Raw genomic sequence first — 57671 nt, forward strand, 5'->3', positions numbered from 1 at the left:
TTTTGCCTTGCATACCTCAAAATACAAAAAATTACTACTTTTACATAATTGTGCAACAGACACACAGCATATAGCTTATGGAGGAAAAACGGCTGATAGCAAGATTTTCGTTCCGTAGCCAAGTTCGGTTTCGGGGCACTTTCTGTCCACCGAAACCGCCACAAAGCCATATGCAAAGCGTTGTAACCAATTAAAAACAAACGAAAAAAATAACATAACAAGAAAGCGAAAAACAAGTAACTTTACCAAAATCGTTAGGGGTGCCTAAATATGGCTGAGATTATACCCTATGAACCTGATAAGTGTAATAACAGCGAAGGGAAACGAAGATTGTAAAATAGATTAATTCTTTATACAAGCCACTTTCACAGCTGTGAAAGTGGCTTTTTTATTAAACAAAAATAGATTCTATGTCTGAAAAAAATAAACTCAATACCGTTGTAAACCATTTACGTAATCGATCTCCATTGATACACAACATCACGAATTATGTAGTAATGAACAATACGGCCAACGCTTTATTGGCAATTGGTGCTTCACCAGTAATGGCACATGCGAAGGAAGAAGTAGAAGATATTGTTTCCATTTCCTCTTCCCTTGTCATCAACATGGGAACTCTTAGTAAAAAGTGGATTGCGTCCATGATTTTAGCAGCTAAAAAAGCAAATCAATTGAACAAACCCTTTGTTTTTGACCCCGTGGGTGTGGGAGCTTCTAGATTCAGAACAGAAACCGCAATGCAAATAATAAATGCAGCTAAGCCAAATGTAATTCGGGGAAATGCCTCGGAAGTTATGGCTCTAGCTCAAGTAACCAATAGTACCAAAGGCGTTGATAGCACCGTGAATTCTAAGTCTGCAGTGACGGCTGCACAAAAACTTTCGAAAGAATTAAACAACACCATTGTTATTAGTGGAGCTACTGATTATATCATTACCAATAATCAAATTAATGAAGTAACTGAAGGGAGTCCTTTAATGGCAAAAGTTACAGGAATGGGCTGCACCGCTACCGCTATCATTGGCGCATGTATCTCAGTAGAACCTGATTATCATTTAGCTTCAACTGTTGCTATGAAAATTATGGGTAGAGCGGGTAATGAAGCTGCAAAAATATCAAGTGGTCCGGGTAGCTTTCAAATGAATTTTATAGATAGTTTATACAATCTAAAAGAACTTTAATGGAAAAGACAGATTATTCTCTAATGTATGTAACGGATGAAAGAATAACCGATGATGTTTTGTTTTTCAACATTTTAGAAGCCAGCCTTGAAGGTGGAGTAACCATAATACAATTAAGGGAGAAAAACCTTGATACAAAAACATTTTACAATCGGGCTAAAAAAGCAAAGTCCTTATGTGATAAATATGCGGTTCCAATCATCATTAATGACAGAATTGATATCGCTTTGGCAATTGATGCAGATGGTGTTCATATTGGACAAAAAGATATGCCCGTTAGCATAGCCAGAAAATTATTAGGAAAAGATAAAATCATTGGTTTGTCAGTAAGCAACACGCAACAAGCTATTGACACTAGCACTCAGGGAATTGACTACATCGGTATATCTCCCATATTCGGTACAGCTACCAAAACCATAGATTTAGACGAGCCATTGGGGCTGAATGGCTTAATAAAAATTAAAGAAATTAGTACAAAACCAATTGTTTGTATTGGCGGAATTAATAAAGAAAATACAACTAGTGTCATTCAAAATGGGGCCGATGGAATTGCCGTTATTTCTGCTATTTCACAAGCTATAAGCCCTGAAAAAGAAACAAGAACTTTAAAAAATAGTATATGCAAAACTGGTACAAAAAAATAAATAATCAAACAGATTATATCTTACGGAAAATAAAGGAACATCCATTTATCAATGAACTGATGGATGGAACGCTCCCCAAAGATGTGTTTCATTTTTATATTAATCAAGATGCGTTGTATTTATCAGAATACAAAAAAATACTGTCTGTCACAGGCGTAAAATGTTCGGATGAGGCAGATACTCAATTTTTTTTAGATGCTGCTACTGGCGTCATTCATGTAGAAAATGCTTTACATAATTTATTTTTAAAACAAGAAACGTTTAATCCGGTGCCCTCACCAACTTGTGAACTTTACACCAGTTATTTATCCCGAATTGTACATACCCATTCTGTAGAAGAAAGTCTTGCAGCCATATTGCCTTGTTTTACTATTTACAAGCAAGTGGGCGACTATATTTTGAAACATCAAACCAATACAATAAAGAACCCCTATCAAAATTGGATTAATACCTATGGTGGCGAGGATTTTGCAAAATCTGTACAAAAAGCAGTTGAAATCACTAACAAACATGCACAAACCGCATCAGACGAGATTTTAACCAAAATGGAAATGATTTTCGAAAAAGCTTCTAAATTAGAATGGATGTTTTGGGACAGTGCTTATAATAAAGAATCATGGAAACTATAAAACCCCACTATAAAAGCGTATTGACCATTGCCGGAAGCGATTCTGGTGGAGGCGCAGGAATTCAGGCAGACATAAAAAGCATCAGTGCCTGTGGTGCTTATGCAGCCAGTGTTATTACGGCAACTACGGCACAAAATACACAAGGCGTTTATGATATCCATGCCATTCCCATTGCTCATTTAGAAAAACAGTTGGATGCTGTGTTGAGCGATATTCAATTTGGTGCGGTAAAAATAGGGATGTTACATTCTTGTGATGTGATAAAAACCGTTAGCTCAAAATTAGCAGCTTACAATGTCAATACTATTGTTTTAGACCCTGTTATGGTTGCTACTTCAGGCGATAATTTGATATCGGAAAATGCAATTAAATGTTTGAAGGGTTTATTACCTCAAGCCAGATTAGTTACCCCCAATATTCCTGAGGCAGAAATATTAATCAGACACAAAATCAATCTTGAAAATTTCAAAGACTCTGCAATTGAAATTGGTAAAGAATACAATACTTCTGTTTTATTAAAAGGTGGGCATTTGGTTAAAGAAACCAATGAAATGATGGATGTTTTATTCAATGTAAAAACGAATAAAATCCTTGAAATTTTTAACCCTAAAATCAATACGAACAACACCCATGGAACAGGTTGTAGCTTATCTTCAAGTATTGCTACTTTTTTATGTTTAGGGTTCGATTTGGAAGTTGCGGTTAAAAAAGGTTGCGACTATGTAAATCAAGCAATCAATAATGGAAAAAACATGATTTTGGGAAAAGGAAACAACCCAATTAATCATTTTAGTTTAAAATAACTGGTTACAACAATGGTAACCGTTGCACAAATGTGTAAAAACGAAAAAAATTAGATTAAAATAAGCCTTTTTAGGGCTTGTTTTTTTATAGATAACTAAATGATGGTCTAAATTTACACAGCTGAAAACTTCTTAAAATAATTAGTATTTGATATATTTCAATATATTAGTATAGAAATAAATTACACCTATACCTTCAACAATGATTAAAATGAAATATTTCTATATAATTTTAAAATTAAGCATTGTTTATGTTGCTATTTTATTAGTCTCTTGTAGCAAAAACATCTATAGAAAAGAAAAAAAATTACCTCAAGTAGCTGTTGTGGGAATGTTACATTTTGTTTCTAAAAATAATACTATCAATCAAAATTTTACAGATGTAAAAGATATAAGAAGACAGCAAGAGATTAAAGATATCGTTCAATCATTAAAAGTGTATAATCCTACAAAAATAGCTGTTGAGCGCCCTTATAAATCAGAAAATGAGCTCAATAATAATTACAGAAATTATTTAAACGGTTCCTACAAATTAACCGCAGAAGAAACCGATCAAATTGCTTTTCGATTAGCCAAAGAACTAAATCACAAACGTTTATTCTTAGTACACTCACCTGTTCAATATGCTTTTGATTCAGCTGTTGTTTTTGCTAAAAAAAACGGGCAATCTTATTTAATTGATTCTATTACAAAAAACGCTAAGCAACTTGCTAAAGAATATGATCAAATAGCTGAGAAAAAAACAATCAAAGAAGCTATTTATTATCTTAATACCCATAAAGCAATAGATAAGAATCATTATAGCTATATTTTATTGAGTCAAATAGGAAATAAACAAAATAAAATAGGAGCCGAAGCTGTCGGAGATTGGTATAAATCTAATATTAAAATATTTGAAAATATAAGACAATTAATTGATTCAAATTCTGAAAGAGTTTTGGTAATTTACGGACAAGGACATTTAAAAATATTGAACCAACTTATTAAAGATACTCCCGAATTAGAACTTATAATGATTAATAAATACCTAAAATAAAGTCAATTTTATTTTAGGTATTTATTAAAGCAAGCCATCCATTTCTGTATCATAAAAAGTACTCGCTTGCTCAATGAGTTGCTCTAGCTCATTTGCCAAATCTTGCTCATTTTCATTAGAAAGATCTTCAAACCATTCTATCGAATCATCTTTTAGGTTAATTAAAAAACGAGGATATTCAGTATGTAAAACAAAAATATCTTCAGGATGATTACTATTATCTGCTAATAAAAACTTAGGTAAGTTCATGTTTTTCTACAATTAATTTATGTGTTAATTTATTAAAACGAAGATACAACATAATTGCTGATGCTGTGAGTGAAATTAAAAGCCCCACCCATATACCTGTAGCTTTTAAAGAAGTATGCAATGCTAAGTAAAAACATATAGGAAAACCTATAACCCAATAAGCTATAAAAGTAATTAACATAGGTATTTTTACATCTTGCAAACCTCTTAATGCTCCCAAAACCACAGCTTGAATTCCGTCTGAAAGTTGAAAAAAACCTGCAATAACAATCAATATAGCTGCTGTTTCAATTACATCTATATTTTGCACGTAATATGTAGGCAATATATCTTTAAAAAGAATAAAAGCTAAAGCAAAGAACAAATCAATAATTATCATTAATAAAAAAATTGATATTCCTATTCTTCTTAATTCTTTATAGTTTTTTAATCCTTTTTGATTTCCAACTCTAATAGTTGCCGTTACTCCTAACCCTACGGCAATCATAAAAGTCATTGACGCTAAATTTAATGCTATTTGATTTGCTGCTTGTGCATTTGTACCCAACACTCCGGCTAAAAAGACTCCAGATGCAAATAAACTCACTTCAAACCACATTTGTAAAGCTGTTGGGTAACCTAAATTATAAATTCTTTTCAACACAGATTTTTTGATATGTACAAATGAAAATTTATCAATATATGGTTTAAATTGTTTTGTTTTACTAATAATATAAATCATAAAAGCAACCATAAAAAAACGCGAAAACAACGTACCGTATGCAGATCCTACTACTCCTAATGCAGGGAAACCAAGTTTTCCATATATTAACACATAATTAAAAAACACATTAATAATATTAGCTATGATTGTTGCTTGCATTGCATATTTTGTCATTGAAAGACCATCTGCAAATTGCTTAAAACCCTGAAAAATCATAACCGGTATCATTGAGTAAGCAATTACTTGGTAATAAGGTTTAGCTAATTCTACTACTTCATACGGTTGCTGCATAAAATTCATTAAAGGTTGAGCTATTAACAACATCCCGCAAATAATAAATCCTAAAATAATGGTTAGAAAGATTCCATGCTGAAAAATGGTTTTTCCTTTTTCTATATTCTGCTCTCCATCTGCCTCAGCCATTAAAGGTGTAATTGCAAATGAAAACCCAATACCCAGAGATAAAAAAATAAACATTAATCCGTTTGCTAAAGAAACTGAAGCTAATGGCGCTGCACCTAATTTACCTACCATTAAATTGTCTGCTAACCCCACCAAAACATGTCCTAATTGCCCTAACATTACAGGATATGCTATTTTTAGATTTTTTTTAAATTCTGATGTATAGCTAGATAAATTCACAATGAAGTAATTGATTTAAGACCGCGAAGATAGTTTAATTTGATAGATTTTAATTACTTTTGAAGTGAATAAAAACAACCAAAAATGGCAACAATTACATTAAAAGGAAATACAATAAATACTTGTGGAACCTTACCAAAGGTAGGATCAAAAGCTCCTGAATTCAACTTAGTTGGGGTAGATTTATCTCGTAAATCATTATCAGATTTTAAAGGAAAAAAACTAATATTAAATATTTTTCCTAGTGTAGATACCGGCACTTGTGCTACATCTGTAAGAAACTTTAACAAAGAAGCTTCTGGTTTAGAAAACACTACTGTTTTATGTATCTCTAGAGATTTACCTTTTGCCCAAGGACGTTTTTGCGGTGCAGAAGGAATAGATAATGTAGTAATGTTATCTGATTACGCTACTGGTGATTTTGGTAAAAACTACGGACTAGAAATTGAGAATGGTCCGTTAGCTGGATTACATTCTCGTTGTATAGTTGTTGTTGATGAAAATGGAAATGTAAGTTATACTGAACAAGTTCCTGAAATTGTTGACGAACCTGATTACAGCAATGCCTTAAATAACATTTAGCATGAAAAACCCAAATGATGGTTTTGTAAAAGGACGACTTCGAAGTATAAAGTTTGCCCTCAAAGGGTTATGGCTTTTAATTAGTACAGAAGACAGCATAAAAGTTCAATTTACAATCGCTATTTTGGTTACCTTTTTAGGTTATATCTTTTCAATTTCTCCTTCAGAATGGATGTTTCAATTTTTAGCTATTGGTTTGGTTTTAGTTGCAGAAGCTTTAAATACAGCGATTGAAAAAGTAGCCGATTTTGTGCATCCAGACTATCATGAAAAAATTGGTTTTATAAAAGATATTGCTGCTGGTGCTCCTGCTTTTGCTACTATCATTGCATTAATTATAGCAGGTATAATTTATTTACCTAAAATTACGTTATTGTTAACGTAAATTATTACAAAAACAATTTCACACTTAATGGCAAAAAAAACTACAAAAACAAAAAAAACTAGTAATAAATCCTTTTTTAAGCAATTCTCAGATTTCTTTACAAACCGACAAACCCAAACCATTCTTGGAGCGTTTTTAATGTTATTTGGTGTATTTTTAATCATAGCTTTTATTTCTTTCTTTTTTTCTTGGCAAGAAGACCAAAGTGGTTTAACAGAGTTTGCTAACCGAAGTATTACTACCAAAAATTTATTAGGTAAAATAGGAGCAAAACTTAGTCATATTCTTATTTACAATGGTTTTGGGTTAGGTGCTTTTTTATTTCCCTTTTTATTATTAATAACTGGTGTAGGATTTATTTTAAAATCAAATCCTAAACGTATTGTTACCTCATGGAACTGGGGATTATTAAGTATGTTATGGTTAGCAATAGCATTAGGTTATGTAAACAAAAAATATGCAGTTTTATCTGGTTTAGTAGGCTATGAAATAAATGATTATTTACAAACTTTTGTAGGTAAAACAGGGTTAGCTATTATATTAGGTTTTTTCTTTATTGCTTATTTGGTAATGCGCTTTAGAATAACTCCTGAAAAAATTGCAGAAAAACTTAAAAGCAAGCAAAAAGAAATTTCAGAAAGTATTTCTGATGATTTTACTGTTGATACAAGTTCTGACACTGCAAACACGTCTTCTATAAGTGATAAGAAGTCAGAATTTGAGTTATCTGTAGAAAACTTAAAACCAACCATTTCTAATTATTCAGAAAAAAAATCTGAAACCAAAGAATCTACTTCTGTCTCATTAAATCTTGATGAAGATTTAGAGCCAACATTAAAGAAAAACAACAATAAAGATAATGAAGTAGAAATAGCTATTGAAAAAGTAGCCGAAGAAGAACACTCTTCAGAAAACCTTTCAGAAAGATTAGTAAAAGATTTTGGCGAATTTGATCCGAAACTAGAGTTAAGCGATTATAGGTTTCCAACTTTTAATCTTTTAAAGCAATACAATGAAAGTATTTCTATAGATCCTGAAGAGCTTGAAGCTAATAAAAACAGGATTGTAGAAACCCTCAAAAATTATAAAATTGGTATTGCACAAATTAAGGCTACTGTAGGTCCCACAATTACTCTTTATGAAATTGTTCCAGATGCAGGTATCAGAATCTCTAAAATTAAAAATTTAGAAGATGATATTGCTTTGTCTTTATCAGCTTTAGGTATTCGTATTATTGCGCCAATTCCGGGTAAAGGAACTATTGGTATTGAAGTGCCAAATAAAAAATCTACCATTGTTTCTATGCATTCGGTAATCACTTCAAAGAAGTTTCAAGAAAGTCAAATGGCGTTACCAATTGCTTTGGGTAAAACCATTTCAAATGAAACTTTTGTGGTTGATCTTGCTAAAATGCCTCACTTATTAATGGCGGGTGCCACCGGACAAGGTAAATCGGTTGGATTAAATGCTGTACTTACATCTTTGTTATACAGAAAACATCCGGCAGAAGTAAAATTTGTATTAGTAGATCCTAAAAAAGTAGAGCTTACCTTATTTAATAAAATTGAACGCCACTATTTAGCAAAATTACCAGACAGTGAAGATGCCATTATTACTGATACTTCTAAAGTAGTAAACACATTAAACTCTTTGTGTATTGAAATGGATAACCGTTATGATTTACTTAAAAAAGCAATGGTTAGAAACATAAAAGAGTACAACGCAAAATTTAAAGCTCGAAAACTTAACCCTGAAAACGGACATCAATTTTTACCATACATTGTTTTGGTTATTGATGAGTTTGCAGATTTGATTATGACCGCGGGTAAAGAAGTTGAAACTCCAATTGCACGTTTAGCACAATTAGCACGTGCTATTGGTATACATTTAATTGTAGCTACTCAACGTCCGTCAGTAAACGTTATTACAGGTATTATTAAAGCTAATTTCCCTGCACGTATTGCCTTTAGAGTAACCTCTAAAATTGATAGTAGAACTATTTTAGATGCTCCTGGAGCAGATCAATTAATTGGTAAAGGAGATTTATTATACTCTGGTGGTAGTGAAATAATTCGTATTCAATGTGCGTTTGTTGACACACCTGAAGTTGAAAAAATTACAGATTTCATTGGTTCTCAACGTGCTTATCCAGAAGCATATCTTTTACCTGAATATGTAGGTGAAGAAGGTGGCACAAATCTTGATATTGATATTCAAGACCGAGATAAGTTATTTAAAGAAGCCGCTGAAATTATTGTTACCGCACAACAAGGTTCGGCATCGTTATTGCAAAGAAAACTTAAACTAGGCTACAACAGAGCTGGTAGATTGATAGATCAATTAGAAGCTGCCGGAATTGTTGGCCCTTTTGAAGGAAGCAAAGCTAGACAAGTGTTAGTATCAGACCTAGTATCACTTGACCAATTATTAGAAAACGAAAAGAATTAATATTTATACAAACACTCCAAGACAAGGAAATAAAATGAAAAAAGTAGCAGTAGTATTAGCAGGATTATTTATTAGTTTAAACATAGTTGCGCAAAATTCTTCGTCAAAAGCAAAAGCTTTATTAGATGAAGTATCAACTAAAATGGGTGCTTATGAAAACATGACCATTGGCTTCTCTTCTACTCTAGTAAATAAAGAAGCAGGAATTACAAATGATCCTCCTATTAGAGGTAACATTACACTAGCAGGGGAAAAATATAGCTTAGACTACTTAGGTAATAAGTTTGTTTTTGACGGTAAAAAATTAGTAGTTATCAACAAAGAAGAAAAAGAAGTAAGTATTACTAATGGTGATTTAGAAGAAGAAGATGGATTTATTTACCCTTCTAAGCTATTAACTTTTTACAAAGAGGGTTACAACTACAAAATGGGTAAATTAGAAAACACTAACGGAAGAAAAATTCAAATGGTTGATTTAACTCCAATTGATAGCAACTCTGATATTGTTAAAGTACAATTAGGTGTAGATGCAAAAACCAAACACATCTATAAATTAGTACAAATTGGTTCAAATGGAGCAGAAACCACTTTTACCATTACTAAATTTGAAAGTAATAAGCCTATTTCAAAAAAATTATTCAGCTTTGATAAAGCAAAGTATCAAAAAGAAGGCTATTTAATTGATTAATTGATAGTGCATAAATACCTAACAAAGTTTTGTTAATGATTTTTAAAGTCTATTAACAAAACTTTTGTGTTTTTTACAACGAACCTTACTACCTTTGTGCTAGTGAAAACATTAGATAAATACATACTTAAAAGTTTTTTAATTCCGTTTTTAGCTACCTTCTTTATTATACTATTTGTACTAGTAATGCAAGCTTTATGGTTAGCTTTTGACGATTTAGCCGGAAAAGGTATCAGTTTATTTTTTATCTTAAAGTTCTTGTGGTATACCATGCTTTTAGTGGCTCCGCAAGCCTTACCCATTGGAGTATTACTTTCTTCTATTATGACGTTGGGTAGCTTATCAGAAAACTATGAGTTTGCCGCAGCAAAATCAGCAGGAGTTTCACTTCAAAGAATGGTAAGACCCTTGGTGTTTTTAGCCATCTTCTTAAGTTCTATCAATTTCCTGTTTTTAAATTATGTGTATCCGTATGCCATATTAAAACAGTTGAACTTAAAAATGAACATTAAAAAGAAACAACCAGCATTAGCACTAGTTCCTGGTAGTTTCAACACCGAAATTCCAGATTATCAAATAAAATTTGATGAAAAGTATGGTGAAGAAGATAATCTACTTAAAAATGTAATGATTTACGATTTATCTTCAAAAAAAGGAAACAATAAGATTATTACTGCAAAAGAAGGCGAATTAGTTTCTGAAGAAGGAAGTAGATACATGACATTAGTTTTAAAAAATGGTCATTTTTTTGAACATCATATCAATAATAATACTTCTTATCAGAAAAGAAAAAAAATGCCTGCCTCCTATGCCGATTTTGATGAATATACAATCAATATAGATATTTCTTCCTTTTCTGATGATGATTTAAATGATTTAAAATATAAAAGTAATTATAATATGCTAAGTCTAGGGCAGTTAAAAGATACACTTCCTACGCTTAAACAAAATTATGATGAATACGTAAAATTAAGAGCAAGAAATTTATTGTTAAATGTAAATGCTGAAGATTTATACAAACATCCTGATTCTTTACTTAATAAAGAAGTTTCATCTGATATTCTTGAAAATTTTAAAGATATTGATAAACGTAATATTTTAAACACTGCCATCATAAAAGTAGACAGAACTCTGAACAATATCCAGTCCAACAAAGACACATTTAAATATAAGAGGAAAGTTTTAAATCTTTACGATATTGAATTTTACAATCGTGTGGCTTTTTCACTTTCTTGTTTAATACTTTTCTTTATTGGTGCGCCATTAGGGTCTATTATTAGAAAAGGAGGTATGGGCTTACCTATGATTTTAGCAATAGCCATTTACGTTTTATATTTCTTTTCAAATACTTTTGGACGTAATTTAGCAGAAGAAAGCTCATTATCTGCTATTACAGGCTCTTGGTTAGCAGTAGCATTAATGTTACCTTTGGCTATAATTTTAACAACTCGAGCAACAAAAGATAAAGGATTGTTTGATATCAACAGTTTCTTTAGTAGAATTACCAATTTATTTAAAAATATATTCTCTAAAAAGGAGAAAACATTATAAAATGACAACACAAACTACCGAAAAAATACAATTAAACACCATAGAAGAAGCCATTAATGATATACGTAATGGAAAGGTTATTATTGTGGTTGATGATGAAGATAGAGAAAATGAAGGTGATTTTGTAGCTGCTGCTGAAAAAGCAACTCCAGAAATGATCAACTTTATGGCAACTCATGGTCGTGGTTTAATTTGTACACCATTAACAGAAAACCGTTGTAAAGATCTTGAATTAGGCATGATGGTAAATAACAATACCGATCCAATGGAAACTGCTTTTACGGTTTCTGTTGACCTAAGAGGAAAAGGTGTTACTACAGGAATATCTGCAAGTGATAGAGCTTTAACCGTTCAAGCTTTAGTAAACGATGAAACCAAACCTTTTGATTTAGCTAGACCTGGACATATTTTTCCGTTAAAAGCTAAAGAAGGTGGTGTTTTACGTAGAACTGGTCATACAGAAGCAGCTATTGATTTTGCTCGTTTAGCCGGATTAGAACCTGCAGGGGTTATCGTTGAAATTATGAATGAAGACGGTACCATGGCTCGTTTACCTCAACTAGTAGAAGTAGCTAAAAAATTTGATTTAAAAATTGTTTCTATTGAAGATTTAGTGGCGTACCGTATGGAGCACGATTCTTTAATTGTTAAGAAAGAAGATTTTGATATTCAAACTCGTTTTGGTGATTTCCGCTTAAGAGCGTACGAACAAACCACCAATAATCAAATTCATATTGCGTTAACGCGTGGAACTTGGAGCAAAAACGAACCTATTTTAACGCGTGTCAACTCTACTTTAGTAAATAATGATATTCTTGGGACTTTAACCAATGATGCAGATCAAAAGCTAGATAGAATGTTTCAAGTGATTAATGAAGAAGGTCGTGGAGCGATTATTTTTATTAATCAAGAGAATCAATCGTTAAATTTATTAAACCGATTAAAAGGACTGAAATCAAATCAAGAAAGTGGTGAAATGAAAGCCCCTGGAATTGTTATGGACAACAAAGATTTTGGAATTGGAGCTCAAATTTTACACGATCTAAACATTCATAAGCTACGTTTAGTTTCTAATACAAAACAAGAAAAACGTGTAGGTATGATTGGTTACGGATTGGAAATTGTAGATTACGTAAACTATTAATAAAACAATAAAAAAGAGGCCGTAAAAACGGTCTCTTTTTATTTATATCAATATAATTTTACCAATTAGTAACTGAAGATTTAACTTCGTTAAACTCAGCCACAACCTCTTCTAAAACTTGCTTTGCAGGTTTTATTTCATGAATCAATCCTGCTATTTGACCAATTTCTAACTCTCCTTCCTCTAAATCACCTTCAAACATACCTCGTTTAGCGCGAGCTCTACCTAATAATTCTTTCAATTTTTCAACAGTAGGATTCTGTTGATACAACGCTTGAACATCGTTATAAAATTTATTTTTCACTAAACGTACTGGAGCCAATTCTTTTAAGGTTAAATGCGTATCACCATCTTTTACCTCAACAATTGTTTTTTTGAAGTTTTCATGTGCAGAAGATTCTTCTGTAGCTGCAAATCTGCTTCCTATTTGAACTCCGTCAGCACCCAATACCATAGCTGCCAACATACCTCTACCCGATCCTATTCCACCTGCGGCAATTACAGGAATGTTAACCTGTTCCTTCACCATCGGTATCAACGTGAACGTAGTAGTTTCTTCTCGTCCGTTATGTCCACCTGCTTCAAAACCTTCACAAACCACAGCATCTACTCCTGCTGCTTCTGCTTTTAAAGCAAACTTTACCGAACTTACCACATGCACAACCGTAATACCCTTTTCTTTCAAAAAAGATGTCCATGTTTTTGGATTTCCTGCGGAAGTAAATACAATTTTCACTCCTTCTTCTACAATAATATCCATGATTTTTTCAATATCTGGATACAACATAGGTACATTAACCCCGAAAGGTTTATCGGTTGCTTTTTTACATTTTTGAATATGTTCTCTAAGCACATCTGGATACATAGAACCTGCTCCAATTAAACCTAATCCGCCTGCCTTAGAAACTGCTGAAGCTAGCCTCCAACCACTAACCCAAATCATTCCTCCTTGAACAATTGGGTATTGTATATTAAAAAGTTTGGTGATTTTGTTTTGCATAACGTAAATGTACAATCATTAAATAGTAGGCACAAAAAAACCTCGAAAAAATCGAGGTTTAATATTATTATTTGGTTGAAAATTTATGAAATCACTCCAGAACCCAACAACTCATCACCTTTATACCACGCTACAAATTGTCCTTCTTGAATTGCCGACTGTGGGTTTTTAAACTCAACAAACAATCCGTTTTCTACTTTATATAAAGTTGCTTTTTCTAGAGGTTGACGGTAACGAATACGTGCTTCTACTTCCATAGTTTCATCTGTTTTCAAAGCTAAATCTTCACGTACACAGTGCAATTCATCATTCGTAACAAATAAGACTCTTCGATATAAACCTTTGTGATTTTTACCTTCTCCTGTATAAATTACATTTTCATCAACATCGGTTTCAATCACAAAAAGTGGTTCTTTGGTTCCACCCACTGCTAATCCTTTACGCTGACCTTTGGTAAAATAATGAGCTCCTTGATGCTTTCCAACCACCTTACCATCCTCTTGGTGATACTTATATTTAGTTGAAAAATAGTCTAACTCAGCTTTTTTATCTGTAAAACGAGGAATCGACTTAGTATAATCTGTAAAATCTTCTGGAATTTGTACAATTACTCCTTCTTTTGGTTGTAATTTTTGTTGTAAGAAATCGGGCAATCTCACTTTACCGATAAAACATAACCCTTGAGAATCTTTCTTTTCTGCAGTAATTAAATCAGCTTGTTTTGCTATTTCTCTAACTTCGGGCTTCGTTAATTCACCTATCGGGAATAATGCTTTTGATAATTGTTCTTGTGATAACTGACACAAAAAGTATGATTGGTCTTTATTCTTATCTTTTCCTGCTAATAATTTATAAACGGTTTTTCCGTCAATAACTTCTTCAGCTTTTCGGCAATAATGACCAGTAGCTACATAATCTGCTCCTAAGCTTAAAGCGATATCCATAAAAACATCAAACTTAATCTCACGGTTACATAACACATCCGGGTTTGGAGTACGACCTTTCTCATACTCATCAAACATATAATCTACAATACGCTCTTTGTATTGCTCACTTAAATCAACTGTTTGAAAAGGAATTCCGAGTTTTTCAGCAACAATCATAGCATCATTGCTATCTTCTAACCACGGACATTCATCAGAAATAGTAACCGAGTCATCATGCCAGTTTTTCATAAACAAGCCAATAACTTCATAACCTTGTTCTTTTAACAAGTATGCGGTTACACTGCTATCTACACCTCCAGAAAGTCCTACAACTACTCTTTTCATTTCTTAAATTTAGAGGTGCAAATTTACGAATTTGTTACGGATTTATTTGATTGTTAGTTTTGATAGATAAATCAATAAAACTTATTGTTGTTTTTTTATGGTATGTGTAGTTCTTTTAGGTTTGTCGGATATTTCTCCATCAATGTAAAATTCCCATTTCCCATCTCTGGAACCATCTTTATACATTCCTTTTTCTTTTAAATTTCCTTTTAAATCGTAGTACTTAGCTTCTCCATTTAACTTCCCATTCACGTATTGTACTTCTTCTATTAAAATGCCTGATTCTGTAAAAATTTTAGAAACTCCGTTTTTTAAACCATTTTTATAATTGGTTTCTTCAGTTACTTTACCGTTGGCATAAAAATTCTTTACAACTCCTTCTAACTTTCCATTTACATAATATTCTTCAGAAAAAATCTTTCCGTTCGTAAAATAATAGCTCCACAACCCTACTCTATTTTTACCAATCATATTACCTAAGGATTTTAGTCTTCCTTTATTGGTGTAAAATTTAACCAAAGCCGTATCAGAATTTACTGTATACTCTTTAATAATAGAGGGAACTGATGAGTATTTGGTATAAAATTTAAAAGTTCCTATTTCTTTTCCGTTTTCAAACTGACCTGTATAACGAAGTTTTCCATTATCATGGTATTTTCGCCATACTCCTGTACGCTTACCATTTGCATCTAATTGATTAACTTCTTGAGCATTTATTGCTATTGAGAAAAATAATAAACTTATGGTAATTGCTATAAATTGTCTTCTTATCTTTATCATGATTGAAAATAATTTGTAAACAAATATACACAAACCATACCAAGGTGAAGGAAGATTTTTTGACCTCAACTTTAACAAACGTCCAAAATGCTGCTAGAGAAAACAGAGAAAAAGCTGCCAACACGGTATTAACTCATACTGAATTATTTTCTCAATTAGTAGAATATACTTTTAAAACAGATGATAAACTCTCTATAAAAGCTGCGTGGATCTTAGAGTGGATTTGTACGCATTACGGATTGGATAAACTTTTACCTCACCTTGAATATTTTACTAAAAACTTACATACACTTCAATTTGATAGCGCTACGAGACCTTGTGCTAAAATTTGCGAACATATTGCTATAGCATATGACTTAGAACAAGAACATCCAATTAAAAGTAACTTAACTTCTGAACAAATTGATAAAATTATAGAGGTAGGTTTCGATTGGTTGATGGGCAATCAAAAAATAGCAGTAAAAGCGTATACTATGACAACTTTATTTTTGTTCGGTAAACAAATTGACTGGGTTCATCCTGAACTAGAGCATATTATCAAAACTAAAGTAATCCATGAAAGCAAAGGCTGTGAAGCTAGAGGGAAACATGTTTTAAGGTTGATTGAAAAACAAAAACTTTAAGTCAACTCCTCTAAATTAGTTGGCTTTCTGTATCCTTGAAATGGTTGCTTTAATAACTCTTTTAAATCATTGTTAATTACTTCATCTGGAAAAGTATCAACCCCATACACAATTTTATCCCTATCTAATTCCATATATGTTCCAAGCAATCTGTCCCAGATAGAAAAAATATTTCCAAAATTAGAATCGGTATATGGTAATAGGTTGTGGTGATGTACTTTGTGCATATCTGGAGATACAATAATGTAACTTAATAACTTATCTACCTTTCTATTCATTTTTATGTTAGCATGCCCAAATTGTGTTGCTACTAATGATAATGATTGGTAGAGCATTATAATTCCTATAGGAGTCCCAACTAAAAACACCCCTAACAACGTAAACGTAAAACGAATGACACTTTCTAACGGATGATGTCTGTTAGCCGTAGTAGTGTCTACATTATGATCGGTATGATGTACCAAGTGTACCATCCACAAAGGTTTTACTTTGTGTTCAACTAAGTGCGCTAAATAGGCTCCGAAGAAATCTAAAAACAATACACCTAGTAATACATATAACCATAAAGGCATTTCAGGCAACCAATTAATCAACCCGAAATCATTCGCTTTTACCCAATCTGCCGTATTCAACAATAAAAAAGCCAATCCAAAATTGATTACCACAGTAGTCGCTGTAAAAAACAAATTAGGCCATGCGTGTTTCCATTTTTTATAATTGAATTTAAACAACGGAATAGCTCCTTCCAGCAACCAAAAAAAAGTGATTCCGCCTACTAAAATGATACTTCTGTGGGAAGAAGGAATATTTTCAAAATAATGAATTAGTGTTTCCAAGGGATAAAATATTTTCCTCTAAAATAAGGATTTTCATCATAATTCTCAATGCATTTTTATCCATTACACAAAAATACCTACAAAAAAATACTACTTTAATAAAATTTCACAAAAAAACAGCAAATTTTATCATAACCCTCTATTTAAAACAACAAAACTCAGGAAGAACCTGAGTTTTGTTGTTAATAGTTAGTTTTTAAATTGTTAATTGCAGGTAACTTCATTATCTTTAGTAATAGTTGTACCATTATTTTCTAAATCACAAATTTCCTGTGGAATTGCAGTAAACGTATTACTTTGTATATACAACTGTTCCAACCCAGTTAAATTTCCTATTTCGGCAGGTAAACTTTCTAAAAGATTCTCTTGTAAGTACAGTCCTTTTAAGGTAGTTATACCACCTATTTGTGCTGGAATTTCAGATAGTTGATTACTTCCTAAGTACAAAAACTCCAACTTATTTAGATTTTCAATTTCTGAAGAGATTTCCGCAAGCTGATTAGAATGTAAAATTAAACTTGTTAATTCTGATAGTGAATATACCTCATCGGGAATATTTTGTATTTGATTTGAAGATAGACTTAACCTTTCTAGTTTTGATAAATTCCCTATAGAGCTAGGAATGAAAGCTAATTGATTTTTTGATAAAAGTAATTCTATTAAATTAGAAAGGTTTCCAATTTCATCTGGAATTTGAGTTATTGAGTTATTTATTACACTTAATACTACCAAAGCTTCCATATTACCTATTTCTTTAGGTAAACTCCCTATTCCGTTTAAAGAAGCTTCTAACACCTTTAATTTGATAAGGCTTCCAATACTTTCTGGAAGTGTTTGTATACTATTAGCTGCAACATTTAAATATGTTAAATTTATTAATTCTCCTATTTCAATAGGAAGAGCATTCAGCTGGTTTTGATATAAACTCAAGTACGTCAAACTTACTAAATCACCTATTTCAGTAGGAAGCGTTTGAATATGATTATCATAAAAACTCAACTTCGTTAAACGAGTTAAATATTTAATTTCTGGCGGAATTGTTCCAAAATTAACACGGTAAAAATCTAATTCTGTAACATAACCTTCACTATCAACCGTTACACGACTCCAAGTGCTCACATCATCATTCTCTAAATCCCAGTCTAAATAATTTTCAGGATTCGCATTGTAAATAGCCATCAAAACTTCTTTTTGTGAAAGAGGTTCAACCTCAACAATAACAGTATAATCCGTAGAAGTTTGATTTTGAGCAGTTACTGTATATATTACATTCTCTGTAAAATTTTGTGTTCCTTCAGGAGAAAAAATTGCATCTGCAGATACCTGAATTGTAGGAATCAAAACTGTTACATCTGTTCCGTTGGGCACAGTAGCTGTAATAGTTTTATTGTCTTGGTCTATTTGAGCAACGATATCTGAATTCAGAATAGCATTGTTTTGCGATTTGAACTCAAAACTTATAATTTCTTTCTCGTTACTTAAAACTGGGGTATCATCTTTACCGCATGAGGTTAAAAAAAGTAAAGATAAAATAACGGATACTAAAATAAGATTTGCATGCTTTAACATAGCCTAAATTTAAATTGTTTTAAAGATGAGGCTAAATAATACTATTTATACAAAACTAAAGTTATCCTCAGATAAGTTAGAGCAACTTTTTAATAAAATATTATTTTTTTAATACGTTTTGAAGGTGTTTTTCTTTACTGTATTGTTGAGGGGTCATATTTAAATAACTAGCTATAAATTTATCAGGTGTGCTTTCAAGCATTAAATTTGACCTCCCTACTATTTCATGAAAAAGTTGAAATCTTTTAGAAGGATTTCTGTACTGAAGCAAACTCATTCTGTTTTCTCTATCCAGTAAAATATACTCATGAATTCTATATAAAACAAAACCCATTTCTGCCCATTTTTGAGCAAGCATTTCAAGATCTTTCTTCTCTATAGATAATATTTCTACATCTGTAATCGCTTCTTGAATTTCTTGAGAAGGTGTTTTGTTAATATAACTTTTAAGGCTATTAAATGGAAGTCCTTTTGGAGTAATATTTGTGGTAATTGGCACGTCTTCATCATAAAAAAACTGATGCACCACACCTTTAGCTACAATATTAGATTTAGACTCTATCTCTCCTTCTTTTAAAATAGTTTCTCCTTTTGTATATGTTCTTTTTTTAAAATATGTAACTAGTTCAGAAAATAAATCATCACTTATGGGAGTTGCCAACTGGATGAACTTATATAGTAATTGACGATCTGATTCAGAGAGGATTTCCATCAAAAAATATTTTTATATCACTGTTAACAAAATCTAGGAACCTTTATTGAGGTAAACGCTTTTTAAGCTCTTCCACCATTCTATAGGTAGCAGGACAAACTTCAGTGTTTTTAATAGTTAAGTTAGCTAACTGAATAAACTTTTTACGATTGGTATGCGGATATTCTGCACAGGCTTTTGGGCGCACATCATAAATAAAACACATATTATCATTCAAATCTAAAAACGGACAAGGTGCTGTTTTTAACACATGAAAATCATCTTCATCTATCATTAAATACTGCGCTGTAAAATCGGCTACTTTCATTTTTAAATGCTTTGCAATACGCTCAATATCTTTATAGGTAAACATTGGCGAAGTAGTTTTACAACAATTACCACAAGTTAAGCAATCGGTACGTTCAAACTCCTCCTCATGAATCTCTTGCATCACCAAATCTAAATTCTTTGGTGTACGCTTTTTAAGTTTTTGAAAGTATTTTTTATTCTCTTGTAACTTGTCTTGCGATAGTTTTTTAAGATTTTCTAAGTCTTTATCCATACTGCAAAACTACAATTATTATCGGCTAAAAAGGGAGGGCTAAACAAATAAAATTATGTAATTTTGCTACTTATTTTAGTAATTTAAAAGGTTATAACAACCAATGAACATTCAATCGTTACTCGAAGCGAAAGTAAAAGAAGCTTTTTTAAGTTTATACCAAACCGAAATTCCGTCGGTAGAATTTCAAGCAACCCGTAAAGATTTTGAAGGAGATATTACTGTGGTAATCTTCCCTTTGTTACGCTACAAAAAAGGAAACCCGGTACAAATAGGTGAAGATCTTGGAAACTATTTAGTGGATAATATTTCAGAAATCAGTGCTTTTAACGTAGTGAAAGGATTTTTGAATTTAGTGGTTAGTGATAATTTTTACACTAATTTTTTCAATGCTATGTATGCGGATGAAAATTACGGATGTGTGAATCCTTCGGAAAACGATGCCGTTATGGTTGAATATTCATCACCAAACACCAACAAACCTTTACACTTAGGTCATATCCGTAACAACTTGTTAGGATACTCAGTTGCTGAAATTTTAAAAGCATCGGGTAAAAATGTGTATAAAACCCAAATTATCAACGATCGTGGAATTCACATTTGTAAGTCGATGTTGGCTTGGGAAAAGTTTGGAAATGGAGAAACGCCTGAATCTAGCGGATTAAAAGGTGATAAATTGGTTGGAAATTACTACGTAAAATTTGATCAAGAATATAAAAAGCAAATTGCTGATTTAGTAGCTCAAGGTAAAACCGAAGAAGATGCTAAAAAAGAAGCTCCTCTTTTACTGGAAGCTCAAGAAATGCTACGTAAGTGGGAAGCAGGTGATGAAAAAGTGACTTCACTTTGGAAAACAATGAACCAATGGGTTTACAATGGTTTCGACGTTACATACAAAAACTTGGGTGTTGATTTTGATGCCTTATACTATGAAAGTAACACCTACCTTTTAGGTAAAGAAGTGGTTGAAGACGGACTTACTAAAGGTGTTTTTTACAAAAGAGAAGATGGTTCAGTTTGGTGTGATTTAACCGAAGACGGATTGGACGAAAAACTGGTGTTACGTTCAGACGGAACAGCGGTTTATATGACACAAGATATTGGTACTGCCATTCAACGTGTAAAAGATTATCCAACAGTAAACGGAATGGTGTATACTGTTGGTAACGAGCAAGATTACCACTTTAAAGTACTGTTCTTAATCTTAAAAAAGTTAGGCTATTCTTGGGCAGAACAACTATACCATTTAAGCTACGGTATGGTTGATTTACCATCAGGAAAAATGAAATCTCGTGAAGGAACTGTAGTAGATGCAGACGATTTAATGATAGAAATGGCAAACACCGCTCGCGAAATTTCTCAAGAATTAGGAAAGTTAGAAGGATACACCAACGAAGAAAAAGAAGAATTGTATAAAATCATCGGAATGGGAGCTTTAAAGTATTTCATTTTAAAGGTTGATCCGAAAAAACGTATTTTATTCGATCCGCAAGCATCGGTAGATTTCCAAGGAAATACAGGTCCGTTTGTACAATATACCTATGCTAGAATTCAATCTATTTTACGTAAAGCCGATTTTGATTATTCACAAGCCGTGAGCATCGATTTACATGAAAAAGAAAAAGAATTAATTAAGCAATTAGAGTTATATCCTGAGGTAATTCAGCAAGCTGCAGCAAATTATTCACCTGCGTTAATTGCGAATTATACGTATGATTTGGTAAAAGAGTTTAACTCTTTCTATCAAAACGTATCTATTTTAGGAGAAGAAGATCAAGATAAAAAAGTATTTAGAGTTCAGTTATCTAAAAAGGTAGCCAATACTATAAAATCAGCATTTAGTTTATTAGGTATTCTAGTTCCTGAAAGGATGTAATCATTATGAAGAAAATATTATTAGAAGGCACATTAAAATTAGTTATTGGAGGTATTATTATTGGTGTTTTACACAAATATGATAGTTTACTTGCTGTATTATTATTTTTAAAAATAATTCACTCAATATATAAGGCTAAAAAGAACAATACTTACAGTATTATATTTATTATTGGAATGATATTTACTGGTCTTATTGGTTTGTTAACTGAATATATTGGTACTGAATATGGACATTGGCAATATCATGAGGTTAACACACAACTTCCTAATTGGTTATTCTTTGCTTGGGTAGGAGCTTTTGTTTTAATGTATGGTATCGAAGCAAAAATTAATTTAAATTACCCTAATTTAACTAATAAAAACAAACAACTTTTGGTTCTTTTTATGGCTTTTTTCTTCCCTTCTTTAGGTGAAATGATTGCTATTAATTTAGGTACATGGACATACTATTGGCCCTATCAGATATTAAATTTACCATTATTAGCGTTTTTTGGGCTAACTGTTATACATTATTTAATTCATGCAACATTAACTTTAATGTCTAAAAAATTAAATATTACTGATATAGTGTTTAACCCTATGCTTTTAGAATCAATAAAAATTAAACAAACAACAAGATAAAAATAAACAACATGAAATACGACGTACTAATTATTGGAAGTGGTCCTGGTGGATATGTAACAGCTATTAGAGCATCGCAATTAGGATTTAAAACCGCAGTAGTTGAAAAAGAAAACCTAGGTGGAATTTGCCTTAACTGGGGATGTATTCCTACCAAAGCTTTATTAAAATCGGCTCAAGTATATGATTACTTAAAGCACGTTGATGAGTACGGTTTAAAAGCAGAAGCTATTGATAAAGATTTTGAAGCGGTTATTAAGCGTAGTCGTGGTGTTGCTGAAGGAATGAGCAAAGGTGTTCAGTTCTTAATGAAGAAAAATAAAATTGATATCATCGATGGTTTTGGTAAAGTAAAATCGGGTAAAAAGGTAGATGTTACTGACGCTGACGGAAAAGTAACTGAATACAGTGCAGACCATATTATTATTGCTACCGGAGCACGTTCTCGTGAGCTACCAAACTTACCGCAAGATGGTAAAAAAGTAATCGGTTACCGTGAAGCTATGAGCTTACCAACACAACCAAAATCTATGATCGTTGTAGGTTCTGGAGCTATTGGAGTTGAGTTTGCACATTTCTACAACTCAATGGGAACTGAGGTTACTATTGTTGAATATTTACCAAACTTAGTTCCGTTAGAAGATAAAGACGTTTCTAAGCAATTTGAGCGTTCCTTCAAAAAAGCAGGAGTTAAAGTAATGACCAATTCTGCTGTAGAATCTGTAGATACTTCTGGTAATGGAGTAAAAGCTACAGTAAAAACCAAAAAAGGGGAAGAAATTTTAGAAGCTGACGTATTATTATCGGCAGTAGGTATCAAAACCAACATCGAAAACATTGGTTTAGAAGAAGTAGGTATTGTTACTGATAGAGATAAAATCTTAGTAAACGATTGGTACCAAACGAATATTCCTGGGTATTATGCTATTGGTGATGTTGTTCCTGGTCCTGCATTAGCACACGTTGCTTCTGCTGAAGGAATTACTTGTGTAGAGAAGATTGCAGGTTTACATACCGAAGCTATCGACTACGGAAACATTCCAGGATGTACGTATGCCTCTCCTGAAATTGCTTCTGTTGGTTTAACAGAAGACCAAGCAAAAGAAAAAGGTTATGAATTGAAAGTTGGTAAATTCCCATTCTCTGCTTCTGGTAAAGCAAAAGCGGCGGGTACTCCTGACGGATTCGTAAAAGTAATTTTTGATGCTAAATACGGTGAGTGGTTAGGTTGCCATATGATTGGTGCCGGAGTTACCGATATGATTGCTGAAGCTGTTTTAGGACGTAAATTAGAAACTACTGGTCATGAAGTATTAAAAGCTATCCACCCTCACCCTACCATGAGTGAAGCGGTTATGGAAGCGGTTGCTGATGCTTATGACGAAGTGATTCATTTATAATAAACTGTCATTCCCGCGGAAGCGGGAAACTCATCATAAAAAACAGATTCCTGCCTGCACAGGAATGACAAAACACAAGACCTCACCATCCCGAAGTTTCGGGAGGTGAGGTTTTAAGTTAAAGATTGTTTCAATCCTTTTTCTATATTCTTCCAAAAGAAATTCCAAAAAGAACGTGTTTTATCTCGTTCTAGGTCTTTAATTTCAGTTTTTATCAGTCCGTTTTTAGATGAATTTTTAATAAATAAATTTAAAATCCAAGAAAGTACTTTTTTTTCATTTCCATCTTCTAAAAGATTAATTTTAAAATTATCAAAATCAATTTCAAAATCTCCGTTAGAAACATCATCATTTCCATATAAATTAAAAAACAATTGATTAATTCTTCCTTCTACCTCTACATTTGTTGTTGGTCGCATAAATGAATTAATGTTCTCTTTTGGCACATTTAGCAAACTTCCTCTTATATTAAATTCATCATTTAAATTATCTGTTTTAAAACTCCAATCTATTTTCAGATCAGATGTATTCATAAAACTAGAGTCTATATGTATAACTGTTCTAGGAAATTTATTTTCTCTTTCTACATTTGTTAAATCATTAATTTCTGCATGTATCGAATTGAAAGATATTAATCCAGGAGTTCCGTTTTTCTTTGTTAACTCTTCGTAAACAATTTGTGTATCTTGTATGTTAATTTTATGTATATCAATATCAAAGGGTAAATTTCTCATCGATTTACTATAAAGATCTTTTCTTTGATGCGGATGCTCTAAAACAACTCTATCTCCATACACATTAAAATCACCTTGATCGATAAAAATGGTATCTAATTCAAAAAACAATCTTTTTTTATTATGGATTTTAAAAGAAGGAACCGTAATTTTCTTTACAAAAAGAGTTAGTAGATCCTTTTCATAAGGAACATGGTAAATATAATTTTCTCTCGATTTTAAGGGTATAATTTCTAAGCTATCAACTTGAATTCTCTCATTCTCAAACGTAAAGTTTGAAAAACCTACTGCTTGTACTTTAGAAAACTGACTTTTAAATTTTTTAATGGTTGTTTTTAATGCTGAGTACTCAAATGGTATAGATGCAGTGGACGGATTATCTAAAGTAAAATCTTTCAAGTTTACATCTATTCTATCTATAGATAATGGAAAATTATTTTGCTTCGTTAAGTTGATATTTAAATTTTTAAATGCAATTTCTTCAATATTTACTTCTTCATACCAACTTTTAGATGACTTTTTTTCTTCTTTTTTTGTATCTATGATTTTCCCTGTAATTTTTGAATTTTCGACAGTAAAAGATCCGATTTTAATTTTATTATTTATAAAATATTGATAGAAAGAAAAGTTATTAATTTCAACTTTTTCAGATTCAAATGTAACACTATCTTGAATAGCTTTACATTGCTTTAAAGCAGCATTTCCTAATAAAAAATTAATTTCTATTTCATCATATTCAAGCGCATTAGTTTTTCCAAAATTTGTCTTTAAATAAGTGTCAATCTTATGCGTAGCATACATATCTAGGATTTTATAACCTAAAAAAATTGATAATAAGAAAACTAATATTTTAACTTGTAACTTGTTTTTCATACTAAAGTTATTACACAATAATAAGCACTTACCCTTACTTAAGTTACTCCATTACAAATATTTATTAACTGATATGATTTTTAATGATAAAAATAAATTAAAAACAATTAGATAAAGAGGCTTTTTATTACATTGCTATCCAATAATTTTTTTTAACATTTTTCTTAAAACGCTAAATGAAAAAGCTCTCTTTAATTACATTACTATTATTTACTCTAAATTCTTTTACTCAAACGAGTAAAAATAAATGGATCGAGGATATTGATTTTTTAAAGACAGAATTACCCAACACACATGTAAATTTCTTTTTTAAAAAGAGTAAAAATGATTTTGGAAAAGAACTTACCACCTTAAAATCTGAACTTACCCAACTTTCCGATTTTGATATAGCCATCAAACTCCAACAAATCATTGCTGGTTTTGGTGATAGTCATACTCTTATAAAGTGGAATAAATATTTAGATAAAAATAAAATTATTCCGATAAAACCTCTTTGGTTTGATGACGGAATATACATTATTAAAGCATCTAATAATAACAAGAAAATACTAGGCAAAAAAATCAACAAAATCAATGGTATAACCATAGATACTATTATAAAAAGATTAAGCTCAATTTTAACTATTGATAATGAAGCTCAGATAAAGAAAACCATACCTCAACTATTAATTTCTATACAATTATTAAAACACTTTGAAATTATACAAGATGATTTGATCAGTTTTGAAGTTGAAAACAAAAAAGGAAAAATAGAAACTCACACATTAAGAATTGAAAATTTTAATAGCAAAAACTCCTCATTAGTTTCTATGAAAGAGATACCCTTATACCTTAAAAACGAAAGAAAATACTTTTGGAGTCATTATTTAACCCCTGAAAACATTTACTATATTCAATACAACAAATGTTATAGTAAAGAAGTAGAAGAGCAATACGGAAACCCTAAAAAAGCAACAAACCTTCCTTCTTTTAAACAATTCTCAAATCATGTTTTTTCAGATTTAAAAACCAAAGAAATTGATAAATTAGTTTTTGATATGCGCTTTAATCCTGGAGGAAACTCTTTACAAGGTACAGAATTCATTAAAAAGCTTTCTGAGTTTAAACATTTAAATCAAAAAGGAAAGCTATTTGTTGTTATAGGAAAGCACACCTACTCATCTGCTATTTTAAACACTTTAGGCTTTAAAAATTACACGAATGCTACTATTATTGGAGAAGAAACCAGTGGAAAACCAAATCACTTTGGAGAAGTAAAAACTTTTAGATTACCAAACTCAAACCTTAAAGTTTATTATTCAACAAAATATTTTAAAAAAGTAGACAACGATGTACACACAATTATTCCGGATGTTAAGATCAATACTACTTTTTCTGATTTTATAAATGGAACAGACCCTACGTTAGAATGGGTAAAAAATCAATCAACTAATTAACCAATAGTAACATACTCGCTTGCTCTTTTAACAATTGGTTTTCTGTATCTATTTGTTTTAAACGTGCTTCAATTAATTTTGCTTCACGAGAATTAATTAAAAACAAGGAGCTATCCCCTAACGAAAATTTACGCTCTTCTGCAGTTACCATTTTTTTATAACCCGTAACCATTTGTTCTGTGGTTGTTAACTGATTTTTATACGATTCAACCGCATTTAAAGTAGCCTTGAATTTGTTTTTTAACGATACTTCTTGCGATAGCATTTCAAAGTTCACCTCATCCAACTTTGCTTTTGCTAATTTAAGTTCTCCTCTCTCTTTTCGTAAAAACAAAGGTAATTTTACGGCTACTCCTCCTTTATAATTGGCTCTTGTAAAAGAATCTAAAAATCGTGGTTGTGTGGTTAAAAAATTATATTCAACATTAACCTGTGGTAATAAGTTATTAAGTTTTAATCGTTTTTCTACTTGTAAACTTTTCTGCTTGTATTGCAACGCAGTATATTTTGGGTGCTTCGTAGGATCAAAATCCTCTTTCATATCCGTTAATAAAGAAGAAACATCCTCATTTACAACTGCTATATTGGTTTCAGGAACTACATCTGGTTGTAATTCTACAGGAGCTGTATTCTCATTCCATAAATAGTTAGACAACTCAAAACCAGCCTTGGTTAGTTTCAATTTATTTTTTTCAAGCATTAATTTTCTATTGGATACGGTAATAGAAGCCTCTAAAGTATCAATTGCCGGTTTATCTCCTGCTTCAAAACCTTTTACTATTCCTTTTAATCTGAATTCTGCATTGGTTAAAAAAGAACTATACAGTAAATTCTCTTTGTAGGTTTTAAGCCAATTGGCATAACTCACCGTGGCATCGTATAAAATAGAATTCACCAATAATTGTTGTTCAGCTTCCGCTTGCTTTCTGAATAATTTTGCCTGTTTTAGCTGTGCCATACGCTCATTGATCAATAAATTTTTAGCCAATGGCACAGAAATTCCTGCGCTATACAATCCATCTTCTGGTACTGTGGCTTCAGGATTCAAATACAAACCGTTATTATCTTCAAAAGAACCTTTTAATTCAATTCCGTACCATGTAGGAATTTTAAAAAGTAGTTGCTGCTTGTCGTAATACTCCTTTTTATCAAATTCTTTAGTAGACTTTGAATATTCTATTTTTGGATCAAACGCTCCTCTAGCTTTTAACACTTTTGCTTCTGCTTGCGTTAACGTAATATTAGCTTGTTTTACCAAGGGATGATGCAGCTTTACATACCCTAAAAATTCTGGTAATGACAATATTTTTTTCGAAGCATTTTGAGCTGTTAGCAACCCACTAAACAATAGCAGAACTAAACTTATATATCGCATATTATTTTTTCTTTTTAACTGTTGTAGTTGTTTGAGGTTGATAATAGTTAGGCGGAAAACCATTTAACTGACGCCATAACTCAAACCAAATAGGCACATCATTTAACAAAGCAATGGTTCTAGCTCCTGACCCTACTCTAATGGCATCCGGCCAGTCATGAGTTGATTCATCTGGTGCTAATAACACTCTAAATTTTCCGTTAGCACTAATAAAATTTTCAATAGCCACTACTTTTGCGCCATATGTTCCGTAGGATACATTAGGCCAACCGCTAAATACAATTGCAGGCCAACCATCAAATTGAACCCTGAATTCTTCCCCCATGTGAATTAATGGAAGGTCAATAGGTTTTACATAGGTTTCTACTGCCAAATTATAATTTGCGGGCATGATACCTACCAACGCTTCTCCTTCTTTAAAAATCTCTCCTATTCCACCTTTGATAGCTTTATTAATAAACCCGTCTTGTGGCGCAGTTACAAACAACAAAGAAGATCTCTTTTTATAATTTGAAAATGTATTTTCTAACTTCGTTACCTCTACTTTTGCATCTAACAAACTTGATTCTGCGGTAGATAAATCACTTCTAGCTTTTGATATTTTTTCGGCGTAATTTGCTTTGATACTTGAAAGATCAATTTGCGCATTGAGCACATCGTTTTTACTGGAAATCAACTTATTTTCCTGTGCAATTAATTTTGATTGTGATTCTTGTAATTTCACGCGTTTCGCCTCTACATCTTTCACGGCTTTTAATCCTTCTTCTTGCAAAGTTAATTCTCGCTTATACTGCTGTTCAGCAACTTTATAATTGGTTTTTTCAGCTTCAAAAGCAATGCTATCACTTTTCACTTTAAGCTTTGATTGCAATAGTTTATTTTGTGCTTGCTTATATTTTAATTGTTGCTCTTGTTGCAAAGAAGTTATTTGCATTTGTAAAGCATTCAATTTGTTATTGTAAGCATTTACCGAATTGTTTTTGGCTTGAATTTGATCATCGGTTCTTTGTAGTAATTGATCATCAAAATAATCACTCTTTACCTCAGAAATACGAAGTATGGTATCGCCTTTTTTAACAAAATCTCCTTCCTGTACATACCAATGTTCAATCCTCCCTGGAATTTGCGATTGAATGGTTTGCGGACGCTGATTGGGCTGCAAAGTAGTTACGGCTCCTTTTGCATTGATATTTTGCGTCCAAGGTAAAAATAGTACAACAATACTCAATACTAACACAAACAGTAAAAACCTGCTAAAGTATTTTCCGTATTGTTTACTGTTTACATATTCAACCGAAGCAAAATGATGTAATGATACTTTTTTATTTAATTTATTATTAGTTATGTTAAGCATATTCTTTTCTATTTAATTTCACCATCAACCAACGTAATGTGTTTTGAACACTTTTGTTTCCACTTATTGTTGCTACTTACTACAATCAATGACCACGGATGCGTTGTCTCTGTAATGTAATTGATGATCTCATCCGTTTCATCATTATTAAAATCATTTAACGGATCTTCCAGAATTAACAATTTTGGCTGCTTTACAATAGCTCTCGCCAACACCAATTTTTTAGCATCTGTAGAGGAAATTTGCTTTCCATCAGGTTTTAAAATGGTTTGTAATCCTTGAGGTTGTTCTTTTAAAAACGAAATCAGTTTTACTTTTTCAAAAACCTTGATAATCTCTTCATCAGAAATATCTTCTCTGTCAAAAACAATGTTTTCTCTAATGGTTCCTTCAAACGGCGTTTCATCATTTAACGCCATCCCTAAACTGGCACGATAATGATTTAAAAACAAACTGTTTATTGATAGATTATTGACGTAAATATTTCCTTTAGACGGACAAATAACTCCGGAAATAAGCTGTAGCAGCGTAGATTTACCCGAACCATTTTCTCCCTGAATTAAAATTCTGTCTTTTGGATTGATGGATAGATCAACATTTTTAATAATAGGTTCTTCTCTATCTGCTACTTCAAAGCTCACATTGTCTAGCTCTACAATTAAAGCGTCTTTAAAGGTTGGTTTTTCTCCATTTTGAGCTTCTAATTCTTTATCTACCACCTGACCTATTTTTTCAATAGATGTCAACACATCATAGAACGATTCTAAGCCTAGAATCAATTTTTCAACCGAAGCTATGACCAAAAGAATAATGATTTCTGCCGCTACAAACTGACCTATATTCATCTCTTGATTCAACACCAATATCCCACCTATTAACAATAAACCCGCAGTTACAATTACTTTAAAACCTATTAAATGGATGAATTGCAGCACTAAAATTTTAAAATGTTTTTCTCTGGATTGTAAGTATTTACTCACCAACGCATCATTTTTACGCAACGCTAAACTGGTGTTACCCGATAATTTAAAGCTTACAATGCTTCTGGCTATTTCTTGAATCCAATGGGCTACTTTATATTTGTTTTTTGATTCTTCTAAACTGGTTTCCAACCCTCTAACGGCTGTAAATTTGAACACTAAGTATATCAGCAGCAACAATAAAAACCCAAAAAAGATAAAAAACGGGTGATAAAATGATAGCAACAACAACGCAAACACAATTTGTAATAATGCTGATGGTACATCTATCAATATTTTTGATAAGCCTTTTTGTATGGTTAACGTATCAAAAAAACGGTTAGCTAACTCCGGCGGATAATAACTATGCAGCTCATTCATCTTTATTTTAGGAAAACGATAGCTAAACTCAAACGATGCTTTTACAAAAATGCGTTGCTGTATGGTTTCTATAATTCGTAATTGCATTAGTTGTAATACACCAGAAAAAGCCACTCCAATGGTTACTATTACAATTAAAACAATCCACGACGTAGAAACCTGAGCTCCTTGCATTAACCCAATAATTGCTTGAATTCCTAAAGGCAACGATAAGGCAACCAAACCCGAAAAAATGGCGTAGTTAAAAATTTGTAAAATCTCTTTACGTTCTAGTTTCAGTAGTCCAACAAAACGCTTCCAAGGTGATAATCTTTCGTTCATAGTTTATAGTAGTATTTTTAGTGCTAAATCAGTAAAAAAAGTAGTGGGAGTCATGTTTTTTTTACAATTGGTTATGGATGTAAAATGATTTTTTAAAAAATGCTGATGCAACGCTCCGTCCACAATAGTACTAGCTAAACTTGCAGGATATTTGTACTGAGCATTCACCTCAGCAATAATATCTTGCAATCGGTTAATAACACATTTGTAAGTAGTAAAATAACCTTCTTTATTCTCAGTATCTACCTCTTTAGTCATAAATGACTTAGAGTTTTCATTAATAATAATTCGATTAAGCACCACCTCATTAATATGGCTGATGCTAGAATCTTCTTTAATGGTTCTGGTTACAACGGTAATCGCTTTTTTTAGTTTTTCTTTTGAATTGCTAATGTTATACGTTTCAAATACCAATTGATACTCTAACCACGCCCAATACCAAGAGGTTAAGTATAACAATAACTTATGTTTATTCTCAAAATAACGATAAACAGAGCTTTCATTAGAACCAATTTTAACGCCTAACTTTTTAAAGGTAAAGGCTTCAAAACCAATTTCATCGATAAGTAAAATACTTTCTCCAATAATTTTTTTACCCAAAGCAGACGACTCCGGATCTTTTAAAAAGATCTTTTCAGGTACCGCTATTTTTAAATTTGACAGTAAACTTTTCATTTCAAAACATTAAAGCGCAAAAATAATAGTATTACTATTAAAAAAGAAATAAAAACTCTGTTTTAACAAATTATTAATTGATAGCGCTATAAAGATTAATGATTGCACTAATAGTTTACAGTAAGCTATTTGATTTTAACACGTAAAACACTATATTTGAAACACTTCTTATACTTGCTATGAAATTATAAGAGCTATAAAATAGTTATACATACGTTTATACAACTATAAAAGAAGTATACATACGTAAAAGTTACATATATAAATAAGTTAGGGCATAATTTGAAAAAAAAACGAATGACATCAAATAAAATAGAATATATAGACAAACTTTTCCTGTCTTACAATTATCAATTAGCAAATCAGTCAAACCATAAAGTTAGAGTTTATACTTTAAGATATGGAATGTATCACGCTGCTGAGTTCATTCTATTTGATAAAGATTATGATGTTTCAAAAATCAAAAATGAATACTCTGAATTAGGTTTTGCAACTGATGTTAGAATACTAGATAATATTGATGAAATAGAAGAGTATTTATTTGAAGGTTTTTTCATAAAAACACCTCTTGGAAATGAATTAAAAAATAGGTATAAACATTTTGTAAACAGACAGCTTCAAAATTTACCAGAAGGAAGTACGTATAAGTATATAAATAGTTCTTTTGACTTATTACTTCAAGATGAATCGAAAAATATTATTGAAAATAAATCCTACGATTCTAATTTCGAAACTAATCTAATTGATAAAATAAACGGTTTATTAAGTGACGTTAATGGAGCAATTTTTATAATCATTGAAGCACCTGCTGGATTTGGAAAAACTTGTACAGCTAACGAAATACTTAATACTTTTTCACCGAGTGAATGTAAACAACTTCCATTTTTCACTGAACTTTCAAGAAACAGAGAAGCTAGAGTTTTTAAACATATTTTATTAAATGAAATCGATGAGCAGTTTCCAAATGGGATAAAACAAAATATAGTTATTGAACAAATAACAAAAGGAAGAATCCCTCTAATAATTGATGGGTTTGATGAGTTAATTTCCAAAGAGAGTAATAAAGAAGAGGTCGAAAGTATGTTGACCACTATTATTGAACTGCTAAAAGGAGATGCAAAAATCATTATTACATCAAGAAAAACAGCAATATTTAATAGCGATGAATTTCTTAATTCAATTTATGATTCAAACAACGACTTTTCACTTGCAAGGTTTGAAATAAAAGAACCAAAAATTGAAAACTGGTTAGACAATGACAGGATAGAAATTATTGACAATGCTAACTTTCCAGTTGCTCAAATAGCTAACCCAGTTCTTTTATCATATTTAAGAAATATTTCTTTAGATATTCTTAAAAGCTATGTACACGAAAATAATGATGGTGCTTTAATTGATAAATACCTTGACTATTTATTAAAGAGAGAACAACAAAGACAAAATTTAAAATTAAATAATGAAGACCAGCTAATAATTTTCAGAAAGTTAGTTCGGTTTATGACAGAATATAACATAACAGCTGAATCTAAAGAAACTATTAAAGATTTTATCAAAGAATACAATCAGAAGCTATTACAAAACAGTCTAAAACTTTACATTGCTGAAGAAAAACCGTCTATAGAAGATTTAATTGAAACCCTTTCAAATCACGTATTCCTTGACAGAAAACCAAATGGAGATGTCGGAATCATAAATGACTTTATTTTTGGTCACCTCATTGGAGAGAACCTAATTTTAGAAAAATATCAAGAACATTATGAAAATTTTGAACAAATAATTCCACAAGATTTTGCTACAAAATCTATAGAATCATTTAAAATTCAAAGTAAGAGTAAAAAAGAAGACTTATGGTCTATTTTCAATGATGAAAATTTTAATTATGACATTGGCTTTTATTTTGATTTAGATTATACTTTTTCAAAACAACCTAAACGAGTCTATAAAAATCTATTCGTTTTAGACAGAGAGCTATCTAATTTAAATTTTAATAAAGATTGTAGATTTGAATCATCTGCATTCTCTTCCGTTATATTCCATAATTGTGTATTCGACATTAATTTATTTTTTGACACATCATTTCAGAATTGTTCTTTTTATGACTGTTCAATAATGAATAATCAAACAAGTAAATCATATAGTGATTTTGCATTATTTGCTTGTAATTCTAATAATAATTTTGTCCAAAACATTCTAAATCTTTTTGATAGCCCAACAACTAATAAGAAAAAAGAAAAAGCGTTACTTACAGAAGAAATGGTTCTAAAGCATTTTTTTCAAGTAGATGGCATAAAACCAAGAGCACGAAAATTTTCATACATAAAAAAATTGCTTAACGAATTTCACGATAAAGATATTAATAAAATTATCGATTCATTAAAAAGTAAAGATTATCTACATTTCAAGGATGACGTTGGTTTTATTACAAGAGAAGCTATTCATTATTTAAAACATAATTACAAAAAATGATAGCAGGTTTTCAAATTATCGAGAAACAAATTCATCAAAAAATAGTCAATGAATTAAATAAAGTTGGTTTACTATATAGAATTTTTGTCCGAACAAAGAATGAAAAATCTATAGCTGAAAAAATTCAGAGAAAGATTGATGAAGGTAGACCTTATAACGAAAATGGAAAAAAGATTCAAGATGTATTAGGTGTAAGAATCGTTACCTACTTTAAAGATGACATTAATGTTGTTAAAGAGATTTTAAGCAAAAAATTTAAATTTATAGACGAGGAAATTGACGAGTTAGAATTAACAGTATTTAAACCTAAAAGAACTAATATTATTTGCCAATTTGATGAAAATCATATTCAAATTTTAAAAGAAGTTAATTTAGCTACAGAAAAGTCAAATTTTAAATTAATTGATAATACATTCGAACTTCAATTGCGAACTATACTGTCAGAAGGTTGGCACGAAATAGACCATAGTTTAAGATATAAGTGTAAGAATGACTGGAATGAACACAAAGAAAGTGAACGACTTCTAAATGGAATTTATGCCAGTTTAGAGACTAATGATATTGCTTTAAAAAATCTCTTTAATGAATTATCATATCGTCATTTTAAAAGTAAGAATTGGGAAGCTTTGTTGAGAAACAAATTTAGGCTTCAATTCCAATTATCAAATTTAAAAAGTGAATTGATTGAAATTCTCAACAATGACAACTCAATAGGTAAACATATTTTAAGGATGGATAGAACTAAATTTTTATTGAAAATATCCGAACTAGATTTATCGCTACCTGTGAATTTTAATAATTTACTATACTTGGTAAATGTAATTGAAATTAACAATCAAAAGCTTTTAGATGAAACACCTGAATTAATAAAAACTACACACAGCAATAACTATAAGTAATTTCTTGTTCTCGTCTACCTAAAAACAGTAACCTTAAAACCTCCAACAAACAATTCGGGTTACTTTGTTTCCCTGGTGCATTGGTATCACCTTAAACTCAGTAACTTGTAACTTTTTAGCAGAGGCTTCTAAACTTTTTACATTATCCTTATTAGAAACCAAACTGGTAAACCACTTACTTACTTTTGAATGTTTAGAACTTTCGTACAAATAGGTATGCAAAAAAGCCTTTTCACCACCCACATACCACAGTTCGTTGTTATTTCCAGCAAAGTTACGCACAGCGCTATTTCCTAAATTTCTCGTTTTTCTTCGATTAGCACCTCTCGCCTCTACAGCACTTTTGTAAAACGGCGGGTTGCACATAGTTACTGTAAATCGGTCATCTTCTTCTAGAATCCCCTCTAAAATATGCTCCTCTTTAAATTGTTGACGTAATGCTATTTTAGCATCCAAATTATTGTCATCAATAATATCTTGCGCATAATCCAACGAATCTAATTCAATATCGGTTGCCACAAAATCCCAACCATATTCAGCAACTCCTAATAACGGATACACACAACTGGCACCTGTACCAATATCTAATACTTTTACTTTGGTCTGGTCACCAATTAAATCCGCTAAATGATGAATATAATCTACACGCCCGGGAATAGGCGGACATAAATTTTCATCCGGAAAATTCCAATCTTTTATTCCGTAATAAACAAACAATAAAGCCTTGTTAAATTCTTTTACCGCTTTTGGGTTAGAAAAATCGATGGTCGTTTTTCCAAACTTTTCTACCAAAAATTTTTCCAATTTTGGGTACTTGTTGCGTAACAACTCAAAATCGTATCCGTTTTTATGTTTGTTTTTTGAGTGAAGTTGTTTTTCTTTCATAAATCTTGTCATTGCGAGGAACGAAGCAATCTTTGAATTTTATGATAACATACAATAAGATTGCTTCGTCATTCTTCCTCACAATGACAAAGCAAAATATACTACAGTTTTAATACCGTAAACTCTAATTGTAATGGTTGTAAGTTATTTTTAAGCGTTTTTACAAAGCTTTCTCCGTATTCTAAATAAAACTCCGAAAAGTTACGCTGACGTTCTTCTAAACTTTGATTTGGCAGTATTTCATTCTGAATTTCTGCAATTCTATCCACCAACTCTTTATGTTTCCGTTTTTCGGCTCTTAACAATCGTTTTTCAAGAGTTTCTAACCCTTTTACTTGCTTTTTTTCTTGTGCGTTTACCGCACCTATAAACGATGCATCGGTTTGTGCAGCTACTTTGCGTAACTCATCAAACTGTTGTTGTAAAAAGTCTTTTTGCTTTGAAAAATCTACCGAAATAGCAGAATTTTCATTTACTTTTTTATTGATGAGCTTATGTTGCTTTAAAAAGATTTCTTCAACACTAACCGATAGTTTTTCAAGCTTTTTAGCTTGTTTTTCACTAAGCACTTGTACCGAGTTTCGTAATAACAAAATAGGAAACGGAACTTCCACCGCATCAAAATAATCTTTCAATTGCATCCAATACGCTAGCTCTCCACCTCCACCTATGTAGCACAGATTTGGTAAAATAACCTCTTGGTATAACGGACGCATAATTACGTTGGGTGAAAATCGTGCAGGATACTGCTCTAATTCCGCCAACATTTCATCTTTGGTAAAAGAAATATTCGTACCGTTTACTTGGTAAACTCCATTTTCAAAAACAATACGTTCGCGCACCATATCTGTCAAATAAAACAGGTTGATCTCTCTCGGGTTTACCTGAATTTTATACGATTCTGCTAATTTTTCATTGGTTGTAGAAACGGTTGTAAAAGATGTTTGATGTAACAGTTCTTCTCTAGCAAAAGGACTCAATTCTTGCTTTAGTTTTTCATCATCGGCATCAATAATTACCAAACCATATGCTGCAAAAAGCTCGTTGGCAATATATCTTGTTGCTTCAGCTAAGGTTGTATGTTGCAAATAACCTTCAGTAAACAACGTTTTTAAATGTTCAGCGTTTTTAGAGTTACCAATATGTTTTGAAAACTCGTTAAAAACAGCTTCTAATCCGTCTGTAGAAAATCGTCCAACCGCTCCGGTTTGAGCAGTATTCCATTGGACTTTTTTTCCTTTGAAATTAAAGAAATTGATCTCTTCAAAATCATGATCTTCGGTAGCCATCCAATACACGGGCACAAAATGTTGCTGCGGGAATTTTTCGGATAATTCCTCCGCTAAATTGATAGCGGATATAATTTTATACAGAAAATACAGCGGACCTGTAAACAAATTTAACTGATGTCCTGTGGTTACCGTAAAGGTATTTTCTTTTAATAACAACTGAATATTTTCCGTAGTTGCATCGGATGCTTTTACGTTTTCATATTGTTGTTGCAACACCTCAACCAACACCTGTCTTTTTGAGTTTGAAAACGATTTTTCTTTTAATACTATTTGTTTTTTGAATCCGTCAACATCAGGAAAATTCCCATAAAACGAATTGATTTTTGCTGATTTCTCTAAATAATCACACATCATTGTAGAGAAATATCCTGTTTTTTGAAACGGAATATTGGTAATTTTCATTTACTGTTTTCTTTTAAATAATGTGTACACATAAGGCCTTTCGCCTCCATACGGATTGATAAATGTATGATCAAAACTATCCACTAACTGGAAATCATCTCCCAATTTCTCTTGTAACATTTCTTTGTTATAGCGCTGTAATTGCAAACCACAACATTTCTCAGCTCCATTCAATGCAAAAACCGCAATAATTACAAACCCGTTTGGTTGTACCAGTTTTTTTAGCAAATTGAAGTACGATTGTTGCTCCGCTACTGTTAAAAAAAAATGCAACACCGCTCTATCAATCCACAAATCAACCGATGTTAGCTTGTGTAATTCCGTTGGATTTGTTAGATCATCTTGAATAAACTCTACCTTTTTGGATGCTTCACCTAATCTCTTTTTTAAAGAAGAAAGCGCCTCCGAGGAAAGATCATTAGCAATGATATTTGAGAAGTTAGTAGCCAATAAATCATCTATCAAAGTAGACGAACCTATACCCACATTTAAAATTTTTGCGTTATGAGATAACGTTGTTTTTTGAATAAGTTTTAAAATTTCTTCCGATTTGGGTTCGTACCAACCTAACTTTTCAGCCGGATTTTTTGCGTAAGCGGCATCCCAATGCTGTTGATAATCAGTTGCAGAAGTTGTACAGTCAGATTCATTTGTCATATTTCAAAAATACTAAAATTAATTCTCTATTTTTAACCTCGCTATTTAATTTGAAAATGCAATTTAAACATCCTGAATTTTTATACTTTTTAGCACTCTTGATTATTCCAATCTTAGTGCATCTTTTTCAGTTACGACGGTTTAAAAAAGTACTGTTTACCAATGTTGCCTTTTTACAAAAGTTAGTGATTGAAAACCGTAAGAGTTCTCGTATAAAAAAATGGTTGATTCTAGCCACCAGACTCTTGTTACTTTCAGCGATAGTTTTTGCTTTTTCGCAACCTTATTTTAACAACAATTCTTTAGACGAAAAACCACACACGTTTATTTATTTAGATAATTCTTTGAGCACGAGCGCAAAAGGAGAGAAAGGAAATTTATTACAAATTGCCACTCAAGAATTGATTGAAAATACTTCTGAAAAGGAAAGTTATACTTTACTAACCAATTCAAATTTTCATCAAAATATTTCTTCATCTGAATTAAAAAACATACTTTTAAAAACGAAAAATGAAGCTAAAAAACTGAATTTCAACGAAGTATTGTTAAAAATTTCTTCTCAAAAAACAAACTCAACAAATACTTCACATAAAAACATTTTAATATCTGATTTTCAGAATACTTACGACAATGATTTTACAAATGTAAACCATTCTTTTTCGTTAATAAAACTCATTCCGGAGCAAAAAAACAATCTTTCAATAGACAGTGTTTATATAAACGACAGTAATTCATCTAACTTAAACGTGAATGTTGTTGTTAAAAACCAAGGTGAAGCCAAAGAAAACATTCCGATTGCTATTTATAACAACGAAAAACTAATAAGCAAGCAAACCTTCTCTACAGAAAAAGACAAAAACAAAACGGTAACTTTCTCTATTCAAAAAACTCCTGATTTTTCAGGAAAAATAGAAATCACTTTTAGCGATACTTTTAGTTTTGACAATAAGTTCTTTTTCACGTTAAATTCAGAAGAAAAAATTAACGTTTTAGCTATCGGAAATAACAATGATTTTCTATCGAGAATCTACACAAAAAACGAATTTAATTTTACCAGTTCTACTCTTCAAAATACCAATTACAATTCCATTGAAAAACAACAGTTGATTCTATTGAATGAGCTGGAGAAAATTCCGCAAACGCTAGTAAATAGTTTAGCTGATTTTTCTAAAAAAGGAGGTGGTGTAGTGTTGATTCCGAGTGCTCAATCGGACATCAATTCTTACAATCTATTCCTTAAAAACATATCCGCAGGAAGTATTCTTCCGCAGAAAAAAGACACCTTAAAAATTACAAACATCAATTTTAACCATCCTCTTTTTAAAAATGTGTTTGATAAAAAGGTGGCTAATTTTCAATACCCAACATCGCAAATTTACTATCCTGCTAATTTGAGAAATGCTAGCAATGTAATTTCATTTGAAAATAATGAGAAGTTTGTTCAGCAAGTAAATTTAAAAAATTCAAAACTCTACTGGTTTGCATCACCTTTAAACAAAACCAATAATAATTTTAGCAACTCTCCTTTGGTGGTTCCTGTTTTTTACAACATGGGACAACAAAGTTTGCAGTTTTCTCAATTATACTACACCATTGATAAAACCAACATCATTGATATTAATACTCAATTAGGAAAAGACGATGTTATTTCAATCCAAAATACAGATGTTTCATTCATTCCGTTGCAACAAACTTTTCAAAATAAGGTAAGTTTAACTACCAAAGACCAACCTACAAAAGCTGGTTTTTACACTGTTTTTAAAGAAAAAGACACCTTAAAAACATTGGCCTATAACTATTCTAATAAAGAAAGTTTGTTACAATTTTTAGATGTTGAAGAATTAGCTAATAAGCATGAAAACATTTCATTATCTACCTCGGTAGAACAAACTTTACAAGAAATACATAAAAAAAATGAAGTTCAATGGCTTTGGAAGTGGTTTTTAGCGCTCGCCATTGTATCTTTGTTGTTAGAAATATTGATTTTAAAATACTTCAAAGTATGACCACGCTTTTAAAATCGGCTACTATTATTGACGCTACAAGCCCTTTTCACCTTCAAACCAAAGACATTTTAATTGTTGACGGAATTATTAAAAAAATAGACAATTCCATCCCTAAAAAAGACGATTACGAAGTCGTAGAACTTGACGATTTACATGTATCAACTGGATGGTTTGACACCAGTGTTTCATTTGGTGAACCTGGTTATGAAGAACGCGAAACCTTAAAACACGGATTGCAAGTAGCAGCCAAAAGCGGATTCACTTCCGTAGCTGTAAACCCAAATACCTTTCCGATTGTAGACAACAAATCGGCAATTGAGTTTTTAATCAATAAAGCCAACGGAGCAGCAACTAGCCTCTATCCTATCGGTGCATTGACTCAAAATAGTGAAGGAAATGAAATGGCGGAATTGTACGATATGCAACAATCTGGCGCTATTGCATTTGGTGATTATAACAAACCTATAGAAAATGACAATTTATTAAAAATAGCCTTGTTATACGCTCAAAATTTTGACGGATTGGTATTGAGTTTTCCGAAGAATAAAAAAATAGCTGGTGAAGGTGTTGCCAACGAAGGCGTGAACGCTACCAAATTAGGATTGAAAGGAATTCCTGCCTTAGCAGAAGAAATTCAAGTAGCTCGCGATTTATTTTTACTGGAATATACCGGAGGAAAATTACACATTCCAACCATTTCTACTGAGAAATCAGCTAAACTCATCAAAGAAGCGAAAAAGAAAGGATTAAACGTAACCTGTAGTGTTGCTGTTCACAACCTTGTATTAACCGATGATGAACTATTTGGTTTTGATGCCAATGTTAAAGTCAACCCGCCTTTACGCACAAAAAAGGATGCTAATGCTTTGGTAAAAGCTGTAAAAGATGGAACTATTGACATTATCACCACCGATCATAACCCAATAGACATTGAGCATAAAAAAGTAGAATATTCGGTTGCTAAAAACGGAACTATCGGACTCGAAAGTGCTTTAGGAGCTTTGCTTACAGTATTGGATATTGAGACTATTGTAAAATGCATGAGTGAGAATCCGAAACCTATTTTCGGATTAGAAAACACATCTATAAACACCAACGAAAAAGCTTGTTTATCTTTATTCAACACGAAAGCTTCACATACTTTTACCGAAAAAGACATTCTATCCACTTCAAAAAATAGTATATTTATCGGTAAGAAGCTCAAAGGAAAAGCCTACGGAGTTTTCAATAACAACAAACTAATCTTAAACAATTAAATTTTTATGGAAAATCAAACAGTTGAAGAAGGAAAAACAATAGCTATTATTAGTTATTTAACTTGGATAGGTACTATCGTTGCGTATGCTATGAATAGCTCTAAAAAAAATTCTTTTGCCAGCTTCCATATCCGACAAATGATTGGACTAGGTATTTTACAAATAATTAATGCTTGGGTAATATATGGTTATGTTGGTGGAATGACTGGAGGAATTATCTCATTTGTTCTTTTTATTTTATGGATTATTGGATTTATAGGAGCAATTAAAGGAGAAGAAAAAAAAGTTCCTTTATTAGGAGATCAATTTCAAGAATGGTTTAAGAACGTATAATTTATATATCGAAAATATTTTATTAACCTCACAGATTTTTATATTAAAATTTGTGAGGTTTTAAATTAAAAAAACAACAATGTTACATTACATAAAAAGAGAACCTAAGGTTGCTACTAAAAATCCGCCTTTATTAATTTTATTACATGGTTATGGAAGCAATGAACAAGATTTATTTTCATTTGCTGAAGAATTACCCGATGAATTTTTAATTATTAGTGCACAAGCACCATACAGTATAGGTTATGGTGGATACGCATGGTATGCTATTAATTTTGATGATGTTAATGGGAAGTTTTCCGATTTAACTCAAGCAAGAGAATCTATTCAAAAAATAGCATCGTTTATTGATGAAATTAAAACTAAGTATAACACAAATCCTGATAAAACTTTCTTATTAGGTTTTAGTCAAGGTGCTATTTTAAGTTATGCCACCAGTTTACAATATCCGAACAAAGTACAATACGTGATTGCTTTAAGTGGTTATATTAATGAAGAATTACTTCCGGAAGATATTTCTAAAGACATTACAACAGATTATTACATTTCTCACGGAACAGTTGATCAAGTTTTACCTGTAGATTGGGCAAGAAAAGCTCCGAAAATTCTTGAAAATTTAGGGTTAGAAAGCTCCTATTCAGAATATCCTGTAGGACATGGAGTTGCTCCTCAAAATTTTTATCATTTTAAAACCTGGATTCAAGAACGTTTATAAACAAAAACTGTATTTTTGCTAAACCAAACTTAATGCTATGGGTTTTTTAAATCAAGATATTTTATACGCGTGGAGTGCGCCTTTTTTTATATTAGTAATTCTATCTGAAATGTATTTTAGCTACCGAGCTAAAGCAAAAAATTACGATTTTAAAGATACGGCTACTAATGTATATTTTGCCCTTGTAAACTTTAGCTTAGACCTATTAATGAAAGCCTTTTCTTTCTTAGTAATGGGACTTTGCTATCAATACCGAATTATTGACTGGGAAGGAAACCAAGCTTGGGCGTATTGGCTCTTAGCGTTTATAGGTCAAGATTTCTTGTATTATATACACCACTATGTAGATCATCATTCTCGTTTCTTTTGGGCAGTACACGTAACACACCATAATTCAGAATATTTTAATATTTCTACAGGCTTTAGGTCACCAGTTTTACAACCTCTTTTCCGCTATATGTTCTTTTTACCATTGGCTTTTTTAGGTGTAGAACCGTTACATATTATGTTTGCTTATGCCATGAATCAGAATTACGGTACGTTATGCCATACCAATTTTATAAAAAGTAAATTAGGCTGGTGGGGATATATTTTTGTTACACCTTCACACCACAGAGTGCACCATGCTTCAAATGTTAAGTATTTAGATAAAAACATGGGAATGGTGCTAATTATTTGGGATAGAATTTTTGGTACTTTTCAAGCTGAAGAAGACGAAACGGAATATGAAAAACTTCGATTTGGATTAACCAAACCTGTTGAAGATAAAGGACCTTTTAATATTATTTTTCATGAATGGAAAGAAATTTTTAATGATTTCTTTAGTAGAAAAAAAGACCTGCCCTTTTTTACACGATTAAAATATGTTTTTATGCCTCCAGGATGGAGTCATGATGGGAGCAGTAAAACAAGTAAACAACTTCAAGAAGAATTGAACGATAATAAAAAAGCAGCTTAAAAGCTGCTTTTTTTATTCTAAAATCTGTTGAGCGTGTTCTTTCGTTTTAACTTTTGAAATCACTTCTTCTATTATGCCTTTCTCATCAATTACAAAGGTAGTTCGGTGAATTCCATCGTATTCTCTTCCCATAAACTTTTTAGGCCCCCAAACACCAAACGCTGTAATTACTTCTTTATCTTCATCTGCTAACAAAGGAAAAGGTAATTCATTTTTAGTGATGAAATTTTGCTGACGCTTAGCACTATCTGCACTAACCCCTAAAACGTCATATCCTTTCGCTAAAAATGTTTGATAATTATCTCTTAAATTACAAGCTTCAGTAGTGCATCCGGGGGTTGATGCTTTAGGATAAAAGAACAATACTAATTTTTTTCCTTTATAATCAGTAAGCTTAATAGTATTTCCGTTTTGGTCTTTAGCTTCAAAATTAGGCGCTTTATCTCCAACCTTTAATGTAGTCATCTTTTACTAGTTTTAAAAGTCTAAAAATACAAAGTTTAAAAAGTTCTTTCAAGTTTACTTTTAAAAAATAATAATTAGAAAGTTTGTTTGCTTTCAACTTTTTAACTTTACAACTTTATAACTCATAAAAATATGACCAAAGCCGAAAAAGTAACATTTGTAATTGACACGCTTGAAAAATTATATCCAGAAACTCCAATTCCGTTAGATCATAAAGATCCGTACACTTTATTAATAGCCGTTTTGATGTCTGCACAAAGTACAGACGAACGTGTAAACACCATCACTCCTCTTTTATTTGAAAAAGCTGATAATCCGTACGATATGATAAAATTATCTGTGGATGAAATTAGAGAAATTATTAAACCCGTAGGCTTATCTCCCATGAAGTCAAAAGGAATCTATGGCTTATCTAAAATTTTGATTGAAAAACATAACGGAGAAGTTCCTGCTAACTTTGAAGCTTTAGAAGAATTACCTGCAGTAGGACATAAAACGGCAAGTGTGGTAATGGCACAGGCATTTAATATTCCTGCTTTTCCGGTAGACACGCACATTCATAGGCTAATGTATCGTTGGAATTTATCTAACGGTAAAAGTGTTGCCCAAACAGAAAAAGACGCTAAGCGTTTATTTCCAAAAGAACTTTGGAATAAGTTACACTTGCAAATTATTTATTACGGACGAGAATACTCTCCTGCTCGCGGGTGGAATTTAGATAATGATAGTATTACCAAAACCATTGGAAGAAAATCTGTTATAGATGAATACTACAAAAAGAAGAAATAAAAAAGCTTCAGTTTTTATACTGAAGCTTTTCCACTCTTAATTCAAATTCAATTCAATGAGAACGTTTGGTTTAGGTGCATAGACTTTAGTGGATTTTGAAAAGTCTAATAAAAATTGAATTGTTTCTTTTTTAGGTTTCATCTGATAATCAGATGGTTTTTTAGTGTAAATTTGCATCATATATTGCCCTTTAGTATTTGTTTTTCAACTACATAACGATGCTTTTTTCTATTTATTGTTAGTTTACTAAAATTATTTTATTTTTTTCTATAATTTTTCTCAAATTTATTAGCGCATAACGCATTCTTCCTAAAGCTGTATTGATACTTACACCCGTAGCTTCTGATATTTCATTAAAGCTCATATCCATATAAATACGCATTTTAAGCACCTCTCTTTGCTCTTCTGGTAATTCTTCGACTAATTCTCGTACATCAGAAAGTATTTGATCTTTTATAAGCTGCTTCTCTGCATTCAACTCATTATCACTCAATACAGAAAAAATATCAAACTCATCTGTATTGTTAAACGAAGGCATCCTATTTGATTTTCTAAAATGATCAATAATTAAATTATGAGCAATACGCATTACCCAAGGTAAAAATTTACCTTCTTCATTATAATTACCTCTTTTTAGAGTTCTAATCACTTTAATAAAGGTATCTTGAAAAATATCTTCAGTAACATCTCTATTATGCACCTTGCTATAAATAAAACTATAAATTTTTTGCTGATGTCTTTTGATTAGGTATTCTAACGCTAGCTCTCTACCATTAACATAATCTCTTACCAAAATGCTGTCTTGGGCTACATTTTTATACATAATAATTACTTTTTGTGAAAAGCACAGAACTTTTCAATTAGGGATTTAAATATTAAAAAAAAGTAATTTTTATGTATAGGCTTTTGTTTATAAATTGATTATGAGAGACAAATATCAATTATTTTATGCTAATTAACAAATAATATTTTAAGATAATTAAGTAATTAAAGAAAATGTAATGTTTTTTTTAAACTCTCTATTCTTAAATTTAATTGTAAAAGTGGTAATTTTGATACTTATTTTTTAAGAGCATATGACAGACGTATCTACCATCAATCCAAAAGAAAATATTATTATTAAAGGAGCTAAACTGCACAATCTTAAAAATATTGATGTAGTTATTCCGCGTAATAAGCTAGTTGTTATTACCGGACTTTCTGGTTCAGGAAAATCTTCTTTGGCTTTTGACACTTTGTATGCAGAAGGTCAGCGTAGATATGTAGAAAGCTTATCATCATATGCTCGTCAGTTTTTAGGAAAACTCAACAAACCTAAGGTAGATTATATTAAAGGAATTGCTCCTGCCATTGCTATTGAACAAAAGGTAAACGCTACCAACCCCAGATCAACAGTAGGAACCTCCACAGAAATTTACGATTATATAAAATTATTATTTGCCAGAATTGGTAAAACCTACTCTCCTATTTCTGGAAAAGAGGTAAAAAAGCATACGGTATCAGATGTAATCAATCATGTTAAAAAATTCGAAGAAAGAACCAAAATGCTGCTGCTGGCACCTATTACCATTCCAAAGAAGCGTGATATTGAAACTACACTACAAGTTTTGGCACAACAAGGATATGCGCGTTTAAAATATGAAAATGAAATTTTTAGAATTGATGAATTTCCTGTAAAAAACTTTAAAGAAGATTCATTAGAGCTGGTTGTAGACCGAATTGTAGTACAACATAATGAAGATTTTTACAACAGATTAGCAGACGCTGTTGAAACCGCTTTTTTTGAAGGAAAGGGCATTTGTCATATCGAAAACTTAAGTGATCATAATGTTGTTGAGTTCAGCAATAAATTTGAATTGGACGGTATAACATTTTTAGAACCCAATACGCATCTATTTAGTTTTAACAATCCGTATGGTGCTTGCCCTACTTGTGAAGGATATGGAAACGTAATTGGTATAGATGAAGATTTGGTAATTCCCAACACCGGACTATCAATTTATGAAGATGCCATTTTCCCTTTCAGAACCGATTCTTATAAAAAATATAAGAATGACCTTATTATGAATGCAGATGCTTTTGATATTCCCATCCATAAATCTTGGTTTGAACTTTCAGAAGAACAAAAAGAATTAGTTTGGAATGGAACTCGAAAATTCAGAGGTATCAACCATCTTTTTAAAACCTTAGAAGAAAAGAGTTATAAAATTCAAAACAGAGTTATGCTTTCTCGTTACCGAGGAAAAACCAAATGTACCAATTGTAACGGTAAACGCCTTCGAAAAGAAGCTAATTATGTTCAAGTATATGGCAAAACTATTTCTGACTTGGTTACAATGCCTTTAGATGAACTTGCTGATTTCTTCAAAAACATTACTCTTAACAAATATGAAGAAAAAATTGGAAAGCGCTTAATGACAGAAATTAATAATCGATTACAATTTTTAAAAGATGTAGGACTCAACTATTTAACGTTAAACAGAACCTCTAACACACTTTCAGGAGGAGAAAGTCAACGTATTAATTTAGCCACTTCATTAGGAAGTTCATTAGTAGGTTCAATGTATATTTTAGATGAGCCAAGTATTGGTCTTCATCCTAAAGACACCGAAAAACTGATAGGTGTGCTTAAAAATTTACGTGATTTAGGCAATACTGTAATTGTAGTTGAACATGATGAAGATATTATGAAGGAAGCTGATTATATTATTGATATAGGTCCGGAAGCAGGTACGTATGGAGGTGATGTGGTAGCTGAAGGAAATTTTGAAGAAATTTTAAAAGCAGATACTCTAACGGCTAAATACCTGTCAGAAAAACTAAAAATTGAGGTTCCTACTAAACGCAGAAAAACTAAAAATTTTATCAAAGTTATTGGTGCCAGAGAAAACAACTTAAAAAATATTGATGTTACTTTTCCTCTTAACAACTTAACCGTTATTACAGGTGTTTCAGGTAGTGGAAAGAGTACTTTGGTAAAAAAAATACTATATCCGGCAATGCAAAAAAAACTGATTGGGTATGGTGAAAAAGTTGGACAATACACAGCTATAGAAGGTAGCTTTGATAGTTTAAAACATGTTGAGTTTATTGATCAAAATCCTATTGGTAGATCTTCTCGTTCAAATCCGGTAACTTACATCAAAGCGTATGATGATATTCGTAAACTTCTTTCTAATCAAAAGTTATCAAAAATTAGAAATTATCAACCAAAACACTTCTCTTTTAATGTAGATGGAGGACGTTGTGAAGTGTGTAAAGGAGAAGGTGAAGTTACTATTGAAATGCAATTCATGGCAGATGTACATTTACAATGCGAAGCCTGTCAAGGAAAACGCTTTAAAAAAGAGATACTAGAGGTTACGTATGAAGGAAAATCTATAGATGATATTTTAAATATGACTATAGATGATGCAGTAGCCTTTTTCTCAGCATTTGACCAAAAGAAAATAGCATCAAAATTAAAACCTTTACAAGATGTAGGATTGGGTTATGTACAATTAGGTCAATCTTCCTCAACTTTATCGGGCGGAGAGGCACAACGAATTAAACTTGCTTCTTTCTTGGTAAAAGGAAACACAAAAGATAAAGCCTTATTTATTTTTGATGAACCCACTACAGGCTTGCATTTTCATGATATTAAAAAGCTGTTAGCCTCGTTCAATGCCCTGATTGAAAAAGGACATTCTATTGTAGTAATTGAACACAATATTGATCTAATAAAATGTGCAGACTACATCATTGATCTTGGTTTAGAAGGTGGTAAAAATGGAGGTAATTTACTTTTTGAAGGTACACCGGAAGCACTTACAAAAGTAAAAAATTCTTACACCTCAAAATACATACAATCTAAATTATAACATTTTAAAAAAACTGTAATACACTTATAAACAATAAAAAAGACACCTGTTTAATGCCATAAGTTTACTGATTTAACTATTTTTTATGTTTTTTATTAAAAAAACATTATATTTAATACCAACAAAAATTGGTGCTATGGTTATGTTAAAACCAGAAAAAGGAAGGTTGTTAATTGCTGAACCTTCAATATTGAATGATGACTCTTTTAAAAGATCCATCATCTTAATTACCGACCATTCAGAAAATAGCTCGGTAGGTTTTATATTGAACAGACCTATGGATTATGCTATCAATGACTTAGTTCCAGAATTAGACTGCAACTTTACCGTATACCAAGGCGGTCCTGTTGAACAGGATAATTTGTACTTTATACATCAAATTCCGCATTTACTAAATGATAGTATTGAGGTGGCTAAAGGTATTTATTGGGGCGGAAATTTTAATCAACTAAGAGAGTTAATTAATAAAGGAAAAATTAAAAATACAGATATTCGTTTTTTCTTAGGCTATTCTGGTTGGGGTGCGTTTCAACTTGAAGACGAATTAAATGCACATACGTGGTTTATTACTGAGAATGAATACGATAATATATTTTCTATTGATGAAGAAACTTTTTGGAAAAACAAATTGCTTCAAAGAGGAGGAAAATATAGAATTTGGGCAAATGCTCCTGCCGATATAAAAATGAATTAACTAGTAGCTTGTATTAGCTTTAAGCTATTTTGTAACTTAAAAGCTATTTCTGTTTTAAACTGCTTTTTTCTATAATTTGTAACCGATTGAACTCCAACCATAGCATTGGTAATAAATACTTCATCTGCTTTTTGTAATTCAAAAGGAGAAATGGAAGCTTCTTCAACAGTATAATCAGGGTGCTTTTGTAAAATTTCAATAATTTTTTTTCTAACAACACCTTTAATACAACCATCTGTTAATGAAGGTGTTTTAATAACTGAGTCTTTTACTATAAAAATATTACCATTAATAGCTTCAACCACATTTTTATGTTCATTCAATAAAATGCAATTGTCCATATCATTTTCATTTGCAAAAATAGCTGCTAAAGTATTTACCATCCTATTAGTCGTTTTTATGGTAGAAAGCAAACCAGAATAATTATAAAAATCTTTATACAAATCTATTTTATAAATATCTTTTGTTGAAGGTGTGTATGATTTTGCCTCAATTAAATAATCTATTTCATTAGTAGTTGGTAAGTACAAACCTCCATCTTTTCTGTAAACATTTAAACGAACTCTAATTATAGGATTTTCAATATTTTTAACCGTTTTGAGTATTTCTTCTTCTAAAAACTCTAAGGTAAACTCCATCGGAATTTTCATACGTAACATACGCATTGAAGCCATTAATCTGAAGTAATGATCTTCCCAAAACACAATTTTATTATGTTGTATTTTTATGGTTTCAAAAATACCGTCACCATATTTAAATGCTCTATTTTGATGTGTTAATTGAACATTAGAAGCAGAAATTAATGTACCATTATAGTTTATCATCAGTCAAAAAAATTTGACCGCTAAATTAGTAAATTAAAAAAGGTTAAAACATAAAAAAACCCAACATATTGTTGAGTTTTTTTATGTTTCTATGCTCCAATAAGGTGTTTCAACTCATCTATTTGATTTTCCCATAGCATTTTAGACTCTTCTACTCCCTCTTCATCATCTGCAAAGTCAGTAATAATCAATGAAACGTCTTTGGTCAATGAATCTACTTGAATTTTAAATTCAAAGTAACTTTCATCATCTTCACTTTCTACCCATTTATAGCGAATGCGCTCATCGCTTCTTTTAGATAGTATCATAGCTTCTTCCTCACTATCATCCCATATAAATGTAATCTTTTTCCCTCTAGAGTTTACGCGGTCGGCAAACCACTCTTCTAATCCAGAAGGAGTTGCAAAATATTGATACAACATAGCTGGAGAAGCATGTACGGGTATTTCTAAGTCAAATTTAACTTTACTCATTGATATTCGGTTTGTGAGGCAATATAAATAATAATTCTTTTTAAAAAAAATTTGTTTGATTACTTGGTAAAATATAAAATTGAATTATATTTGCACCCGCAATCAGGCGAGGTAGCTCAGGTGGTTAGAGCGCAGGATTCATAACCCTGAGGTCGGGGGTTCAAGTCCCCCCTTCGCTACAAAAAGCTCAAATCTTTCGATTTGAGCTTTTTTTTATTTGTTTTTCAAGCTTTTATAAATAGCTACCCTAATTTTTTCTGCAGAAATAAAACTCCAATCATAGTCTGCTACGTATTTTTGAGTAATGGTGGTATTATTTTTTACTTCTTCTAAACTTTTCCCTTTGTTAATTTCTCGCTGAACTTTATCTCGTAAATCAACCAACATATTTTTAAATGTTAAAAGTTCTTTTTTATTAGACAAGTCCATATGGCCAGGAATAATAATCGTTTCATCATCTATAATATGTAAAGCCTTATCTACCGCAGCTATATACCCATCAATACTTCCACCACTATCCAAATCTATATAAGGAAACTTTCCCTGAAAATAGGTATCTCCCATATGAAGCACATTACTATTTGTAAAATAGATATGTGAATCTCCATCAGTATGTGCATTGTGCACATGATACACTAATATGTCTTCATCTCCTAAATGAAACATCATATCATTTGTAAAGGTAATTATAGGTAACGCTTCTTTAGGTGAAGGTAGCTTTACTTTTCCTCTAACCAAACTCTCTACACTCATCCTTTTACGTACATTTTCATGAGAAACAATAATAGCGCCTTCTTTATACATATTTTCGTTGCCCCCAACATGATCTCCATGCCAATGTGTATTCATCAAGTATTTTACAGGTTTAAGAGTTATTGATTTGATAGCGGCAAGTATTTCTGGTGTTAAATGAGCGAATTTATCATCAATCATAAACACCTCATGCTCTCCAACAAAAACACCAATATTTCCTCCTGCTCCTTTAAGCATGTATATGTTATCCGTAACTTTAACCGACTCAATTTGGGGTTTCTTTTCTTGACTATATAAATGAGTTGATAACAATAAAAACAAACACATCACTTTTTTAAAATTCTTCATTTTTCTGTATTTTTTTAACCATTTTATAATGAGTTCCTATTTGTGGCACTTCAAAAGAATTACCTATAATATAAAAACCACATTTCTCATAAAAAGGGACTGCTATTTCTCTGGCATTACACCATAAGTAATTAACTTCTTTCTCTTGTAAATCGTTTACTGCATGCTCTAATAATTGTTTACCTAAACCTTTATTTCTTGCATCAGGAGATGTTGCCATTCCTCTTAGTTGATATTGTTCTCCTTCTAACCCATTTAAACTACTTTTTATAAAAGTACCAACACATAATAACTTTTCATCCAAAAAACCTCCTAAATGAAAAGTATCACTATGAACATCACTATCAAATATAAAGGGTAAATCCACCCCCCCTTCGAAGTACTTCTTTACGTAAAAAATAAGTATCTTCAGCCTTAATTTTTTTTATCAAAACTTGTATTTTTAAATTATAAATAAATACTAATGAATATCCGTTTTAAAGTTATTGAAAAGAAAGATATATTACAAATTGTCTCTCTCTTACAACAATTAAATACAACTACACCTCTACCTTTATTAAAGCAAAGAGTTTTAGAAATGGTTACTTATAAAAATTATGAGTGTATAGGTACTTTTGACAATGATAAATTGATAGGTGTATGCGGACTTTGGTATAGCATGCGTCATTATGTTGGTAAAAGTGTTGAGCCCGATCATGTAATAATTAATGATAAATATAGAGGAAAGAATATTGGTAAAAAACTCTTTACTTGGATTGAAAACCACACAAAATCAAAAGGTTGTGAAGCTATGGAATTAAATACCTATACCGGCAACCGAAAGTCTCATAAATTCTATTACAATGAAGGCTTTGAAATCTACGGATTTCATTTCGTGAAGATTACACGTGACGATAAAACTTTTTACTAATTTTCTTAAAATTTTATTTTGCTAAAGTTATAAACTGTCTTATATTTGCAACCGCTTTACTGCGGGAGTAGCTCAGTTGGTAGAGCGTCAGCCTTCCAAGCTGAATGTCGCCGGTTCGAACCCGGTCTCCCGCTCAAATTTTCACATATGCAAGCAATTGCAAAAAGCTTTACCGCGGGAGTAGCTCAGTTGGTAGAGCGTCAGCCTTCCAAGCTGAATGTCGCCGGTTCGAACCCGGTCTCCCGCTCAACAAAAAATCCGAAACATTTGTTTTGGATTTTTTTATTTGTTCAATTCTAATTTATTCCCAAAGAGCAATAAACCTGCTATAATAACTCCTAACACCACTACCAAAATGGTATGATTAGTCACAATATCAGGTCTTAATATTAAAGTTAAAATATATCCTCCAATTGCTCCTCCTAAATGAGCAGAATGCCCAATATTACCTACCTGCTTCTTCATTCCGTAAATAGAATACAATAAATATCCTACAGCAAACACATATCCTGGTAACGGAATGGGAATAGGGAACATAATCAACTCCATATCTGGATATAACATAATAGCTGAAAACACAATTCCTGAAACGGCTCCGGAAGCACCTACCGCACTATAAAAACCATCTGTTTTATGAAAGTTTAAAGAGTATAAGCTTCCAATTAATAAGCTTCCAAAGTAAATTAATAAGAAGTTTAGCGACCCAAAATTTGAAGCCACAATTCTACCAAATAAATACAGTGCATACATGTTAAATCCTAAATGAACCCAATCTACATGCAAAAATCCTGAGGTTAACATACGTATCTTTTCTCCATTCAATATACTGGAAACCTGAAATTTGTATCTATTAAAAAAAGCACTATCACCAAATCCTTTTATAGAAACCAAAACATTTACTATAATAAGGAGTAAAACTATTCTATTCATATTACAATTATACACACAAACTTAAGGAATTTCAAATGAACTTTTAACTTTAAAAAGGATTGCCGATATTTGTTAAAAATAGTGTATGCAATTAATCGGATTTCTGTTGATATATCCATTAATGTGGATTATCTCTATTCTTCCTTTTAGAATTTTATATTTTTTATCTGACCTTTTCTTTTTGGTTCTATATTATGTTGTGAGTTATAGAAAAAAACTGGTGTATAATAATTTATATATGGCTTTCTCAGAAAAAAAAGAATTTGAAGTAATTACTAAATTTCTTCACAAATTCAAAAACTATGAAATAACTAAAAAATATTTAGCCTTCATACAAAAACATATTGTAAAACAATCTGAGTTTTATCTTTGGATCCACAAAAGATTTAAACACAAAGATAAAAACCCTACTTTTGCGGCTTAATTCTTAACCATGCAGTTTATTACATTTATAGTAACATATCCTTTTATTTGGCTGTTATCTTTATTGCCAATGCGTATTTTATATCTTATTTCTGATTTTTTCTTTTTCATTTTATATTACGTTGTGGGTTATCGAAAAAAAGTAGTGTATAACAATATACAATTAGCATTTCCTGAAAAATCTGATATAGAAATAAAGAACATCACTAAAAAATTCTTTAAACATTTTACTGATCTTATTTTTGAAAGCATTAAATCTTTTACAATTTCTAAAAATGAAATGCAAAAAAGATATGTTTATAAAAATATTGATGTAATTAATACTTTAGCAAAACAAGGAAGAAGCATTGCTTTAATGGGGTCACATCATAACAACTGGGAGCTTTCTTTTGGACTTCCATTAGTAGCAAACATAGCATGTTATGGCGCTTATACTAAAATACAAAATAAGTATTTTGAAAAAGTAATCAAATCATCACGTATGCGTTTTGGGTATGATGGTGTGTATACCACCATTTTTACCAAAACCATTCAAGAGCGAGTTAAAAACAACATTCAAAGTTTATATATTTTACTAAGTGACCAGTCTCCTCAATTAAGAAAAACAAGACATTGGGCTACATTTTTAAACAATTTTGTACCTGTACATACTGGCGCAGAAATTTTAGCAAAAAAATACAACTTTGCTGTAGTAAACATGACCGTAACTAAATTAAAAAGAGGGTTTTATGAAGCGGAGTTTGAACTTTTAACAGAAGACCCTTCCCAGTATAATAATTTTGATCTAACAGAAAGATATTTACAAATAACTGAAGCTCATATACAAAAACAACCTGAGTTTTATTTATGGTCTCATAAACGTTTCAAACACAAAAACAAATACTCCTCTTGGTTAAAAAACCATAAAAAATAAAAAACCTTCTCAATAAGAGAAGGTTTTTTATTTGGGTGGAAGACCGGGTTCGAACCGGCGACCTCTGGAACCACAATCCAGCGCTCTAACCAACTGAGCTACAACCACCATTTACTTGCGGGTGCAAATATAAATCAATTTTACATTCTGACAAAAGAAAAAATTAAAATAATTCGCTCAAATTTTTCACCCCTACATAACGTTCTGAAACAAAACCTTCTGCATATTCAACTCCTACCAATCTACCCAGATCTTTTGCTCTATACTCAATACTTTCAATAAAATTTTTACTGGTAATTGGCGTTTCCGGCTCTTTACTCTTCGGATCAAAAAACTGAGAGGAATATGCCATTACCGAATCTATTTTTTGTTGCATAAACCCTGAAACATCTACTACAAAATCAGGCTCTACATTTTTCCATTGAATATAATGATATACCTGAGCAGGACGCCAATGCTGCTGTAATTTTCCGTTTTCCTCGGTTGCTATTTTTTGCAGACCACTTAAAAAACATGCATCTGATACAAGTTGACTTCCTTTTGGATGATCTATATGCCTATCATCTACCGCATTACACAACACTATATTAGGTTGGTATTTACGAATCATTTTAATAATTTCTATTTGATGTGCTTTGTCATTGGTAAAAAAACCATCTGCAAATCGTAAGTTTTCACGTACCGTTATACCTAAAATATCTTTGGCTTTTTGCGCTTCAATATCTCTTAGATCTGCTGATCCTCGAGTACCAAGCTCTCCTCGTGTTAAATCAATAATTCCTACTTTTTTTCCTAAAGAAATTTCTTTGGCAAGTGTAGCAGCACAACCCAACTCTACATCATCGGGATGCGCTCCAAAAGCTAATATATCAAGTTTCATAAATTTTGTGTACTATAACATTAAAAAGAAAATGCAAAAATAATACAATCAATAAAAAAAAGACCATTAATAGCTCTCTTATAATTTTTTTTGATCTTTAAAAAATTAAACTTTAATGGTTTTCCATTTGCCTTTTCTAAACAACCATATACCTACCACTGCAATTAAAACCTCTGCTAACGTAATTGCTATAAAAACACCTGTAGGTCCCCAATTTAAATTCACAGCTAGCAGGTAAGCTAGAGGCAATTGAAACAACCAAAAACACACTAAATTAATGTAGGTAGGTGTTTTAGTATCACCAGATCCGTTAAATGATTGTATAATTACCATACCATAGGCATAAGCTACGTATCCTGCAGTAATAATTTGCAAGCATAAAGCTCCGTAATTAACCACTTCTGGATTGGTTGAAAACCAACCTAAAAAAATAGGTGCAAAAACCATATAAATTACAGAAACAAACCCCATAAAATAAGCACAATATTTACTAGTAACCCATACCGATTTTTCTGCCCTATCTGGTTGTTGAGCACCTAAATTTTGACCGACTAAAGTAGCCGCTGCATTGCTCATACCCCACGTAGGCATCATAGTAAACATTATAATACGAATTGCAATAGTATACCCTGCTAGTATTTCGCTTCCAAATTCAGACATGATTCGCATTAAAAACACCCAACTAGATGTACCTATTAAAAATTGCCCGATTCCTCCTAAAGACACTTTTAATAAGTTAAACATTACACCTGCTTTTAACACTAAATCTTTTACCGTAATCTTTATTTTACCTACACCAAAAAACAACACCAATAATTGTGCAATAACTGCTACTCCCCTACCTGTTGTTGTGGCTATAGCTGCTCCTTCTACGCCATAAGCTGGAACAGGCCCAAGTCCGAATATAAAAATAGGATCTAAAATCAGGTTTAATCCATTTGAAAGTATTAATGTCCACATAGCTATAGATGCATTTCCTGCTCCTCTAAAAATAGCATTGATCAAAAAAAGTAACATTACAGTTACGTTACCTCCTAATAATACTTGGGTATAACCGAAACCTTCTTCAATTAAATTTGGTTCACCACCCATTAGCTGTAAAATCTCTTTCGGAAAAAGAATTCCAACAACACTAATAAGTATAGACACACCTATTCCTAAAAAAATTATTTGTACTGCGGCTTCATTAGCTCCTTTACTATCCTTTTCCCCTGTTCTTCTCGCCACTACTGCCGTTGCTGCCATGCTTAGTCCAATAGCCAATGCATATACTAACGTTAAAACCGATTCTGTTAATCCTACCGTAGCTACTGCATTTACACTTACTCTAGACACAAAAATAATGTCTACCAACGCAAATATAGATTCCATTAGCATTTCCAAAATCATAGGAATAGACAGCATAAAAATGGCTTTTTTTATGCTTCCGGTGGTAAAATCTTGTTCTTTACCTAACACCGCTTTTTTAAAAAGAGAAAATATGTTTTCTTGAGAAGTTTGATTGTTTGTTGCCATT

At 31.6% G+C, this 57671-nt stretch carries 54 protein-coding genes, 4 tRNA genes and 1 riboswitch; of the genes, 31 read left to right on the plus strand and 27 right to left on the minus strand.

Annotated features, from left to right (window positions below):
- Window positions 1–246 precede the first annotated feature (246 nt).
- Window positions 247–339, plus strand: a riboswitch (TPP riboswitch).
- Between the two features lie 71 nt (window positions 340–410).
- The 5 genes from thiM (at window position 411) to SLH33_RS11600 (ending at window position 4293) form a co-directional block, all read left to right on the plus strand.
- A complete protein-coding gene (gene thiM / locus SLH33_RS11580) occupies window positions 411–1181 on the plus strand; it encodes a hydroxyethylthiazole kinase (protein ID WP_320419271.1) in 771 nt (256 codons plus the stop codon).
- Window positions 1181–1825: a thiamine phosphate synthase gene (gene thiE, locus SLH33_RS11585; protein ID WP_320419272.1), complete on the plus strand. Its 645-nt coding sequence runs from the start codon at window positions 1181–1183 to the stop codon at window positions 1823–1825. Before thiM ends, thiE begins: the two co-directional genes overlap by 1 nt.
- The gene (gene tenA, locus SLH33_RS11590) at window positions 1801–2454 is read left to right on the plus strand and encodes a thiaminase II (RefSeq protein ID WP_320419273.1); all 654 of its coding nucleotides are present in this window, start codon (window positions 1801–1803) and stop codon (window positions 2452–2454) included. The genes thiE and tenA overlap by 25 nt, the downstream gene beginning before the upstream one ends.
- Entirely contained in the window at window positions 2442–3257 is an 816-nt protein-coding gene (gene thiD, locus SLH33_RS11595) for a bifunctional hydroxymethylpyrimidine kinase/phosphomethylpyrimidine kinase (protein ID WP_320419274.1), read from the plus strand. Before tenA ends, thiD begins: the two co-directional genes overlap by 13 nt.
- Before the next feature lie 211 nt (window positions 3258–3468).
- A complete protein-coding gene (locus SLH33_RS11600; RefSeq protein ID WP_320419275.1) occupies window positions 3469–4293 on the plus strand; it encodes a DUF5694 domain-containing protein in 825 nt (274 codons plus the stop codon).
- A gap of 24 nt (window positions 4294–4317) precedes the next feature.
- Here the strand turns inward: SLH33_RS11600 and SLH33_RS11605 are convergent, their stop codons facing one another.
- Window positions 4318–4542, minus strand: coding sequence for a hypothetical protein (locus SLH33_RS11605; RefSeq protein ID WP_320419276.1), 225 nt, complete (start codon window positions 4540–4542; stop codon window positions 4318–4320).
- Window positions 4529–5887, minus strand: coding sequence for an MATE family efflux transporter (locus tag SLH33_RS11610; protein WP_320419277.1), 1359 nt, complete (start codon window positions 5885–5887; stop codon window positions 4529–4531). The genes SLH33_RS11605 and SLH33_RS11610 overlap by 14 nt, the downstream gene beginning before the upstream one ends.
- A gap of 84 nt (window positions 5888–5971) precedes the next feature.
- Between SLH33_RS11610 and tpx the strand changes: the two genes are divergently transcribed.
- From tpx to ribB, 6 genes are all read left to right on the plus strand, one after another.
- Window positions 5972–6469: a thiol peroxidase gene (tpx, locus tag SLH33_RS11615; RefSeq protein ID WP_320419278.1), complete on the plus strand. Its 498-nt coding sequence runs from the start codon at window positions 5972–5974 to the stop codon at window positions 6467–6469.
- A 1-nt stretch (window position 6470) separates the two neighbouring features.
- Window positions 6471–6854: a diacylglycerol kinase family protein gene (locus SLH33_RS11620; protein ID WP_320419279.1), complete on the plus strand. Its 384-nt coding sequence runs from the start codon at window positions 6471–6473 to the stop codon at window positions 6852–6854.
- 27 nt (window positions 6855–6881) lie between these two features.
- Complete coding sequence (locus tag SLH33_RS11625; protein WP_320419280.1) at window positions 6882–9302, plus strand: DNA translocase FtsK; 2421 nt, start codon at window positions 6882–6884, stop codon at window positions 9300–9302.
- 34 nt (window positions 9303–9336) lie between these two features.
- The gene (locus SLH33_RS11630; RefSeq protein WP_320419281.1) at window positions 9337–9990 is read left to right on the plus strand and encodes an outer membrane lipoprotein carrier protein LolA; all 654 of its coding nucleotides are present in this window, start codon (window positions 9337–9339) and stop codon (window positions 9988–9990) included.
- Window positions 9991–10092: 102 nt separating this feature from the next.
- Complete coding sequence (locus SLH33_RS11635) at window positions 10093–11541, plus strand: LptF/LptG family permease (RefSeq protein ID WP_320419282.1); 1449 nt, start codon at window positions 10093–10095, stop codon at window positions 11539–11541.
- Between the two features lies 1 nt (window position 11542).
- Complete coding sequence (gene ribB, locus SLH33_RS11640) at window positions 11543–12685, plus strand: 3,4-dihydroxy-2-butanone-4-phosphate synthase (protein ID WP_320419283.1); 1143 nt, start codon at window positions 11543–11545, stop codon at window positions 12683–12685.
- Window positions 12686–12743: 58 nt separating this feature from the next.
- On the opposite strand, the gene SLH33_RS11645 is transcribed toward ribB, so the two are convergent.
- The 3 genes from SLH33_RS11645 to SLH33_RS11655 form a co-directional block, all read right to left on the minus strand.
- Window positions 12744–13685 carry an NAD(P)H-dependent flavin oxidoreductase gene (locus SLH33_RS11645; RefSeq protein WP_320419284.1) on the minus strand — a complete coding sequence of 314 codons (942 nt, stop codon included), beginning with the start codon at window positions 13683–13685 and terminating at the stop codon, window positions 12744–12746.
- Between the two features lie 83 nt (window positions 13686–13768).
- Window positions 13769–14956: a tRNA 2-thiouridine(34) synthase MnmA gene (gene mnmA / locus SLH33_RS11650; RefSeq protein ID WP_320419285.1), complete on the minus strand. Its 1188-nt coding sequence runs from the start codon at window positions 14954–14956 to the stop codon at window positions 13769–13771.
- Window positions 14957–15037: 81 nt separating this feature from the next.
- Window positions 15038–15736, minus strand: coding sequence for a toxin-antitoxin system YwqK family antitoxin (locus SLH33_RS11655; protein WP_320419286.1), 699 nt, complete (start codon window positions 15734–15736; stop codon window positions 15038–15040).
- Window positions 15737–15780: 44 nt separating this feature from the next.
- Between SLH33_RS11655 and SLH33_RS11660 the strand changes: the two genes are divergently transcribed.
- The gene (locus SLH33_RS11660) at window positions 15781–16359 is read left to right on the plus strand and encodes an adenylosuccinate lyase (protein ID WP_320419287.1); all 579 of its coding nucleotides are present in this window, start codon (window positions 15781–15783) and stop codon (window positions 16357–16359) included.
- On the opposite strand, the gene SLH33_RS11665 is transcribed toward SLH33_RS11660, so the two are convergent.
- From SLH33_RS11665 to SLH33_RS11680, 4 genes are all read right to left on the minus strand, one after another.
- Window positions 16356–17195, minus strand: a complete 840-nt coding sequence (locus tag SLH33_RS11665; protein WP_320419288.1) for a sterol desaturase family protein — start codon at window positions 17193–17195, stop codon at window positions 16356–16358. The genes SLH33_RS11660 and SLH33_RS11665 overlap by 4 nt on opposite strands.
- Window positions 17196–17399: 204 nt before the next feature.
- Entirely contained in the window at window positions 17400–18764 is a 1365-nt protein-coding gene (locus tag SLH33_RS11670; protein WP_320419289.1) for a leucine-rich repeat domain-containing protein, read from the minus strand.
- A 100-nt stretch (window positions 18765–18864) separates the two neighbouring features.
- Window positions 18865–19476, minus strand: coding sequence for a Crp/Fnr family transcriptional regulator (locus SLH33_RS11675; RefSeq protein WP_320419290.1), 612 nt, complete (start codon window positions 19474–19476; stop codon window positions 18865–18867).
- A gap of 43 nt (window positions 19477–19519) precedes the next feature.
- Complete coding sequence (locus SLH33_RS11680; protein ID WP_320419291.1) at window positions 19520–20017, minus strand: YkgJ family cysteine cluster protein; 498 nt, start codon at window positions 20015–20017, stop codon at window positions 19520–19522.
- 103 nt (window positions 20018–20120) lie between these two features.
- On the opposite strand from SLH33_RS11680, the gene argS reads away from it, so the two are divergent.
- The 3 genes from argS to lpdA are packed head-to-tail and all read left to right on the plus strand — an operon-like array spanning window position 20121 to window position 23916.
- A complete protein-coding gene (argS, locus tag SLH33_RS11685; RefSeq protein ID WP_320419292.1) occupies window positions 20121–21893 on the plus strand; it encodes an arginine--tRNA ligase in 1773 nt (590 codons plus the stop codon).
- A gap of 5 nt (window positions 21894–21898) precedes the next feature.
- Window positions 21899–22516, plus strand: coding sequence for a hypothetical protein (locus tag SLH33_RS11690; protein ID WP_320419293.1), 618 nt, complete (start codon window positions 21899–21901; stop codon window positions 22514–22516).
- Window positions 22517–22527: 11 nt separating this feature from the next.
- Window positions 22528–23916, plus strand: coding sequence for a dihydrolipoyl dehydrogenase (gene lpdA / locus SLH33_RS11695; protein WP_320419294.1), 1389 nt, complete (start codon window positions 22528–22530; stop codon window positions 23914–23916).
- A 113-nt stretch (window positions 23917–24029) separates the two neighbouring features.
- Here lpdA and SLH33_RS11700 read toward each other — a convergent pair whose 3' ends face one another.
- On the minus strand, window positions 24030–25523 hold the full coding sequence (locus tag SLH33_RS11700) for a hypothetical protein (protein ID WP_320419295.1): 1494 nt from the start codon (window positions 25521–25523) through the stop codon (window positions 24030–24032).
- A 176-nt stretch (window positions 25524–25699) separates the two neighbouring features.
- On the opposite strand from SLH33_RS11700, the gene SLH33_RS11705 reads away from it, so the two are divergent.
- Window positions 25700–26959, plus strand: coding sequence for a S41 family peptidase (locus tag SLH33_RS11705; protein ID WP_320419296.1), 1260 nt, complete (start codon window positions 25700–25702; stop codon window positions 26957–26959).
- On the opposite strand, the gene SLH33_RS11710 is transcribed toward SLH33_RS11705, so the two are convergent.
- The 4 genes from SLH33_RS11710 to SLH33_RS11725 all read right to left on the minus strand — a co-directional run bounded on the left by SLH33_RS11710 (window position 26952) and on the right by SLH33_RS11725 (window position 32024).
- Window positions 26952–28262 (minus strand): TolC family protein, encoded by a 1311-nt coding sequence (locus tag SLH33_RS11710; protein ID WP_320419297.1) that lies wholly within the window; start codon window positions 28260–28262, stop codon window positions 26952–26954. The two genes, SLH33_RS11705 and SLH33_RS11710, sit on opposite strands and share 8 nt — an antisense overlap.
- Window positions 28263–28335: 73 nt before the next feature.
- Complete coding sequence (locus SLH33_RS11715) at window positions 28336–29688, minus strand: HlyD family secretion protein (RefSeq protein WP_320419298.1); 1353 nt, start codon at window positions 29686–29688, stop codon at window positions 28336–28338.
- 8 nt (window positions 29689–29696) lie between these two features.
- A complete protein-coding gene (locus SLH33_RS11720) occupies window positions 29697–31349 on the minus strand; it encodes a peptidase domain-containing ABC transporter (RefSeq protein WP_320419299.1) in 1653 nt (550 codons plus the stop codon).
- Window positions 31350–31352: 3 nt separating this feature from the next.
- Window positions 31353–32024: a TetR/AcrR family transcriptional regulator gene (locus tag SLH33_RS11725; protein ID WP_320419300.1), complete on the minus strand. Its 672-nt coding sequence runs from the start codon at window positions 32022–32024 to the stop codon at window positions 31353–31355.
- A gap of 297 nt (window positions 32025–32321) precedes the next feature.
- Between SLH33_RS11725 and SLH33_RS11730 the strand changes: the two genes are divergently transcribed.
- Both SLH33_RS11730 and SLH33_RS11735 read left to right on the plus strand, forming a co-directional pair.
- Window positions 32322–34490, plus strand: a complete 2169-nt coding sequence (locus SLH33_RS11730) for an NACHT domain-containing protein (protein WP_320419301.1) — start codon at window positions 32322–32324, stop codon at window positions 34488–34490.
- The gene (locus tag SLH33_RS11735) at window positions 34487–35389 is read left to right on the plus strand and encodes a hypothetical protein (protein WP_320419302.1); all 903 of its coding nucleotides are present in this window, start codon (window positions 34487–34489) and stop codon (window positions 35387–35389) included. The genes SLH33_RS11730 and SLH33_RS11735 overlap by 4 nt, the downstream gene beginning before the upstream one ends.
- Window positions 35390–35422: 33 nt before the next feature.
- Here the strand turns inward: SLH33_RS11735 and rlmF are convergent, their stop codons facing one another.
- From rlmF to SLH33_RS11750, 3 genes are all read right to left on the minus strand, one after another.
- Window positions 35423–36274, minus strand: a complete 852-nt coding sequence (rlmF, locus tag SLH33_RS11740; RefSeq protein WP_320419303.1) for a 23S rRNA (adenine(1618)-N(6))-methyltransferase RlmF — start codon at window positions 36272–36274, stop codon at window positions 35423–35425.
- 101 nt (window positions 36275–36375) lie between these two features.
- Window positions 36376–37968, minus strand: a complete 1593-nt coding sequence (gene bshC, locus SLH33_RS11745) for a bacillithiol biosynthesis cysteine-adding enzyme BshC (RefSeq protein WP_320419304.1) — start codon at window positions 37966–37968, stop codon at window positions 36376–36378.
- Complete coding sequence (locus tag SLH33_RS11750) at window positions 37969–38625, minus strand: class I SAM-dependent methyltransferase (RefSeq protein WP_320419305.1); 657 nt, start codon at window positions 38623–38625, stop codon at window positions 37969–37971.
- A gap of 56 nt (window positions 38626–38681) precedes the next feature.
- Here SLH33_RS11750 and SLH33_RS11755 point away from each other — a divergent pair, with 56 nt between their 5' ends.
- The 5 genes from SLH33_RS11755 (at window position 38682) to SLH33_RS11775 (ending at window position 43893) form a co-directional block, all read left to right on the plus strand.
- On the plus strand, window positions 38682–40631 hold the full coding sequence (locus SLH33_RS11755; protein ID WP_320419306.1) for a BatA domain-containing protein: 1950 nt from the start codon (window positions 38682–38684) through the stop codon (window positions 40629–40631).
- Window positions 40628–41887 carry a dihydroorotase gene (locus SLH33_RS11760; protein ID WP_320419307.1) on the plus strand — a complete coding sequence of 420 codons (1260 nt, stop codon included), beginning with the start codon at window positions 40628–40630 and terminating at the stop codon, window positions 41885–41887. The genes SLH33_RS11755 and SLH33_RS11760 overlap by 4 nt, the downstream gene beginning before the upstream one ends.
- A gap of 6 nt (window positions 41888–41893) precedes the next feature.
- Window positions 41894–42220 (plus strand): hypothetical protein, encoded by a 327-nt coding sequence (locus SLH33_RS11765; RefSeq protein ID WP_320419308.1) that lies wholly within the window; start codon window positions 41894–41896, stop codon window positions 42218–42220.
- Window positions 42221–42299: 79 nt separating this feature from the next.
- Entirely contained in the window at window positions 42300–42935 is a 636-nt protein-coding gene (locus tag SLH33_RS11770; RefSeq protein WP_320419309.1) for an alpha/beta hydrolase, read from the plus strand.
- Between the two features lie 37 nt (window positions 42936–42972).
- Window positions 42973–43893 carry a sterol desaturase family protein gene (locus SLH33_RS11775; RefSeq protein ID WP_320419310.1) on the plus strand — a complete coding sequence of 307 codons (921 nt, stop codon included), beginning with the start codon at window positions 42973–42975 and terminating at the stop codon, window positions 43891–43893.
- 12 nt (window positions 43894–43905) lie between these two features.
- On the opposite strand, the gene bcp is transcribed toward SLH33_RS11775, so the two are convergent.
- Window positions 43906–44358, minus strand: coding sequence for a thioredoxin-dependent thiol peroxidase (gene bcp / locus SLH33_RS11780; RefSeq protein ID WP_320419311.1), 453 nt, complete (start codon window positions 44356–44358; stop codon window positions 43906–43908).
- A gap of 132 nt (window positions 44359–44490) precedes the next feature.
- Here bcp and SLH33_RS11785 point away from each other — a divergent pair, with 132 nt between their 5' ends.
- Entirely contained in the window at window positions 44491–45147 is a 657-nt protein-coding gene (locus SLH33_RS11785; protein WP_320419312.1) for an endonuclease III, read from the plus strand.
- A gap of 238 nt (window positions 45148–45385) precedes the next feature.
- Here the strand turns inward: SLH33_RS11785 and SLH33_RS11790 are convergent, their stop codons facing one another.
- Complete coding sequence (locus SLH33_RS11790) at window positions 45386–45970, minus strand: RNA polymerase sigma factor (protein WP_320419313.1); 585 nt, start codon at window positions 45968–45970, stop codon at window positions 45386–45388.
- Between the two features lie 253 nt (window positions 45971–46223).
- On the opposite strand from SLH33_RS11790, the gene uvrA reads away from it, so the two are divergent.
- Together uvrA and SLH33_RS11800 are read left to right on the plus strand one after the other, a co-directional pair.
- Window positions 46224–49007 carry an excinuclease ABC subunit UvrA gene (gene uvrA, locus SLH33_RS11795; protein ID WP_320419314.1) on the plus strand — a complete coding sequence of 928 codons (2784 nt, stop codon included), beginning with the start codon at window positions 46224–46226 and terminating at the stop codon, window positions 49005–49007.
- A 136-nt stretch (window positions 49008–49143) separates the two neighbouring features.
- Window positions 49144–49701: a YqgE/AlgH family protein gene (locus SLH33_RS11800; protein ID WP_320419346.1), complete on the plus strand. Its 558-nt coding sequence runs from the start codon at window positions 49144–49146 to the stop codon at window positions 49699–49701.
- On the opposite strand, the gene SLH33_RS11805 is transcribed toward SLH33_RS11800, so the two are convergent.
- Both SLH33_RS11805 and SLH33_RS11810 read right to left on the minus strand, forming a co-directional pair.
- A complete protein-coding gene (locus SLH33_RS11805) occupies window positions 49698–50525 on the minus strand; it encodes an aminotransferase class IV (protein WP_320419315.1) in 828 nt (275 codons plus the stop codon). The two genes, SLH33_RS11800 and SLH33_RS11805, sit on opposite strands and share 4 nt — an antisense overlap.
- Window positions 50526–50614: 89 nt before the next feature.
- Complete coding sequence (locus tag SLH33_RS11810; RefSeq protein WP_320419316.1) at window positions 50615–50998, minus strand: START-like domain-containing protein; 384 nt, start codon at window positions 50996–50998, stop codon at window positions 50615–50617.
- A gap of 105 nt (window positions 50999–51103) precedes the next feature.
- On the opposite strand from SLH33_RS11810, the gene SLH33_RS11815 reads away from it, so the two are divergent.
- Window positions 51104–51177: transfer RNA gene (locus SLH33_RS11815), tRNA-Met, on the plus strand.
- 34 nt (window positions 51178–51211) lie between these two features.
- Here SLH33_RS11815 and SLH33_RS11820 read toward each other — a convergent pair.
- Both SLH33_RS11820 and SLH33_RS11825 read right to left on the minus strand, forming a co-directional pair.
- Window positions 51212–52099, minus strand: coding sequence for an MBL fold metallo-hydrolase (locus SLH33_RS11820; RefSeq protein ID WP_320419317.1), 888 nt, complete (start codon window positions 52097–52099; stop codon window positions 51212–51214).
- On the minus strand, window positions 52086–52466 hold the full coding sequence (locus SLH33_RS11825) for a GNAT family N-acetyltransferase (RefSeq protein ID WP_320419318.1): 381 nt from the start codon (window positions 52464–52466) through the stop codon (window positions 52086–52088). The genes SLH33_RS11820 and SLH33_RS11825 overlap by 14 nt, the downstream gene beginning before the upstream one ends.
- 96 nt (window positions 52467–52562) lie before the next feature.
- Here SLH33_RS11825 and SLH33_RS11830 point away from each other — a divergent pair, with 96 nt between their 5' ends.
- The 3 genes from SLH33_RS11830 (at window position 52563) to SLH33_RS11840 (ending at window position 53256) form a co-directional block, all read left to right on the plus strand.
- On the plus strand, window positions 52563–53009 hold the full coding sequence (locus SLH33_RS11830) for a GNAT family N-acetyltransferase (protein ID WP_320419319.1): 447 nt from the start codon (window positions 52563–52565) through the stop codon (window positions 53007–53009).
- A gap of 61 nt (window positions 53010–53070) precedes the next feature.
- Window positions 53071–53143, plus strand: a tRNA-Gly gene (locus tag SLH33_RS11835).
- A 40-nt stretch (window positions 53144–53183) separates the two neighbouring features.
- Window positions 53184–53256, plus strand: a tRNA-Gly gene (locus tag SLH33_RS11840).
- 35 nt (window positions 53257–53291) lie between these two features.
- On the opposite strand, the gene SLH33_RS11845 is transcribed toward SLH33_RS11840, so the two are convergent.
- Complete coding sequence (locus SLH33_RS11845; protein WP_320419321.1) at window positions 53292–53939, minus strand: rhomboid family intramembrane serine protease; 648 nt, start codon at window positions 53937–53939, stop codon at window positions 53292–53294.
- A gap of 433 nt (window positions 53940–54372) precedes the next feature.
- Here SLH33_RS11845 and SLH33_RS11850 point away from each other — a divergent pair, with 433 nt between their 5' ends.
- Entirely contained in the window at window positions 54373–55275 is a 903-nt protein-coding gene (locus SLH33_RS11850) for a lysophospholipid acyltransferase family protein (RefSeq protein WP_320419322.1), read from the plus strand.
- Between the two features lie 33 nt (window positions 55276–55308).
- Here SLH33_RS11850 and SLH33_RS11855 read toward each other — a convergent pair.
- The 3 genes from SLH33_RS11855 to SLH33_RS11865 form a co-directional block, all read right to left on the minus strand.
- A tRNA-His gene (locus SLH33_RS11855) sits at window positions 55309–55384 on the minus strand.
- 54 nt (window positions 55385–55438) lie between these two features.
- Window positions 55439–56155, minus strand: a complete 717-nt coding sequence (gene bshB1 / locus SLH33_RS11860; RefSeq protein WP_320419323.1) for a bacillithiol biosynthesis deacetylase BshB1 — start codon at window positions 56153–56155, stop codon at window positions 55439–55441.
- A gap of 105 nt (window positions 56156–56260) precedes the next feature.
- A complete protein-coding gene (locus SLH33_RS11865; RefSeq protein ID WP_320419324.1) occupies window positions 56261–57670 on the minus strand; it encodes an MATE family efflux transporter in 1410 nt (469 codons plus the stop codon).
- Window position 57671 lies beyond the last annotated feature (1 nt).

Origin of the sequence: Tenacibaculum sp. IB213877 (assembly GCF_034043975.1) — a bacterium.
Lineage (GTDB): Bacteria > Bacteroidota > Bacteroidia > Flavobacteriales > Flavobacteriaceae > Polaribacter.

Bases quoted from the DNA above. Each gene is read 5' to 3' on its own strand.
- SLH33_RS11700 (WP_320419295.1), bottom strand. From the start codon at position 25,523: ATGAAAAACAAGTTACAAGTTAAAATATTAGTTTTCTTATTATCAATT.
- bshB1 (WP_320419323.1), bottom strand. From the start codon at position 56,155: ATGAAACTTGATATATTAGCTTTTGGAGCGCATCCCGATGATGTAGAG.
- SLH33_RS11805 (WP_320419315.1), bottom strand. From the start codon at position 50,525: ATGATAAACTATAATGGTACATTAATTTCTGCTTCTAATGTTCAATTA.
- SLH33_RS11735 (WP_320419302.1), top strand. From the start codon at position 34,487: ATGATAGCAGGTTTTCAAATTATCGAGAAACAAATTCATCAAAAAATA.
- bshC (WP_320419304.1), bottom strand. From the start codon at position 37,968: ATGAAAATTACCAATATTCCGTTTCAAAAAACAGGATATTTCTCTACA.
- SLH33_RS11600 (WP_320419275.1), top strand. From the start codon at position 3,469: ATGAAATATTTCTATATAATTTTAAAATTAAGCATTGTTTATGTTGCT.
- SLH33_RS11790 (WP_320419313.1), bottom strand. From the start codon at position 45,970: ATGTATAAAAATGTAGCCCAAGACAGCATTTTGGTAAGAGATTATGTT.
- SLH33_RS11750 (WP_320419305.1), bottom strand. From the start codon at position 38,625: ATGACAAATGAATCTGACTGTACAACTTCTGCAACTGATTATCAACAG.
- SLH33_RS11800 (WP_320419346.1), top strand. From the start codon at position 49,144: ATGGTTATGTTAAAACCAGAAAAAGGAAGGTTGTTAATTGCTGAACCT.
- SLH33_RS11810 (WP_320419316.1), bottom strand. From the start codon at position 50,998: ATGAGTAAAGTTAAATTTGACTTAGAAATACCCGTACATGCTTCTCCA.
- SLH33_RS11820 (WP_320419317.1), bottom strand. From the start codon at position 52,099: ATGAAGAATTTTAAAAAAGTGATGTGTTTGTTTTTATTGTTATCAACT.
- SLH33_RS11675 (WP_320419290.1), bottom strand. From the start codon at position 19,476: ATGGAAATCCTCTCTGAATCAGATCGTCAATTACTATATAAGTTCATC.
- SLH33_RS11850 (WP_320419322.1), top strand. From the start codon at position 54,373: ATGCAGTTTATTACATTTATAGTAACATATCCTTTTATTTGGCTGTTA.
- SLH33_RS11655 (WP_320419286.1), bottom strand. From the start codon at position 15,736: ATGATAAAGATAAGAAGACAATTTATAGCAATTACCATAAGTTTATTA.
- tenA (WP_320419273.1), top strand. From the start codon at position 1,801: ATGCAAAACTGGTACAAAAAAATAAATAATCAAACAGATTATATCTTA.
- thiM (WP_320419271.1), top strand. From the start codon at position 411: ATGTCTGAAAAAAATAAACTCAATACCGTTGTAAACCATTTACGTAAT.
- tpx (WP_320419278.1), top strand. From the start codon at position 5,972: ATGGCAACAATTACATTAAAAGGAAATACAATAAATACTTGTGGAACC.
- SLH33_RS11770 (WP_320419309.1), top strand. From the start codon at position 42,300: ATGTTACATTACATAAAAAGAGAACCTAAGGTTGCTACTAAAAATCCG.
- SLH33_RS11720 (WP_320419299.1), bottom strand. From the start codon at position 31,349: ATGAACGAAAGATTATCACCTTGGAAGCGTTTTGTTGGACTACTGAAA.
- SLH33_RS11680 (WP_320419291.1), bottom strand. From the start codon at position 20,017: ATGGATAAAGACTTAGAAAATCTTAAAAAACTATCGCAAGACAAGTTA.
- SLH33_RS11730 (WP_320419301.1), top strand. From the start codon at position 32,322: ATGACATCAAATAAAATAGAATATATAGACAAACTTTTCCTGTCTTAC.
- SLH33_RS11715 (WP_320419298.1), bottom strand. From the start codon at position 29,688: ATGCTTAACATAACTAATAATAAATTAAATAAAAAAGTATCATTACAT.
- SLH33_RS11830 (WP_320419319.1), top strand. From the start codon at position 52,563: ATGAATATCCGTTTTAAAGTTATTGAAAAGAAAGATATATTACAAATT.
- thiE (WP_320419272.1), top strand. From the start codon at position 1,181: ATGGAAAAGACAGATTATTCTCTAATGTATGTAACGGATGAAAGAATA.
- SLH33_RS11785 (WP_320419312.1), top strand. From the start codon at position 44,491: ATGACCAAAGCCGAAAAAGTAACATTTGTAATTGACACGCTTGAAAAA.
- SLH33_RS11705 (WP_320419296.1), top strand. From the start codon at position 25,700: ATGAAAAAGCTCTCTTTAATTACATTACTATTATTTACTCTAAATTCT.
- SLH33_RS11760 (WP_320419307.1), top strand. From the start codon at position 40,628: ATGACCACGCTTTTAAAATCGGCTACTATTATTGACGCTACAAGCCCT.
- SLH33_RS11765 (WP_320419308.1), top strand. From the start codon at position 41,894: ATGGAAAATCAAACAGTTGAAGAAGGAAAAACAATAGCTATTATTAGT.
- SLH33_RS11630 (WP_320419281.1), top strand. From the start codon at position 9,337: ATGAAAAAAGTAGCAGTAGTATTAGCAGGATTATTTATTAGTTTAAAC.
- SLH33_RS11605 (WP_320419276.1), bottom strand. From the start codon at position 4,542: ATGAACTTACCTAAGTTTTTATTAGCAGATAATAGTAATCATCCTGAA.
- SLH33_RS11755 (WP_320419306.1), top strand. From the start codon at position 38,682: ATGCAATTTAAACATCCTGAATTTTTATACTTTTTAGCACTCTTGATT.
- uvrA (WP_320419314.1), top strand. From the start codon at position 46,224: ATGACAGACGTATCTACCATCAATCCAAAAGAAAATATTATTATTAAA.
- SLH33_RS11725 (WP_320419300.1), bottom strand. From the start codon at position 32,024: ATGAAAAGTTTACTGTCAAATTTAAAAATAGCGGTACCTGAAAAGATC.
- SLH33_RS11645 (WP_320419284.1), bottom strand. From the start codon at position 13,685: ATGCAAAACAAAATCACCAAACTTTTTAATATACAATACCCAATTGTT.
- SLH33_RS11625 (WP_320419280.1), top strand. From the start codon at position 6,882: ATGGCAAAAAAAACTACAAAAACAAAAAAAACTAGTAATAAATCCTTT.
- rlmF (WP_320419303.1), bottom strand. From the start codon at position 36,274: ATGAAAGAAAAACAACTTCACTCAAAAAACAAACATAAAAACGGATAC.
- SLH33_RS11670 (WP_320419289.1), bottom strand. From the start codon at position 18,764: ATGTTAAAGCATGCAAATCTTATTTTAGTATCCGTTATTTTATCTTTA.
- bcp (WP_320419311.1), bottom strand. From the start codon at position 44,358: ATGACTACATTAAAGGTTGGAGATAAAGCGCCTAATTTTGAAGCTAAA.
- ribB (WP_320419283.1), top strand. From the start codon at position 11,543: ATGACAACACAAACTACCGAAAAAATACAATTAAACACCATAGAAGAA.
- SLH33_RS11620 (WP_320419279.1), top strand. From the start codon at position 6,471: ATGAAAAACCCAAATGATGGTTTTGTAAAAGGACGACTTCGAAGTATA.
- lpdA (WP_320419294.1), top strand. From the start codon at position 22,528: ATGAAATACGACGTACTAATTATTGGAAGTGGTCCTGGTGGATATGTA.
- SLH33_RS11845 (WP_320419321.1), bottom strand. From the start codon at position 53,939: ATGAATAGAATAGTTTTACTCCTTATTATAGTAAATGTTTTGGTTTCT.
- SLH33_RS11690 (WP_320419293.1), top strand. From the start codon at position 21,899: ATGAAGAAAATATTATTAGAAGGCACATTAAAATTAGTTATTGGAGGT.
- thiD (WP_320419274.1), top strand. From the start codon at position 2,442: ATGGAAACTATAAAACCCCACTATAAAAGCGTATTGACCATTGCCGGA.
- mnmA (WP_320419285.1), bottom strand. From the start codon at position 14,956: ATGAAAAGAGTAGTTGTAGGACTTTCTGGAGGTGTAGATAGCAGTGTA.
- SLH33_RS11775 (WP_320419310.1), top strand. From the start codon at position 42,973: ATGGGTTTTTTAAATCAAGATATTTTATACGCGTGGAGTGCGCCTTTT.
- argS (WP_320419292.1), top strand. From the start codon at position 20,121: ATGAACATTCAATCGTTACTCGAAGCGAAAGTAAAAGAAGCTTTTTTA.
- SLH33_RS11865 (WP_320419324.1), bottom strand. From the start codon at position 57,670: ATGGCAACAAACAATCAAACTTCTCAAGAAAACATATTTTCTCTTTTT.